The organism is Frateuria sp. (assembly GCF_035944355.1).
GTDB lineage: Bacteria > Pseudomonadota > Gammaproteobacteria > Xanthomonadales > Rhodanobacteraceae > Frateuria_A.
In genome coordinates this window covers 273,931-329,420 of record NZ_DASZBH010000014.1, presented here as the reverse complement: position 1 = coordinate 329,420, position 55,490 = coordinate 273,931, and the positions used below count along the sequence as shown (strand labels likewise).

The 55,490-nt window shown below is 69.5% G+C and carries 50 protein-coding genes, 4 tRNA genes, 1 other RNA gene and 1 riboswitch (2 of these 56 only partly in view); of the genes, 31 read left to right on the top strand and 24 right to left on the bottom strand.

Annotation, left to right across the window (positions count from 1 at the left end):
• On the bottom strand, positions 1-983 hold the beginning of the coding sequence (gene acnA, locus VGU03_RS12090; protein ID WP_327480817.1) for an aconitate hydratase AcnA. The gene continues 1,696 nt to the left of window position 1, outside the view; only the first 983 of its 2,679 coding nucleotides appear in the window; the start codon lies at positions 981-983; the stop codon falls past the left edge of the window.
• A gap of 256 nt (positions 984-1,239) precedes the next feature.
• Here acnA and VGU03_RS12085 point away from each other — a divergent pair, with 256 nt between their 5' ends.
• Positions 1,240-2,148, top strand: a complete 909-nt coding sequence (locus tag VGU03_RS12085; RefSeq protein WP_327480815.1) for a LysR family transcriptional regulator — start codon at positions 1,240-1,242, stop codon at positions 2,146-2,148.
• 64 nt (positions 2,149-2,212) lie between these two features.
• Here VGU03_RS12085 and hflD read toward each other — a convergent pair whose 3' ends face one another.
• Genes hflD through VGU03_RS12070 form a run of 3 tightly spaced genes read right to left on the bottom strand, consistent with a single transcriptional unit; the run spans position 2,213 to position 4,453 of the window.
• A complete protein-coding gene (hflD, locus tag VGU03_RS12080; protein WP_327480996.1) occupies positions 2,213-2,836 on the bottom strand; it encodes a high frequency lysogenization protein HflD in 624 nt (207 codons plus the stop codon).
• Between the two features lie 19 nt (positions 2,837-2,855).
• Complete coding sequence (gene mnmA, locus VGU03_RS12075; RefSeq protein ID WP_327480813.1) at positions 2,856-3,968, bottom strand: tRNA 2-thiouridine(34) synthase MnmA; 1,113 nt, start codon at positions 3,966-3,968, stop codon at positions 2,856-2,858.
• The gene (locus VGU03_RS12070) at positions 3,965-4,453 is read right to left on the bottom strand and encodes an NUDIX hydrolase (protein ID WP_327480811.1); all 489 of its coding nucleotides are present in this window, start codon (positions 4,451-4,453) and stop codon (positions 3,965-3,967) included. The genes mnmA and VGU03_RS12070 overlap by 4 nt, the downstream gene beginning before the upstream one ends.
• Before the next feature lie 130 nt (positions 4,454-4,583).
• On the opposite strand from VGU03_RS12070, the gene clpS reads away from it, so the two are divergent.
• Complete coding sequence (clpS, locus tag VGU03_RS12065) at positions 4,584-4,910, top strand: ATP-dependent Clp protease adapter ClpS (RefSeq protein WP_327480810.1); 327 nt, start codon at positions 4,584-4,586, stop codon at positions 4,908-4,910.
• Between the two features lie 63 nt (positions 4,911-4,973).
• Positions 4,974-7,244, top strand: a complete 2,271-nt coding sequence (gene clpA, locus VGU03_RS12060; RefSeq protein WP_327480809.1) for an ATP-dependent Clp protease ATP-binding subunit ClpA — start codon at positions 4,974-4,976, stop codon at positions 7,242-7,244.
• A 102-nt stretch (positions 7,245-7,346) separates the two neighbouring features.
• Here clpA and infA read toward each other — a convergent pair whose 3' ends face one another.
• Positions 7,347-7,565, bottom strand: coding sequence for a translation initiation factor IF-1 (gene infA / locus VGU03_RS12055; RefSeq protein ID WP_019466733.1), 219 nt, complete (start codon positions 7,563-7,565; stop codon positions 7,347-7,349).
• An 83-nt stretch (positions 7,566-7,648) separates the two neighbouring features.
• Entirely contained in the window at positions 7,649-7,933 is a 285-nt protein-coding gene (locus tag VGU03_RS12050) for a polyhydroxyalkanoic acid system family protein (RefSeq protein ID WP_327480808.1), read from the bottom strand.
• A 96-nt stretch (positions 7,934-8,029) separates the two neighbouring features.
• Here VGU03_RS12050 and VGU03_RS12045 point away from each other — a divergent pair, with 96 nt between their 5' ends.
• Positions 8,030-8,797, top strand: coding sequence for an FHA domain-containing protein (locus VGU03_RS12045; protein WP_327480806.1), 768 nt, complete (start codon positions 8,030-8,032; stop codon positions 8,795-8,797).
• Positions 8,798-8,823: 26 nt separating this feature from the next.
• Here VGU03_RS12045 and VGU03_RS12040 read toward each other — a convergent pair whose 3' ends face one another.
• From VGU03_RS12040 to VGU03_RS12020, 5 genes are all read right to left on the bottom strand, one after another.
• Entirely contained in the window at positions 8,824-10,419 is a 1,596-nt protein-coding gene (locus tag VGU03_RS12040) for an ATP-dependent DNA ligase (RefSeq protein WP_327480804.1), read from the bottom strand.
• A complete protein-coding gene (locus VGU03_RS12035; RefSeq protein WP_327480802.1) occupies positions 10,419-11,408 on the bottom strand; it encodes a ligase-associated DNA damage response exonuclease in 990 nt (329 codons plus the stop codon). Before VGU03_RS12035 ends, VGU03_RS12040 begins: the two co-directional genes overlap by 1 nt.
• A 501-nt stretch (positions 11,409-11,909) precedes the next feature.
• The gene (locus tag VGU03_RS12030; protein ID WP_327480800.1) at positions 11,910-13,676 is read right to left on the bottom strand and encodes an ABC transporter transmembrane domain-containing protein; all 1,767 of its coding nucleotides are present in this window, start codon (positions 13,674-13,676) and stop codon (positions 11,910-11,912) included.
• A gap of 126 nt (positions 13,677-13,802) precedes the next feature.
• Entirely contained in the window at positions 13,803-15,818 is a 2,016-nt protein-coding gene (locus tag VGU03_RS12025) for an OPT family oligopeptide transporter (RefSeq protein WP_327480798.1), read from the bottom strand.
• A 141-nt stretch (positions 15,819-15,959) separates the two neighbouring features.
• Positions 15,960-16,556: a YigZ family protein gene (locus VGU03_RS12020; protein WP_327480796.1), complete on the bottom strand. Its 597-nt coding sequence runs from the start codon at positions 16,554-16,556 to the stop codon at positions 15,960-15,962.
• A 125-nt stretch (positions 16,557-16,681) separates the two neighbouring features.
• Here VGU03_RS12020 and VGU03_RS12015 point away from each other — a divergent pair, with 125 nt between their 5' ends.
• Complete coding sequence (locus VGU03_RS12015; RefSeq protein ID WP_327480794.1) at positions 16,682-17,449, top strand: YdcF family protein; 768 nt, start codon at positions 16,682-16,684, stop codon at positions 17,447-17,449.
• A 7-nt stretch (positions 17,450-17,456) separates the two neighbouring features.
• Here VGU03_RS12015 and VGU03_RS12010 read toward each other — a convergent pair whose 3' ends face one another.
• From VGU03_RS12010 to VGU03_RS12000, 3 genes are all read right to left on the bottom strand, one after another.
• Entirely contained in the window at positions 17,457-18,890 is a 1,434-nt protein-coding gene (locus tag VGU03_RS12010) for an aldehyde dehydrogenase family protein (RefSeq protein WP_327480792.1), read from the bottom strand.
• Positions 18,891-18,956: 66 nt separating this feature from the next.
• The gene (gene xseA, locus VGU03_RS12005; protein WP_327480790.1) at positions 18,957-20,312 is read right to left on the bottom strand and encodes an exodeoxyribonuclease VII large subunit; all 1,356 of its coding nucleotides are present in this window, start codon (positions 20,310-20,312) and stop codon (positions 18,957-18,959) included.
• An 87-nt stretch (positions 20,313-20,399) separates the two neighbouring features.
• Positions 20,400-21,845, bottom strand: a complete 1,446-nt coding sequence (locus VGU03_RS12000) for a phospholipase D-like domain-containing protein (RefSeq protein ID WP_327480788.1) — start codon at positions 21,843-21,845, stop codon at positions 20,400-20,402.
• 62 nt (positions 21,846-21,907) lie between these two features.
• On the opposite strand from VGU03_RS12000, the gene VGU03_RS11995 reads away from it, so the two are divergent.
• On the top strand, positions 21,908-23,860 hold the full coding sequence (locus tag VGU03_RS11995; protein ID WP_327480786.1) for an acetyl-CoA hydrolase/transferase C-terminal domain-containing protein: 1,953 nt from the start codon (positions 21,908-21,910) through the stop codon (positions 23,858-23,860).
• Here VGU03_RS11995 and VGU03_RS11990 read toward each other — a convergent pair.
• Both VGU03_RS11990 and VGU03_RS11985 read right to left on the bottom strand, forming a co-directional pair.
• On the bottom strand, positions 23,844-24,311 hold the full coding sequence (locus tag VGU03_RS11990; RefSeq protein ID WP_327480784.1) for a DUF2269 domain-containing protein: 468 nt from the start codon (positions 24,309-24,311) through the stop codon (positions 23,844-23,846). The genes VGU03_RS11995 and VGU03_RS11990 overlap by 17 nt on opposite strands.
• Complete coding sequence (locus VGU03_RS11985; protein ID WP_327480782.1) at positions 24,311-25,609, bottom strand: SDR family oxidoreductase; 1,299 nt, start codon at positions 25,607-25,609, stop codon at positions 24,311-24,313. The genes VGU03_RS11990 and VGU03_RS11985 overlap by 1 nt, the downstream gene beginning before the upstream one ends.
• Here VGU03_RS11985 and VGU03_RS11980 point away from each other — a divergent pair.
• Both VGU03_RS11980 and ispG read left to right on the top strand, forming a co-directional pair.
• A complete protein-coding gene (locus VGU03_RS11980) occupies positions 25,608-26,090 on the top strand; it encodes a hypothetical protein (protein ID WP_327480781.1) in 483 nt (160 codons plus the stop codon). The genes VGU03_RS11985 and VGU03_RS11980 overlap by 2 nt on opposite strands.
• A gap of 879 nt (positions 26,091-26,969) precedes the next feature.
• A complete protein-coding gene (ispG, locus tag VGU03_RS11975) occupies positions 26,970-28,229 on the top strand; it encodes a flavodoxin-dependent (E)-4-hydroxy-3-methylbut-2-enyl-diphosphate synthase (RefSeq protein WP_327480779.1) in 1,260 nt (419 codons plus the stop codon).
• Positions 28,230-28,304: 75 nt separating this feature from the next.
• Here the strand turns inward: ispG and aat are convergent, their stop codons facing one another.
• Positions 28,305-29,027 carry a leucyl/phenylalanyl-tRNA--protein transferase gene (gene aat / locus VGU03_RS11970; RefSeq protein ID WP_327480777.1) on the bottom strand — a complete coding sequence of 241 codons (723 nt, stop codon included), beginning with the start codon at positions 29,025-29,027 and terminating at the stop codon, positions 28,305-28,307.
• Positions 29,024-30,160: a GNAT family N-acetyltransferase gene (locus VGU03_RS11965; protein ID WP_327480775.1), complete on the bottom strand. Its 1,137-nt coding sequence runs from the start codon at positions 30,158-30,160 to the stop codon at positions 29,024-29,026. Before VGU03_RS11965 ends, aat begins: the two co-directional genes overlap by 4 nt.
• A gap of 148 nt (positions 30,161-30,308) precedes the next feature.
• Between VGU03_RS11965 and serC the strand changes: the two genes are divergently transcribed.
• The 11 genes from serC (at position 30,309) to VGU03_RS11910 (ending at position 38,489) form a co-directional block, all read left to right on the top strand.
• The gene (gene serC / locus VGU03_RS11960) at positions 30,309-31,394 is read left to right on the top strand and encodes a 3-phosphoserine/phosphohydroxythreonine transaminase (RefSeq protein WP_327480773.1); all 1,086 of its coding nucleotides are present in this window, start codon (positions 30,309-30,311) and stop codon (positions 31,392-31,394) included.
• Between the two features lie 44 nt (positions 31,395-31,438).
• Entirely contained in the window at positions 31,439-32,527 is a 1,089-nt protein-coding gene (pheA, locus tag VGU03_RS11955; protein WP_327480771.1) for a prephenate dehydratase, read from the top strand.
• Positions 32,524-33,849, top strand: coding sequence for a 3-phosphoshikimate 1-carboxyvinyltransferase (gene aroA / locus VGU03_RS11950; RefSeq protein ID WP_327480769.1), 1,326 nt, complete (start codon positions 32,524-32,526; stop codon positions 33,847-33,849). Before pheA ends, aroA begins: the two co-directional genes overlap by 4 nt.
• A 95-nt stretch (positions 33,850-33,944) precedes the next feature.
• Entirely contained in the window at positions 33,945-34,721 is a 777-nt protein-coding gene (gene kdsB / locus VGU03_RS11945; protein WP_327480767.1) for a 3-deoxy-manno-octulosonate cytidylyltransferase, read from the top strand.
• A 108-nt stretch (positions 34,722-34,829) separates the two neighbouring features.
• Positions 34,830-36,656: an excinuclease ABC subunit UvrC gene (gene uvrC, locus VGU03_RS11940; protein ID WP_327480765.1), complete on the top strand. Its 1,827-nt coding sequence runs from the start codon at positions 34,830-34,832 to the stop codon at positions 36,654-36,656.
• A 49-nt stretch (positions 36,657-36,705) separates the two neighbouring features.
• Complete coding sequence (gene pgsA / locus VGU03_RS11935; RefSeq protein ID WP_327480763.1) at positions 36,706-37,320, top strand: CDP-diacylglycerol--glycerol-3-phosphate 3-phosphatidyltransferase; 615 nt, start codon at positions 36,706-36,708, stop codon at positions 37,318-37,320.
• Positions 37,321-37,357: 37 nt separating this feature from the next.
• Positions 37,358-37,433: transfer RNA gene (locus VGU03_RS11930), tRNA-Gly, on the top strand.
• 126 nt (positions 37,434-37,559) lie between these two features.
• Positions 37,560-37,635, top strand: a tRNA-Gly gene (locus tag VGU03_RS11925).
• A 70-nt stretch (positions 37,636-37,705) separates the two neighbouring features.
• Positions 37,706-37,779 (top strand) — tRNA-Cys (locus VGU03_RS11920).
• Between the two features lie 146 nt (positions 37,780-37,925).
• Positions 37,926-38,012: transfer RNA gene (locus VGU03_RS11915), tRNA-Leu, on the top strand.
• Positions 38,013-38,030: 18 nt separating this feature from the next.
• A complete protein-coding gene (locus VGU03_RS11910; RefSeq protein ID WP_327480761.1) occupies positions 38,031-38,489 on the top strand; it encodes a response regulator in 459 nt (152 codons plus the stop codon).
• 76 nt (positions 38,490-38,565) lie between these two features.
• Here VGU03_RS11910 and ssrA read toward each other — a convergent pair.
• Both ssrA and smpB read right to left on the bottom strand, forming a co-directional pair.
• Positions 38,566-38,919, bottom strand: a transfer-messenger RNA (tmRNA) gene (ssrA, locus tag VGU03_RS11905).
• A gap of 78 nt (positions 38,920-38,997) precedes the next feature.
• Positions 38,998-39,489 (bottom strand): SsrA-binding protein SmpB, encoded by a 492-nt coding sequence (smpB, locus tag VGU03_RS11900; protein WP_091336452.1) that lies wholly within the window; start codon positions 39,487-39,489, stop codon positions 38,998-39,000.
• A 68-nt stretch (positions 39,490-39,557) separates the two neighbouring features.
• Here smpB and VGU03_RS11895 point away from each other — a divergent pair, with 68 nt between their 5' ends.
• Positions 39,558-39,986, top strand: coding sequence for a type II toxin-antitoxin system RatA family toxin (locus VGU03_RS11895; protein ID WP_327480759.1), 429 nt, complete (start codon positions 39,558-39,560; stop codon positions 39,984-39,986).
• Complete coding sequence (locus VGU03_RS11890; RefSeq protein ID WP_327480757.1) at positions 39,979-40,251, top strand: RnfH family protein; 273 nt, start codon at positions 39,979-39,981, stop codon at positions 40,249-40,251. The genes VGU03_RS11895 and VGU03_RS11890 overlap by 8 nt, the downstream gene beginning before the upstream one ends.
• A gap of 3 nt (positions 40,252-40,254) precedes the next feature.
• Here VGU03_RS11890 and VGU03_RS11885 read toward each other — a convergent pair whose 3' ends face one another.
• A complete protein-coding gene (locus tag VGU03_RS11885; protein WP_327480755.1) occupies positions 40,255-40,704 on the bottom strand; it encodes an outer membrane protein assembly factor BamE in 450 nt (149 codons plus the stop codon).
• A 75-nt stretch (positions 40,705-40,779) separates the two neighbouring features.
• On the opposite strand from VGU03_RS11885, the gene fur reads away from it, so the two are divergent.
• On the top strand, positions 40,780-41,196 hold the full coding sequence (gene fur / locus VGU03_RS11880) for a ferric iron uptake transcriptional regulator (RefSeq protein ID WP_327480753.1): 417 nt from the start codon (positions 40,780-40,782) through the stop codon (positions 41,194-41,196).
• Between the two features lie 308 nt (positions 41,197-41,504).
• On the opposite strand, the gene VGU03_RS11875 is transcribed toward fur, so the two are convergent.
• Positions 41,505-43,100: an MASE1 domain-containing sensor histidine kinase gene (locus VGU03_RS11875; RefSeq protein WP_327480751.1), complete on the bottom strand. Its 1,596-nt coding sequence runs from the start codon at positions 43,098-43,100 to the stop codon at positions 41,505-41,507.
• Between the two features lie 158 nt (positions 43,101-43,258).
• Here VGU03_RS11875 and VGU03_RS11870 point away from each other — a divergent pair, with 158 nt between their 5' ends.
• Complete coding sequence (locus VGU03_RS11870; RefSeq protein WP_327480749.1) at positions 43,259-43,897, top strand: response regulator transcription factor; 639 nt, start codon at positions 43,259-43,261, stop codon at positions 43,895-43,897.
• Positions 43,898-43,960: 63 nt separating this feature from the next.
• Here VGU03_RS11870 and recN read toward each other — a convergent pair whose 3' ends face one another.
• Positions 43,961-45,634, bottom strand: a complete 1,674-nt coding sequence (gene recN, locus VGU03_RS11865; RefSeq protein ID WP_327480747.1) for a DNA repair protein RecN — start codon at positions 45,632-45,634, stop codon at positions 43,961-43,963.
• A gap of 143 nt (positions 45,635-45,777) precedes the next feature.
• Between recN and hrcA the strand changes: the two genes are divergently transcribed.
• The 6 genes from hrcA to VGU03_RS11835 all read left to right on the top strand — a co-directional run bounded on the left by hrcA (position 45,778) and on the right by VGU03_RS11835 (position 52,965).
• Complete coding sequence (gene hrcA, locus VGU03_RS11860; protein WP_327480745.1) at positions 45,778-46,836, top strand: heat-inducible transcriptional repressor HrcA; 1,059 nt, start codon at positions 45,778-45,780, stop codon at positions 46,834-46,836.
• Between the two features lie 83 nt (positions 46,837-46,919).
• Positions 46,920-47,441, top strand: coding sequence for a nucleotide exchange factor GrpE (gene grpE / locus VGU03_RS11855; protein ID WP_327480743.1), 522 nt, complete (start codon positions 46,920-46,922; stop codon positions 47,439-47,441).
• A gap of 126 nt (positions 47,442-47,567) precedes the next feature.
• Positions 47,568-49,490, top strand: coding sequence for a molecular chaperone DnaK (dnaK, locus tag VGU03_RS11850; protein ID WP_327480741.1), 1,923 nt, complete (start codon positions 47,568-47,570; stop codon positions 49,488-49,490).
• Positions 49,491-49,597: 107 nt separating this feature from the next.
• Positions 49,598-50,725 carry a molecular chaperone DnaJ gene (dnaJ, locus tag VGU03_RS11845; RefSeq protein ID WP_327480739.1) on the top strand — a complete coding sequence of 376 codons (1,128 nt, stop codon included), beginning with the start codon at positions 49,598-49,600 and terminating at the stop codon, positions 50,723-50,725.
• A gap of 159 nt (positions 50,726-50,884) precedes the next feature.
• Entirely contained in the window at positions 50,885-51,676 is a 792-nt protein-coding gene (gene dapB / locus VGU03_RS11840; RefSeq protein ID WP_327480737.1) for a 4-hydroxy-tetrahydrodipicolinate reductase, read from the top strand.
• 56 nt (positions 51,677-51,732) lie between these two features.
• Positions 51,733-51,898: riboswitch (yybP-ykoY riboswitch) on the top strand.
• A 68-nt stretch (positions 51,899-51,966) separates the two neighbouring features.
• Entirely contained in the window at positions 51,967-52,965 is a 999-nt protein-coding gene (locus VGU03_RS11835) for a sodium:calcium antiporter (protein WP_327480735.1), read from the top strand.
• 2 nt (positions 52,966-52,967) lie between these two features.
• Here VGU03_RS11835 and VGU03_RS11830 read toward each other — a convergent pair whose 3' ends face one another.
• Entirely contained in the window at positions 52,968-53,663 is a 696-nt protein-coding gene (locus tag VGU03_RS11830) for a 2OG-Fe(II) oxygenase (RefSeq protein ID WP_327480733.1), read from the bottom strand.
• 212 nt (positions 53,664-53,875) lie between these two features.
• Between VGU03_RS11830 and carA the strand changes: the two genes are divergently transcribed.
• Both carA and carB read left to right on the top strand, forming a co-directional pair.
• Entirely contained in the window at positions 53,876-55,003 is a 1,128-nt protein-coding gene (carA, locus tag VGU03_RS11825) for a glutamine-hydrolyzing carbamoyl-phosphate synthase small subunit (RefSeq protein ID WP_327480731.1), read from the top strand.
• Positions 55,003-55,490, top strand: partial view of a carbamoyl-phosphate synthase large subunit gene (gene carB / locus VGU03_RS11820; protein WP_327480729.1) — the 5' portion only. Its footprint extends 2,740 nt past the window's final position; 488 of the gene's 3,228 nt are visible here — the first part of the coding sequence; it begins with the start codon at positions 55,003-55,005; the stop codon falls past the right edge of the window. Before carA ends, carB begins: the two co-directional genes overlap by 1 nt.

Here is a 55,490-nt window from a genome sequence, read left to right as displayed (position 1 = left end):
CCGGACAGGCGCAGGTAGTTGAGCGCTTCCTGGTCCACCGGGAAGATGCCGCAGGTCGCGCCGTACTCGGGCGCCATGTTGGCGATGGTGGCGCGGTCGGCCAGCGGCAGGTGCTTCAGGCCGTCGCCGAAGAACTCGACGAACTTGCCCACCACGCCGAGCTTGCGCAGCATCTGGGTGACGGTCAGCACCAGATCGGTGGCGGTCACGCCTTCGGACAGCTTGCCGGTGAGCCTGAAGCCCACCACCTGCGGAATCAGCATCGACGAAGGCTGGCCCAGCATGGCCGCTTCGGCCTCGATGCCGCCCACGCCCCAGCCCAGCACGCCCAGGCCGTTGACCATGGTGGTGTGCGAGTCGGTGCCGAACACGGTGTCCGGGTAGGCCCACAGCTGGCCATCCTTGTTCGCGGTGAACACCACGCGCGCCAGGTGCTCCAGGTTCACCTGGTGCACGATGCCGGTGCGCGGCGGCACCACCTTGAAGTTGTTGAAGGCCTTCTGGCCCCAGCGCAGGAACGAGTAGCGCTGGTGGTTGCGCTCGAACTCGATCTCCACGTTCTTTTCCAGCGCCGATTCGGAGCCATAGGCATCGACCTGCACCGAGTGGTCGATCACCAGCTCCGCCGGCGCCAGCGGGTTGATCTGGGTGGCGTCGCCGCCGAGCTTGACCACCGCATCGCGCATCGCGGCCAGGTCGACCACGCAAGGCACGCCGGTGAAGTCCTGCAGCAGCACGCGCGCCGGCATGAAGGAGATCTCGGTATCCGGCTCGGCCTTGGCGTCCCACTGGGCGACCGCTTCGATCTCCCTGGAGGTCACGTTCACGCCGTCCTCGTGGCGCAAGAGGTTCTCCAGCAGGATCTTCATCGAGTAGGGCAGGCGCTTGAGGTCGAAGCGCTCGCCGAGCTTGGCGAGGCTGGCGTACGCGTAGCGCTGGCCGTTGAGCTCGAGGCTGTCGCGGACGTTGAACGTGTCTTTCATGACGAAACTCCTGGCTGAAGCTGAAGCGGCGAAACGGAAGGGCGTCGGTCGCACCCGCGCAAAGATCGCGATTATCGCAAATCCGTCTGTACGCGTGCCGGCAAGGCAGGGCGTCGAATGCGGGCGAAGCGGCGAAGCGGCCGGGGCAGCTAGAATCGGCCGGCTGCAGGAGCGGCGGCGATGGAAAGCTGTCTCGACATAAGCTTGCGACGGCGCCCGCCGCCGCACAAACGCATTTGGTGGCAGGCTGCATTCGATGATTTCGACGGCGCTCTCGGCGGTATCGCTGCGCGACCTGGCGCTGGTGCAGGCGGTGCACCGGCACGGCAGTTTCAACAGCGCCGCGCGGGCCATGCACATCAGCCCGTCGGGACTGTCGCACCAGGTGCAGAAGGTCGAGCAGGCGCTGGGCGCGCCGCTGTTCGAACGCGGCGGGCGGCGCATCGTGCCCACCGCCGGCGGGCAGCGCCTGCTGGAGCGGATCGAGGCCGTACTGGCCGCCGCCGAGCACCTGCAGCAGGCGGCCCGCGCCGGCACGGTGGCGTTCGGCGGCGAATTGCGGCTGGGCGTGCCGGCCTCGCTCGGTCCCTACCTCCTGCCGCACCTGATCGAACCGTTCCCGCAGCATTTCCCGGCCGCGCGGCTGAGCCTGTCCGAAGGCAAGCCGCGCGGCCTGCTGCGGCGCCTGCACGAGGGCGAGCTGGATGCGGTGCTCGCGCCGACGGCTGCCGCGGCCAGCGGCATCGCCACGCGTCCGCTGTTCTTCGAGCCGTGGGAAGTGATGTTCCGCGCCGACCACCCGCTGGCCGGCCGCGCCAGCGTCGCGCTGGACGAACTGGACCAGGCCCAGGCCACCGTGATGGCCGAGAGCCATCCTGGCATCGACGGGCAGGGCGGTCACGTGCAGGACGTCAGCCTGGAAAGCCTGGCGGCGCTGGTGGCGCTGCGTGGGGGCTACGCGCTGGTGCCGGCGCTGGCGCGCGAACGGCTGGCCTCGATGCCGGAGCTCACGCTGGCGCACGTCCAGGGCGCCGCGCCGGGGCGCGAGATCGCGCTGTACTGGCGCGAGGCGTCGCCATGGCTGGCGGACATCCAGGCGTTCGCCGCGTTGCTGCAGGAAGTGGCGCGCGGACGGCCGGGGCTGAGGGTGCAGCCGGAGGGCTGAGCTCGCGCTTCACGCGGCCGCCGCTGGAAGGCCATGGAGGCCGGACCTCGTGGCCGGCGCAGCCTCAGCCGTTGTCCAGCGTCGCCCCGGTCAGCAGGCCGCGCGCCAGCATGCTGCACTGCCTGCGGTTGATCACGATCTGCCACTGGCGCCCGCCGACCTGCCGCCACAGCACCGCCGAGCGCACCGCCGCCAGCAGGTTCGCGCGCACCTTCTCCACCACGGCCGGCTGCTGCAGGTGCTGTGGATGGCCGTTGACCATCACGCGCGGGCTCAGGGTGGACAGGGTCGAGGCGTAGACGTCGGCCAGGCGGCGGATCACCTGCGGCGAATCCTGGCCGAAATGCTCCACCTGGCGGCGCGTGGCGAGGATGCCCTCCTGCAGCTTCGCGGCGAGCTCGGGCCTTCGCGCCAGGCTGCGCTCGAGCCGCATCACGGTCACCGCCATCTGGGTGAGGGCCATGTCGCGGGTGTCGTCGTCCAGCTGGCCGATCAGGTTGCGCAGGCCCAGCCGCACGCCGCCCACGCCGCCGTAGACCGCCGACACCGAAGGCGCATCGATGCGGAACACGCTGGCCACGCTGGCTTCCATCGCCGTCTCGTCGCAACGCCCCTGGTTGGCCAGCTGCTGCGCCAGGCCCACCGCCTGGAACAGGCCGGCGAGCGCGAGCACGCGCGGTTCGTTGATGGCGAAATGGTCGAGCACGTCAGGTTCCTGCTGGCATGGGGGCAAGGCCGCCGAAGGGCGCGTCGGTGGCGGCGATCACGGCGCCGCCAAGGCAGGCTTCGCCGGCGTAGAAGACCACCGACTGGCCCGGCGTGACCGCGCGTTGCGGGTCGTCGAAGCGCACCTCCACCCGGTCGGCTTCCACGTGCACTTCGCAGGCCTGGTCGGCCTGGCGGTAGCGGGTCTTGGCGGTGCAGCGGAAGGGTGTCGAGGGCGCGGCGCCCGCCACCCAGCTGGGCGCATGGGCCGTTGCACGACGCGATTGCAGCCAGTGGCTTTCGCCGCCCTGCGCCACGTAGAGCACGTTGGCGGACACGTCCTTGCCGACCACGTACCACGGCTCGCCGCTGCGGCCCTGGCGCCCGCCGATCCCCAGGCCGTTGCGCTGGCCGAGCGTGTAGTACATGGTGCCCTGGTGTTGCCCGACCAGGGCGCCTTCGGGCGTGCGCATCTCGCCGGGCCGCGCCGGGATGTAGCGGGCGAGGAAGCGGCGGAAGTCGCGCTCGCCGATGAAGCAGATGCCGGTGGAGTCCTTCTTCGCATGCGTGGGCAGCGCGGCCGTGCGCGCCAGTTCGCGCACCTGCGTCTTCTCGATCTCGCCGACCGGGAACAGGGTGGCGGCCAGTTGCTGCTGGCCCAGTGCATGCAGGAAGTAGGTCTGGTCCTTGGCCGTGTCGAGCGCGCGCAGCAGGCGGTAATGCCCGTCGCGGCGGTCGACCCGCGCGTAGTGGCCGGTGGCGATCTTTTCGGCGCCCAGTGCGCGCGCCTCGTCCAGGAAGGTCTTGAACTTGATCTCGCGGTTGCACAGCACGTCCGGGTTGGGCGTGCGGCCGGCGCGGTATTCGGAAAGGAAATGTTCGAACACGTCCCGCCAGTACTCGGCGGCGAAATTGCGCACGTGGAACGGGAGCCCAAGGCGCCCGCACACGGCCAGCGCGTCCTTGCGGTCGGCGTCGGCGGTGCAGGGGCCACTCTGTCCGTCGTCCTCCCAGTTCTGCATGAACAGGCCTTCGACCTCGTGGCCGGCCCGCTGCAGCAGCAGCGCGGCGACCGAGGAATCGACGCCGCCGGAGACGCCCAGCATCACCTTCATGGCCGCGCCGGCTCCGCGAGCAGGCTGGACAGCGCCTCCAGCGGATAGCGCCGTCCGGCAAGCCAGGCATCGATGCTCTGCAGCACCATCGGGCTGCGCAGGCGCGGGCCGAGACCGGCGATTTCGGCGCGACCCAGCCACAAGGCGCGGCGTATCCCTAAATCCAGCCGGCGCGTAGGATCGTGCGCCAGCGGTCGCGCCGCGAAACTGAAGCGCACCACACCCTCGCCATGCTCGGTGCTGCGCCACTGGTGCACGCCCAGGAAGCATTCGGGCTGCACGGCCCAGCCGGTTTCCTCCAGCGTCTCGCGCACGGCCGCCTGGACCAGGCTTTCGCCATCGTCCAGGTGGCCGGCCGGCTGGTTGTAGACGAGCCGGCCATCGACCTCTTCCTCGACCATCAGGTAGCGCTCGCCCTGCGCCACCACGCAGGCGACGGTGACGTGGGGGCGCCAGACGGATGAGGCGGAGGAGGAGAGGGGCATCGGGGACGCGGGGGCTGGAAATGCGTCATTGTGCCATCACCTAGCTGAGGCGCGGCCTGCACGGCGGCGCGACCAGGGCTGCATCCGTCGCGGCGTATACTTCGTATCAGCAAAAAAGTCCCCACGAGCAATGGCCCACGAACCCGAACACGATCCCGGCAACGGACACGGCCTGGCCGTCGAAACCAGCCGCCCGGAACTGGCACGGCCGCCACTTTTTCAAGTTGTGCTGCTGAATGACGATTTCACTCCCATGGACTTCGTGGTCGAAGTGCTTCGCGGCTTCTTCGCCATGGACCAGGAGCGTGCGGTGCAGGTGATGCTGCACGTCCATACCCGCGGCAAGGGGGTGTGTGGCGTGTTCACACGGGAGGTGGCCGAGACCAAGGTCACCCAGGTCAACGAGTATTCACGGACTCATCAGCATCCCTTGCTGTGCACTATGGAAAAGCTATGAGCGGCCCCATCTTGTAGCCATCGCGGCATAGCCGCCCAAGCCATCCCAGCGGAGAAGGTCCGGATGTTCAGCAAGGATCTCGAAGTCACCATCGGCCATTGCTACAAGCAGGCCCGCGAGCAGCGCCACGAATTCATGACCGTGGAGCACCTGCTGCTCGCACTCACCGAAAACCAGTCCGCACTGGGCGCACTGCGCGCGTGCGGCGTGGACCTGCCGCGGCTGTCGGCCGAGCTCGAGCGCATCATCGCCGAGACCGTGCCGGTGCTGCCGCACGGCGACGAGCGCGACACCCAGCCGACGCTGGGCTTCCAGCGCGTGCTGCAGCGCGCGGTCTACCACGTGCAATCCTCCGGCCGTAAGGAGGTCACCGGCGCCAACGTGCTGGTGGCGATCTTCGGCGAGAAGGATTCCCATGCGGTCTACTTCCTGCACCAGCAGGAGATCACCCGGCTGGACGTGGTCAACTACATCTCGCACGGCATCGCCAAGATCGGCGACGAGCCGAGCTCCGGCATGCCCGGCAGCGAGCGCGAGGGCGAGGAAGGCGCCGACAGCAAGGGCAACCCGCTGAACGAGTACGCCACCAACCTCAACGAACTGGCGCTGGAAGGGAAGATCGACCCGCTGATCGGCCGCCAGGACGAGATCGAGCGCACCATCCAGGTGCTCTGCCGCCGCCGCAAGAACAACCCGCTCTACGTGGGCGAGGCCGGCGTGGGCAAGACCGCGCTGGCCGAGGGCCTGGCCAAGCGCATCGTCGAGGGCGAGGTGCCCGAGGTGCTGGAAGGCGCCGTGATCTGGGCGCTGGACCTGGGTGCGCTGGTTGCCGGCACCAAGTACCGCGGCGATTTCGAGAAGCGCCTGAAGGCGGTGATCACCCAGCTCAAGAAGCAGCAGGGTGCGATCCTGTTCATCGACGAGATCCACACCATCATCGGTGCGGGCTCGGCTTCGGGCGGCACCATGGATGCGTCCAACCTGATCAAGCCCATGCTCGCCTCGGGCGAGTTGCGCTGCATCGGCTCGACCACGTTCCAGGAATTCCGCGGCATCTTCGAGAAGGACCGCGCGCTGGCCCGCCGCTTCCAGAAGATCGACGTGGTCGAACCGACCATCGCCGACAGCATCGAGATCCTCAAGGGCCTGAAGAGCCGTTTCGAGGAGCACCACAACGTCGCCTACACCAACGAGGCGCTGAAGGCCGCGGTGGATCTCTCCGTCAAGCACATCCCCGACCGCCTGCTGCCGGACAAGGCCATCGACGTGATCGACGAGGCCGGCGCACGCCAGCGCCTGCTGCCGGAAGACCAGCGCGTGGGCAAGATCGACGTGCCGGAGGTGGAGTACATCGTCGCCAAGATGGCGCGCATCCCGGCCAAGCAGGTGTCCGCGTCCGACCGCGACGTGCTCAAGAACCTCGAGCGCAACCTCAAGATGGTGGTGTTCGGGCAGGATCAGGCGATCGAGGCGCTGGCCGCGTCGATCAAGATGGCTCGCTCCGGCCTGGCCGATCCGAGCAAGCCGATCGGCAGCTTCCTGCTCGCCGGTCCGACGGGTGTCGGCAAGACCGAGGTGACCAAGCAGCTCGCGCTGCAGCTGGGCATCGAGATGATCCGCTTCGACATGTCCGAGTATATGGAGGCGCATTCGGTCTCGCGCCTGGTCGGCGCGCCCCCGGGCTACGTGGGCTTCGACCAGGGCGGCCTGCTCACCGAGCAGATCACCAAGCATCCGCACGCCGTGCTGCTGCTGGACGAGATCGAGAAGGCGCACCCGGACGTGTTCAACATCCTGCTGCAGGTGATGGACCGCGGCGTGCTCACCGACACCAACGGGCGCGAGGCGAACTTCAAGAACGTCATCGTGGTGATGACCACCAACGCGGGTGCCCAGCAGGCGGCGCGGCGCAGCATCGGCTTCGTCAAGCAGGACCACGCCACCGACGCGATGGAGGTGATCCGCAAGATGTTCACGCCGGAGTTCCGCAACCGCCTGGACGCGGTGATCCAGTTCCATCCGCTGGACTTCGAGCACATCCTGCGCGTGGTCGACAAGTTCCTGATCGAGCTGGAGGCGCAACTGGCCGACAAGCACGTGGTGCTGGACGTCGACGCGGACGCCCGCCGCTGGCTGGCCGAGCACGGCTTCGACCCGCAGATGGGCGCGCGGCCGATGGCCCGCGTCATCCAGGAGAAGGTCAAGCGCGCGCTGGCCGACGAGCTCCTGTTCGGCAAGCTGGCCGACGGCGGCAAGGTGATCCTGGGCGTGCGCGACGGCGAGCTGCACGTGGAGACCGAGGCGGCCGAGAAGCTGCCGGCGGTGGTGGAGTAGCCGGAGCGACGAGGGCGCCTGTGTCGACGCCCTCGCCGCCGGAACCCGGGCACGAAAAAGGCCGCGCACTGCGCGGCCTTTTTTCTTGTCTGCGACGTCGCCCTACTTCATGCGGTAGGTGATCCGCCCCTTGGTCAGGTCATAGGGAGTCATCTCCACCTTGACCTTGTCGCCCGTGAGGATGCGGATGTAGTGCTTGCGCATGCGGCCGGAGATATGGGCGGTGATGACGTGCCCGTTCTCCAGCTGTACGCGGAACATGGTGTTGGGCAAGGTCTCCTGGACCGTGCCTTCCATTTCGATGACGTCGTCTTTGGCCATGCGTTCCGGTGTGTCTGGGCCCGGCCGTGGCGGCCGCGTAAGCGGGCAAGTATGCCACGTCCAGGCGCCTGATCAAAGAAAGCTCAGGCGGCGCCCCCGAAATACTCGTCCAGCTTGCGCCGGATCTCCTGCTCGACCATGCCCTTGAGCGGCGAAAGCATCAGGCCGAGCTCGGCGGTGACGTGCACCTCGTTGGGCGCCATGGCGATGGCGCCATTCACGCCGGAGCGCGAAAAACGCAGCGTGTCGCCCTGCCACTGGCTCTGCATGTCGAACTTCTCGCGCATGCGCGCGGCCACCTTGTCGACCACGGCGCGTGCCTGGTCGGGCGGCAGGGTGTGCGGGCGGCGGATATCGATCTTCGGCATGGTGGCGCTCCGTGAGGACCGCCTATCTTACGCGGCCTGCGCGAAGGGCAGCGCCTGCATCTGCTAGAGTCCCGCGGTCTTTCGGCTGGTTCGCAGATGCGCATCGAGTTTCCCAATTCGGCTCGCGAGGATTTTCGCTGGGCGCAGGCCGCGTTGAGCATCGGCAGTGCGCCGGACAACGACCTGCTGGTGTCCGCCCAGCAGGGCGCGGCGCATCACCTGCGCATCCGGCAGGACCGCCGCGGCTGGGTGCTGGAGGTGCTTTCCGGGGCCGGCCGCGTCTACGTCAACGCGCGCCCGGTACGCGAGCGTGCCTTGCTGCGTCCGGGCGACATCCTGAGCCTGGGCGATTGCCGCATGCTGCTGTGTGCGGACGAGGATCCGGCATCGCGCGCGCCTCTGGCGCGCTCGCGGCAGGGCCAATGCACGGCGGCCCTGCGCGCGGTGGCCGGGCCGCTGTCGGGCCGCGTCTTCCCGATACGCGGGCGGCTGGAATTCGGACCGCAGGGCGACCAGTCGCTGGACCTGCCGCAGGCAGGCTCGGCCACGCTGGCGCTGTTCTGGAAGGACGGCGAACTGCGCGTGGCGGCCGGACCGACGCCGGAGCGCTACCCGCTGCGCCTCAACGGTGTGCCGGTGGAGCAGGCGGCGCTGCATCCGGATGACCTGCTGGGCATCGCCATGCACCGTTTCGTGGTCGACGCTCCCGGGCTGCTGCCCGCGCCGGCGGTGACGCCGCAGGAGCCGTCGGGCGAGCGCCTTCCCGAAGATGCGGCCGGCCCGCGGGGCGAGGTGTGGTGGCTGATCGCCACGGCCGCGGTGCTGGCCCTTTGCATCGCGCTGATCCTGCTGGTGCGGTTCTAGCGGGCCGCGGCCGGCCGGCCGCCAGCTCAGGCTTCGGCCATCCGCCGCAGATCGTCCAGCCGGTCGGCGTCGGCGATGGAAAGATCGGTACGCCAGCGCAGGATGCGCGGAAAGCGCACCGCTACGCCCGACTTGTGCCGCCCGGAGCGCTGGATCGCCTCGTAGGCCAGCTCGAAGACGTGCTGCGGTTCGACCGAGCGTACCGGCCCGAAGCGCTCGATGGTATGGGCGCGTATCCACGCATCCAGCCGCGCGATCTCCGCGTCGTCCAGTCCCGAGTACGCCTTGGCCACCGGCACCAGGTGCCCGCGATCCCACACGCCGAAGGTGTAGTCGGTGAACAGCCCGGCGCGCCGGCCATGGCCGGACTGGGCGTAGATCAGCACGGCGTCGAGCGTGTAGGGATCGACCTTCCACTTCCACCAGTCGCCGCGCTTGCGGCCGACCCGGTAGGGCGAATCCAGCCGCTTGAGCATCAGGCCCTCGGTGCGGCGCAGGCGGGACTGCTCGCGCAACTGGGCCAGAGTCTCCCAGTCCTTCGCCTCGGCGGCCGGCGACAGCAGCAGCGTGGGCGGCGCGGCCTGGAGCAGGTGCGCGAGCCGTTCCCGCCGGTCGCCCAATGGCGTTTCGCGCAGGTCGGCGCCGTCCAGTTCCAGCAGGTCGTAGGCCATGAAACGCACCGGCGTCTCGGCCAGCAGCTTCGCGCCCGGCTTGAGCTTGCCGATCCGCTTCTGCAGTGCGGTGAACGGACGCGGCGCCGCGGCCGGGTCGTCCCAGGCGAGGATCTCGCCGTCGAGCACGCAACCCGGCGGCAGGGCGCGGGCGGCCTGCTCGATCTCGGGAAAGCGGCCGTCCAGCCGTTCCTCGCCGCGCGACCACAGCCGCGCCTCGTCGTCGCGGCGCATGAGCTGGGCGCGGATGCCGTCCCACTTCCACTCGGCCAGCCATTGCCCACGCTCGCCCAGGCTTTCCACCGGAGCCTCCAGCGGCGAGGCGAGAAAGAACGGATAGGGACGGTGCTCGCGATGGGCGTCGTCGCCGGCCGGTTGCGCCAGCGCCGCAAGCGAGGCGGCGCCGGGCGTCCAGTCGCCGCTGAGGCGGTGGGCGATCAGGTCGGTCGGCAACTGTGACCACGCGGCGAGCGCCTGCACCACCAGGCGCCGGGAGACACCCACGCGCAGCGCCCCGGTGATCAGCTTGTTGAGCAGGAAGATCTCTGCCGCAGGCAGCACGCGCCACCACGCCTTCAGCTGCTCCACGCGAGCAGGCGGGTCCAGCCGCGCCAGCCCGGGCAGGCGCTGTTCCATCCACGCATGCAACGGGACATCGTCGAAAGGACCATCACCGGGGCGCAGCAGCAGCGCGATCGCCTCGGCCAGGTCGCCCACGTGCGCATAGCTCTCGTCGACGAGCCAGTCGGGGTAGCCGGTGGCCTCGCCCGTGGCCTGGCGCAACTCGGTGACGCTGGCGAGCCGGCGCAGCTTGCCGCCGCCCAGCACGTACACCGCCCAGGCGGCGTCGGTCGGGGGCGCATCGTGCAGGTAGGCGGCGATGGCGTCGCGCTTGGCGGAGGTGGCGCCGGTGCGGTCCAGCGCGGCATAGAGATCGGCAAAGCGGCGCATCAGCCGTTCCCCAATGCCGCCAGCGGCAGCGCGTCGTGGCCCTGCTCGCGCAGGTAGCGCACCAGGGCATCGCCGTCGCCATGGGTGACGTAGATGCGCCGGGCGCCGCTGTCGCGCACGCTGCGCAGCAGGCCGTCCCAGTCGGCGTGGTCGGACACCACGAAGCCACGCTCGTAGCCGCGGCGCCGGCGGTTGCCGCGTACCTGCATCCAGCCGGAGGCGAAGGCTGTGGACGCGCCGGAGAAGCGCCGCATCCACGGCGAGCCCGCGGCGTAGGGCGGCGCCAGCACCAGTTCGCCCGCCAGCGCGGCGCCGCGTGCGTTCTCGTCCAGCGGTCGGGTGGGCGGCATCGCCACGCCGGCCTCGCGGTAGATCGCGGTCAGGCGCAGCAGCGCGCCGTGCAGGTGGACCACCCGGTCGACGCGCGGCGCGAGTTCGGCCAGCAGCCGCTGCGCCTTACCCAGCGCATAGCAGAACAGCACCGCCGGCACCTGGCGGCGGGCGCAGTCGTCCCACCAGGCGAGCAACTCGTCGATCACCCGTTCCATCGGCGGCCAGCGGTACACGGGCCAGGCGAATGTCGATTCGGTGACGAAGGTGTCGCAGGGAACCGGTTCGAAGGGCGCGCAGGTCGGGTCGGCCTCGCGCTTGTAGTCACCCGAGGCCACCACCACGCGCCCGGCATGCTCCATGCGCACCTGCGCCGCGCCGAGCATGTGGCCGGACGGGTGCAGCGACACGCGCACCTCGCCGAGGGCGAACGGCTCGCCGTACCCGTACGCCTCGATCGCCGCCGGGTCGCCGAGCCGCTCGCGCATCAGCGCAAGGCCGGCTCGCGCCACGTGATAGCGCGCGTTGCCCTGGCGCGCATGGTCGCCGTGCGCATGCGTGACCACCGCCTGCGCTACCGGCTCGGCCGGGTCGATGTAGAAGCCGCCGGCGGGGCAGTAGAGGCCTTCGGGGCGGGGCTGGAGCAGCGCGTCGGGCATGCCTGGATGCTGGGCGGGCGCGCGTCAAGTTCGCGGCAACAAGACACCCGCAGGGATGACCGTGCAGCGAGACCGAGGCTCTCCGTGGGCGCAGAGCTGGCGCCAACAAACTCGCTGCCTGCCTCAACATCCGAGCGCCGGGGTATAGCGGCTGCAGCTCCTCGGAGAGCGAGTGAACTGCCCGGCAAGGCGCGGTGGCACCTAGCTCTTATCCCTCATCGGGCCAAGCCAGGCCATTTCTTTTGGTTACTTTTCTTTACTCCGGGCATCCTGCCCTTCGCCCTGCGGGCCAGCTCCGCTGTTCGCCCGCGCGGTCGTGGCCAGCAAAGAAAAGCGACCCGAGCGCCGGCAGGCGATCGGAAGCTCGCCGCAGGCGAGTCAAGTCGCGGAAGCGTCTCGAAAGAGCGACAGCCAAAACAACGCCTCCACAGGCATCCCCGCGAGCCTCGACCTCTCACCCCAGCCCTCTCCCCGGAGGGGAGAGGGAGCCGCATCGCGCGGTCAGGCGACGAACTGCAGCCTCGCCAGCTCGGCGTAGAGGCCGCCCTCGGCCAGCAGGTTCTCATGCGTGCCTTGGGCGACGATACGGCCGCCATCCATCACCACGATGCGGTCGGCGCGCTGCACGGTGGCCAGGCGGTGGGCGATGACCAGCGTGGTGCGGCCTTTTTCCAGGCGCTCGAGCGCCTGCTGGATGGCCGCTTCGGATTGGGCGTCCAGCGCCGAGGTGGCTTCGTCCAGCAGCAGCAGCGGGGCGTCGCGCAGGATGGCGCGGGCGATGGCGATGCGCTGGCGCTGGCCGCCGGAAAGGCGCACGCCGCGCTCGCCCAATTCCGCGCCATACCCTTCGGTCAGCGCGCTGATGAACTCGTGCGCCTCGGCGGCATGGGCCGCTTCGCGCACCTCGCCTTCGTCCGCATCCTGCCGGCCGAAGCGGATGTTGTCGGCGGCGCTGCCGGCGAAGATCACCGTCTCCTGCGGCACCAGCGCGATGGCGCCGCGCAGCTCGGGCAGCGACAACGCGCGCAGGTCCATGCCGTCCAGGCGGATCGCGCCGTGCTGCGGGTCGTAGAAGCGCAGCAGCAGCGCGAACACCGTGCTCTTGCCGGCGCCGGACGGGCCGACCAGGGCGACCGTCTCGCCCGGCCGGACGTCCAGGCTGAAATCGTGCAGCGCCGGCGCATCCGGCCGCGTGGGGTAGTGGAAGCCGACGTGCTCGAAGCGCAGCGCGCCGCGCACCGGCCGGGGCAGCGCGAGCGGCTGCGGCGGATCGGCGATCTGCGCGCGCTCGGCGAACAGCTCGCCGATGCGCTCCATGGCGCCGGCCGCGCGCAGCACGTCGCCCCAGACTTCCGAGAGGCCGGCCACCGAGCCGGCGGCGAACACGGCATAGAGCACGAACTGGCCGAGCACGCCGGCCTGCAGCGTGCCGGCCACCACGTCGCGCGCGCCGGCCCACAGCACCAGCGTGATCGCGCCGAAGAACAGCACGATCACCGCCGCGGTCAGCAACGCGCGCATGCCGATGCGTCGCCGGGCGCTCCGCAGCGCACGCTCGATGGCGCTGGCGTAGCGGACGCTCTCGATGTCCTCGCGCGCGTAGGCCTTGACGGCCGGCGCCGCGTTGAGCGTCTCGTTGGCGATCGCGGCGGCGTCGGCCAGGCGGTCCTGGCTGGCGCGCGAGAGTTTCTGCACGCGCCGCCCGAACACCAGGATCGGCAGCATCACCGCCGGGATCACCAGCGCGGTGAGGCCGGCCAGGCGCGGGCTGGTCCACACCATCATGGCGCTGGCGCCCAGCAGCATCACCGCGCTGCGCAGCGCCACCGAGATGCCGGAGCCGATCAGCGCCTGCACCACTTCGGTGTCGGTGCCCAGGCGCGAGGTGAGTTCGCCCACGCGCGAGCGTTCGAAGAAGCCCACGTCCAGGCGGATCACGTGCGCATACAGCTTGGCCCGCAGCGCCGCCAGCGCGCGCTCGCCCAGCAGGGTGATGCAGAAGTAGCGCGCGGCGGTGGCGAAGGCCAGCACCAGCGCCACGCCGAACAGGCCCAGGAAGGTGCGGTTGATGGCCTCGCTGCTGGCGTGCCCGAAGCCGGCCTCGATCATGTGCCGCACGGCCATCGGCAGCACCAGCGTCGAGCCGGAAGACAACGCCAGGAACACCAGCCATCCGGCCGCCAGCGCCTTGTGCGGTTTGAGGAAAGGCCAGAGCTGGCACAGCGCGCCAATGCGGCGCCTGGATGGGTCGGTGCGGTCCATGCTCATGCAAGGGCTCGTGTGGGTCAGCCTTGCCCAGATTGGGGCCGCCGCGGTCGATTCAATCGCCGGCCGGCCGCGCAGACGGAACGGGGCGCCGCGGCGCCCCGTCCCTGGCTACGCCTGATGCAGGCCTCAGGCGGTGCCGTTGCGCATCGCCATGCGCCACACCCAGCGGTACATGACCGCCACCACCACGGCGAACGCCGCGCCGCCGATGAAGATCGCCCAGGTGTCGAACGCGGGGCCGACCAGCGAAAGCGGCGCCTCGCGGTTGGAGAAGCCGAGCTTGTCCGAGAACGCCACCAGGGCGGCGATCACCACGCCGATGATGCTCTCGCCCACGATCAGCCCCGAGGCGAGCAGCACGCCCAGTTGCTTGGTGGAATCGGGCCGCGCGCTGCGGTCGGCGCGGCGGTCGAAGTACCAGCCGACGATGGAGCCCACCGTCACCATCAGCGTGCTGGTGGTCGGCAGATAGATGCCCAGGCCCACCGCCAGCGGCGGCAGGCGCATGTGCCGGGTGGTCCTGGCGAGCACGGCGTCCAGGACGATGATGGCCACGCCGATCGCCGCACCGACCTCGATCAGGCCCCAGTCGATGTTGCCCTGGATCACGCCCTGGCCCAGCGCCGAGATCAGGCCGGCCTGCGGGGCGGGCAGGGCCGAAGGGCCCACGCCCGGCACGCCGGCGAAGCCGTAGGCCTTGTTCACCAGGTCGAGCACCGGCGGGATCACCGCGGCGCCGGCGATCACGCCGATCACCAGCGCGGCCTGCTGCTTCCACGGCGTGGCGTCGACCAACTGGCCGGTCTTCAAGTCCTGCAGGTTGTTGTTGGCGATCGCCGCCACGGTGAATACCACCGAGGTGATGAACAACGCGAAGGCGACCAGCGCCTTGCCTTCCGCGGGGCCGACGTGCGGTTTGACGAAGCCCACCAGCAGCAGCGCCGCGGCGATCACCACCAGGATGCCCACGCCCGAGAGCGGGCTGTTGGACGAGCCGATCAGGCCGGCCATGTAGCCGCACACGGTGGAGACGAAGAAGCCCATCAGCACCACGAACGCCACGCCGCCGATGGCCAGCACGGCCACGTGGTCGCCCAGCCCGCTGGTGGTGCCGAAATAGCCGAGCAGCCAGGCGATCGGCACGAAGCAGGCCAGCGTGATCAGCCCGACCAGGCCGATCGGGATGTCGCGCTCGGTGCGCGGCAGCGTGTCGGCCTGGCCGGACTTGCGCACGCGCGCGGCGGCCATGGCGCCGGCCAGGCCGGCCATCACCGGGCGCACCAGCTTGGCCAGCGTCCACACGGCGGACACGCCGATCGCGCCGGCGCCGACGAAGCGCACCTTGTGGCTCCAGGTGGCCTGCGCCAGGTCGGCCGCGGCGGTGGTCAGGTCGCCGCTCAGCAGCGAATAGTGCGGCACGCCCCAGCCCCAGCCGATCAGCGCGCCCACCAGCATCGCGATGCCCACCGACAGGCCTACCAGGTGGCCGATCGCGAACAGCGCGAAGGAAAGGTTGAAATCGAAGCCGCTGACCGAACCACGGTCGCCCAGGCGGAAATAGCTCACCACGTCGCTGGCGAAGACCCGCGTGGCCACCACGATGGCGAACGCTGCGGAGGCGACCGAACCCCAGATCACCGCCAGCAGGCCGGCGCGGCTCTCCTCGGTGGCCGAGGCCGAGCTGTCTTCGCTGCTGCCGACCTTGAGCACCTCGGCGCAGGCCACGCCCTCGGGGTAGGGCAGGTCGGAGTTGGTGACCAGCGCGCGACGCAGCGGGATCGAATACATCACGCCCAGGATGCCGCCCAGCGCGCAGACCGCGAAAGAGATCCAGAACGGGAAATCGGCCCACCAGCCGATCATGATCATGCCGGGCAGCACGAAGATGATCGAGGACAGCGTGCCGGCCGCCGAGGCGATCGTCTGGACGACGTTGTTCTCCTGGATGGTCGAGTCGCGGAAACCGCGCAGCAGCGCCATCGACAGCACCGCCGCCGGGATCGAGGTGGCGAAGGTGAGGCCGGCCTTCAGGCCGAAGAACACGTTCGCGGCGGTGAAGACGACAGTGATCACGACGCCGATCAGCACGCCGCGCAAGGTGAGTTCGGTGCGCCGCTCGGCGCCTTGGATCTGGGCTGTCACGTGGTTTGGATCCTGAGCTTGCTGGTGGTTCCCCCGCGCGCCGACCGCCGGCACGCCCCCGTTTGCGGCCGCTCCCCGCAGCCGCAGCGGGAGCATAGCGTGATCGCGGCGCAGGCGGCCGTCCCGGAGGGACGATGCCGCTCAGTCGAGCAGGCGGACCCCGCCCCGGCCGCGGGTGAGGTCGATGATGCGCGCCTGCGCCTCGGCCGCCTGCGCGGCCGGGAGTTCCAGTTCGAGCGTCGCGCCGTCGGCGTCGAAGCTTTCGTTCTCCACGCGGGCCTGCCAGAGCGGGCAGCGTGCCTTGAGCAGGGCGAGATCGGCGAAGGCGCAATGCACGGCCAGCCGCGCCATCGCCACCAGCGGCACGCGCTCGGCCAGGCGCAGGCATTCGGCCGCGGTGCCCCCATAGGCCCGCACCAGCCCGCCGGCGCCGAGCTTGATCCCGCCGTACCAGCGGGTCACCACCACCATCACGCGGTCGACGCCGGCGCCTTCGATCGCCTGCAGGATCGGCCGGCCGGCGGTGCCCCCCGGCTCGCCGTCGTCGTTGAAGCGGTAGTCCTGGCTGATGCGGTAGGCCCAGCAGTTGTGCGTGGCGTCGGAGTCGGCCACCTCGCGCAGGAAGGCCAGGGCCTGTTCGGCCGAACGCACCGGCGCGGCCTGCGCCAGGAAGCGGCTCTTGCGGATGTCCTGCGCATGCCGGCAGGCGGCGGCCAGGACGTGCAACGGATGGGACATGCGTACGGTGCGGGGCGGCGGCAGCGGCACGTTAGCATGCGGCGTCGAGGGCTCGTGCCCCGTGCGCGCTTCGCTCACCCGGGGCTGCGCATAATGTCCGGCTCGCCTTGTCCTGAGGATCGCCGATGACCGTTCCGCTGTTGATCGCACTGCTCGCCTGCGCCTGGCTGGCCGGCCGACTGGGGTGGCGCCGGGCGAGGCAGGCCGGCATCGTGCTGGCGCTGGTGAGCGTGTTCGCGGTCGGCTGCGGGCTGGTGCCCAAGGTGCTGCTGCGGCCCTGGCAATCGCCCTACGCGCAGCGGCCGGCGCTGGACTGGGCGCCGTCCAACGCGATCGTGCTGCTCACCGCCGGCGTCACCTATCCGCCGGGCGGCCCGCTGGAGCCCGGGCACACGGCCTACTCGCGCATCGCCGAGGCGGTGTCGCTGTATCGCGATTGCCGCATGTCCGGTGCGCGCTGCACCGTGCTGATCAGCGGCGGCGATGCGCTGTCCACCGGCGAGCCGCTGGCGCTGACCTACCAGCGCACGCTGGAGCTGTTGGGCGTGCCCGATGCCGACCAGGTGCTGGAGATGCGCAGCCACACCACCTGGCAGAACGCGCAGTTCGCACGGGCGCCGCTGGCGCGCATCGACGCCGATCGGGTCTGGCTGGTGACCTCGGCGCACCACCTGCGGCGCGCGGTGTTCGCGTTCCGCCGCTTCGGCCTCGAGGTAACGCCGGTGCGCGCCGACTACCTGCGCGGCGTGTGGTCGCTGCTGCCCAGCGCCTACAACCTGTCGGTCACCGACGCGGTGCTGCACGAGTACGTGGGCATGGCGCTGTACCACTGGTACGCGTGGCGCGGGCGCACCGACGCGCCGCCGGAGGGCGCCGGCCCGCCGGTCGACTGATAGCGGCTCAGCCGGGCCGGCGCATCACCATCAGCCGCGTCTCGCTCATGTCCTCAATGGCGTAGCGCACGCCCTCGCGGCCGAAGCCGGAAAGCTTGACGCCGCCGTAGGGCATGTTGTCCACGCGGAAGCTGGGGATGTCGTTGACGATCACGCCGCCCTGTTCGAGTTCGTCCCAGGCGCGCATGGCGTGCTCCAGCGAGTCGGTGAAGACGCCAGCCTGCAGGCCGTAGTCCGAATCGTTGACCATCGCGATGGCCTCGTCGAAGGTGCCGAACGGCGCCAGCAGCGCGAACGGGCCGAAGGCTTCCATGCGGTTGGCCTTGGCCTCGCGCGGAACCTCTTCCATCAGCGTGGCTTCCAGCATGTTGCCCTGGCGCTTGCCGCCGCACAGCAGCTTCGCGCCGGCCTTGCGTGCCTCTTCGATCCAGCCCTGCAGGCGCTCGGCGGCGGCCTCGTCGATCATCGGGCCGATGAACACGTCCTTCTTCTTCGGGTCGCCGGCCTTGAGCTTCTTCGTCGCGGCGACCAGCTTCTTCTTCAGCGCCTCGTAGACCGAGGCGTGCGCGTAGATGCGCTGCACGCCGATGCAGCTCTGGCCGGATTGGTAGAACGCGCCGAACACCAGCCGCTCGACGATGGCGTCGAGCTTGCCGCCCTGGTCGCCATCGACGATGCAGGCGGCGTTGCCGCCCAGCTCCAGCACCACCTTCTTGCGCCCGGCGCGGGACTTGAGGTCCCAGCCGATCTGTCCGCCGGTGAAGGAGAGCAGCTTGAAGCGCTCGTCCTCCACCAGCGGCGCGGCGTGCCGGCCGTCCACCGGCAGGATAGAGAACGCGCCCTTGGGCAGGTCGGTCTCGGCCAGCACCTGGCCGATGATCAGCGCGCCGATGGGCGTCTTCTCCGAGGGCTTGAGCACGAACGGGCAGCCTGCGGCGATCGCCGGCGCCACCTTGTGCGCCACCAGGTTGAGCGGGAAGTTGAACGGCGTGATGAAGGACACCGGGCCGATCGGCACGCGCTTGGTGTAGCCGTGGTAGCCGTCCAGCCGCGGCGCCAGTTCCAGGGTCAGCGTTTCGCCGTCGATGCGCACGGCTTCGGCGGCGGCGATGCGGAAGGTTTCGATCAGCCGGGTCACCTCGCCGGCGGCATCCTTGATCGGCTTGCCCGCCTCGATGCACAGGGCCATCGCCAGCTCGTCGCGACGTTCGGTGAAGCGCGCCACGCAATGCTCCAGCACCGCCTGGCGCGCCCATGGCTTGAACGCGCGCATGGGCGCGGCGGCAGCTGCCGCGGCGGCGATCGCCTTGCCGATCGCTTTGCCGTCCGGTACCGCCACGCGGGTGGCGACCTTGCCGCTGTACTTGTCGCGCACTTCCAGGTCGGCGTTGGGCTGCTGCGGGCGATTGGCCAGGAAGTAGGGGTAGGTCTTGTCGAGCATGGACGTCTCCCGAGGGCTCAGGGCAGGGTGCCGCCGTACGCGTTGCCGATGCGTGAGGCGAAGCCGCTACGGCTCGTCGGTCACCCGCAGGGAAAGTTCGCCCTCGGCCAGCCGCGCGCGCAGCGGCGTGCCGGCCGGGGCTTGCCTGGCGTCGCGCAGGACATGGCCATCGCGGTCGAACACGATCGCGTAGCCGCGCTCCAGCGTGGCCAGCGGGCTGACCGCCTGCAGGGCGCGCGCGGAATGCCGGAGGGTCAGCTGCGCGCGATCGATGCGGTGATTCATGCATTGCCGCAGCGAGCGTTCGCGCTCGGCCAGGCGCCGCTGCAGCAACAGGAGTCGTTGGCGCGGATGCTGCGCCAGCAGGCGGGCGTGCAGGCGATCGAGGCGATGGGCGTGCAGACGCAGGCGCTCGTGCAGGGCCGCGTGCAGGCGCCGCTGCAAGGCCGCCAGCCGTTCGCGGTCGCGTGCCAGCCGCGCCTGCGGGCGCTGCGCCTGCAGGCGGGCCAGCAGGTGGTCCACGCGCTGGGTCTGCGATTGCAGCCGGCGGCTCTGCAGCAGCCGCAGCCGCTGCAAGCCCTGTTCCAGGTGGCGGCGGAGCGCCTGGGCGTCGGGCACCAGCAATTCGGCGGCGGCCGAGGGCGTGGCCGCGCGCAGGTCGGCGGCGAAATCAGCGATGGAGAAGTCGATCTCGTGGCCCACCGCGCTCACCACCGGGATCGCACTGGCGTGCACCGCACGGGCGACGGCCTCGTCGTTGAACGCCATCAGGTCTTCCAGCGAACCGCCGCCGCGGGTCAGCAGCAGCACGTCGTGGCGCGCGGCGGCCGAGGCCTTGCGCAGCATCGCCACGATCGCCGGCGGCGCCTCGCGGCCCTGCACCGGCACCGGCAGCACCTCCACCTCGACCAGCGGCCAGCGCCGGCGCAGCACGCTCAGCACGTCGCGGATAGCCGCGCCGGTGGCCGAGGTGATCACGCCGATGCGGCGCGCATAGCGGGGCAAAGGGCGCTTGCGCGAGGCCTCGAACAGGCCCTCGGCGTCCAGCCGCGCCTTGAGCTGCTCGAACTGGCGGCGCAGCACACCTTCGCCGGCCAGTTCCATGTGCTCGGCCACCAGCTGGAATTCGCCGCGCGGCTCGTACAGCCCGACCCGCGCGCGCACCAGCACGTGCATGCCGTCGGCGGGCTTGAAGCGCAGCCAGCCGCTCTTGGGCTTGAACATCGCGGCGCGCACCTGGGCGCCGGCGTCCTTCAGGGTGAAGTAGAGGTGCCCCGAGGCCGGGCGCGACACGTTGCACAGCTCGCCCTCGATCCACACCAGCGGCAGCGCGTCTTCCAGCAGCCCGCGCACCAGCCGGTTGAGCATGCTGGGGGTGAGCACGTTGCGCGGCGGAGTCGTGGGGTGGTCGGGGCTGTGCATGGACCGGCGAGCCTAGCACGAAGCGCTTGGGGAACATGCGCTTGGACCAGGAAGTGCATGTTGGGTGTCACTTCCTGGCAGCGCCCGTCACAACCCCTGCCGCCTGCGCAATCGCCACACCCGGATGGCCAGGTTGAGCGCGAACCACGCGGCGAGCACCGCGATCGGCCAGCTGACCACCCGGGGCCAGACCAGCGCCACCGCGGCCAGCACGGTCAATACCGCGATGCCGACCAGCAGCGGGCCGCGGGCGGTGTCGCCCAGCACGCGACGGTCGGTGAGCGCGGCGCCGACGGTGTTGGCGATGCGCAGGGCGCCGGCGGCGGCGCGGCTGGAACTGCCGCCGGGACGCTTCGGGCGCGGCGGGCGCTCGGTGCTGCTCTTGACCCGTTCGATGTAGGGCCGGTGCCGGCGCGGCGCCAGCACGATCTCGGTGGCGTTGGTCAGGTCGCGCTCGTACTGGGCCTCGAGCAGGGCGGCGAAGCCGGTGTCCTCCACCGCCACGTCGATCTCGCGGTTGCCCAGCCAACTGGCGATGTTGAGGTTGGACGAACCCACGCGCGCCCACTGGCCGTCGGCCACGGCGGTCTTGGCGTGCAGCATCGAGCCGTTCCATTCGAACACGCGGATGCCGGCCTTGAGCAGCGGCCGATAGCCCGAGCGCGACATGCCGGCGACCAGCGGGATGTCGCTGGTGCCGGGCACCAGCAGGCGCACGTCCACGCCGTCGCGCGCGGCCGAAGCCAGCGCCTGCACGTACGGCGCCATGCCGACGAAATAGGCGTCGGTGATCCACAGCGTGCGCCGCGCCATCGCGGCGACCTGCTGGTCCAGCCGGTACATGCCGGCGGTGGCCGGCTGCGTGGCGATCACACGCAATGCGGTCTTGCCGGCCGTTGCGGCGCGGGGCTCGGGCAGGGCGAGCGGCTTGCCCAGGCCCGCCCAGCTCTGCGCGAAGGCCTGTTCCAGTTCGGCCACCGAAGGCCCGCGCAGCGATACGCCGGTGTCGCGCCAGGGCGGCACGCCGCGGCGCGCATCGCCCAGCCAGCGCGCGCTGATGCACACGCCCGAGAGGAAACCCAGGTCGCCGTCCACCACCAGCAGCTTGCGGTGGTCGCGGGTGATCCAGCCGAACGGCTTGCCCAGTTGCGGGGGATTGAACACCCGCGCCTCGCCGCCGGCGCGGCGCAGCGGCTGCCAGAAGGCATGGCCGGACTGGCCCAGGCAGCCGAGCCAGTCGTACACCACCGCGACCTGGACGCCGGCCCTGGCCCGTTCGACCAGCGCATCGAGGAAGGCGCGGCCGACCGGGTCGTCGCTGATTAGGTAGTTCTCCAGCAGGATGCGCTGCTGCGCACCGCGGATGGCGGCCAGCCAGGCGTCGTAGTGCGCCTGGGCATCGATCAGCAGCCCGACCGCGTTGCCGCCGATCAGCGGCGCGCCGGCGGCGCGGCTCAAGGCCTGTTCGGCCAGGAAGCGGCTGGGCGCGGATGGAATCAGCGGAGTCGTCGCCATCGGGCCAGTGTAGGACATGGGCGGCGGCGCGATGGCGTCGGCGGATGCGCGCGGCGCGTCGCTTCTGCGATGATCGGTCCATGCCGCCCGCGCCGCGCCTCCAGGACACCGCCGCCTGCGCCAAGCTCATTGCCGACCGGCTGGGGCCGCACCTGTGCGTCGCCGCGCCGTTGGGCCTGGGCAAGCCGCATGGCCTGCTCAACGCGCTCTACCGGCTGACCGTGGCCGATCCGGCCCGCTCGTTGACGCTCTACACCGCGCTGTCGCTGACCCGGCCGCAGCCCAAGCCGGGTCTGGAGCAGCGCTTCCTCGCGCCTTTCCTCGAGCGCCACTTCGGCGCCGACTACGAAGACCCCGAGTACGCCCTGGCCGAGGCGCGACACGGCTTGCCGGACAACGTGGCCGTGCACGAGTTCTACCTGCAGTCCGGCGCCCTCTTGCATGCGCCGCGCGCGCAGCGGGACTACATCAGCCAGAACTACACCCACGTCGCGCGCGACCTGGCCGCGCAGGACATCAACCTGCTGGTGCAACTGGTGGCGCGGCGCGAGACGGCCGACGGCGTGCGCTACAGCCTTTCCTGCAACCCTGACCTCACGCTCGACTTCCTGGTCCAGCGCGCGCGCGCCGGCAAGCCACGGCCGCTGTCCGTGGCCGTAGTGCATCCGGACTTGCCGTACGTGAGCGGCCACGCGGAGGTGGCGGAGGATTTCTTCGACCTGGAACTGGCGCCGGCGCGCTCGCCGCGCCTGTTCGCGCTGCCGCGGCCGCCGGTGGATGTCGTCGAATACGCGCTGGGCCTGCACGCCAGCGCGCTTGTGAAGGACGGCGGCTGCCTGCAGATCGGCATCGGCGCGCTGTCCGACGCGCTGGTCAGGGCGCTGCTGCTGCGCCAGCAGGACAACGCCGCCTGGCGCGACGGCCTGCGCGCGCTCGATGGCGAGAGTCCCACGCTGTCGCTGGCGCGGCGCATCGGCGGCCTCGAGCCGTTCGAGGCCGGCCTGTACGGCGCCAGCGAGATGGTCATGGACGGCTTCATGCACCTGGCCCGTGCCGGCATCCTCAAGCGCCGCAGCTGGGACAACCTCGCGCTGGAGCGCGCCGCCATCGCTGGCCGGCTGAATCCGGCCACGCCCGGCGGACACTGGCTGCGCGGCGCTTTCTTCCTGGGCAGCCGCGAGCTGTACCAATGGCTAGACGCGACCGAAGCGGCCGACCCGGACGCCATCGACATGTGCCCGGTGTCCAACGTCAACCACCTCTACGGCGACCACCAGAGCCTGGCCGCGCTGCAGCGCCGCGGCGCGCGCTTCTTCAACACCTGCATGATGGCCACGCTGCTGGGCGCCGCCGTGTCCGACGGCCTGGAGGACGGCCAGGTGGTGAGCGGCGTGGGCGGCCAGTACAACTTCGTGGCGATGGCGCATGAACTGGACGACGGCCGCTCGATCCTGCTGCTGCGCTCGACCCGCCGCGAAGGCGGCCAGGTGCGCACCAACATCCGCTTCAACTACGGCCACACCACCATCGCCCGCCACCTGCGCGACATCGTGGTGACCGAATACGGCGCCGCGGACCTGCGCGGCAAGAGCGACAGCGAATGCGTCGAGGCGATGCTTTCGATCTGCGACGCGCGCTTCCTCGACGCGTTGGCCGCCGAGGCCAAGGCGAACGGCAAGCTCGCGCCCGACTTCCGCATCCCGGAGGCCTGGCGCCGGCATCGCCCCGAGCACCTGCGCGAGGCGCTGGCGCCGCTGCGGCGCGCTGGCCTGCTGCCGGCGTTCCCCTTCGGCAGCGATTTCGATGACGTCGAGCAGCGCCTGCTGCCCGCCCTGGGCTGGTTGAAGGAGCAGGGTTCGTCCTGGCGCGGACGGGTCGTTCTGGCCAAGGCCCTGCTGCGGCCGGGCGGGCCGGTGGCGGGCGAGACGGAGGCGATCGAGCGCATGCAACTGACCAGGCCCCGGCGCCTGGGCGAACGCCTGCAGCGCCGCCTGCTGCTCGCCGCCCTGCGTCGCGTCACAGCGGCGGCTTGACGACCATCAGGTAGAAGATCGCCACGAAGGCGAAAAACGCCGGCACGCCCAGCGCCACCCAGGCACGGAAAGCGCGCCAGTAGGCACGCGGCAGCGGCGCTTCCGCGGCCGCCGCCGCGGCGGCCAGGTCGCGCATGCGCACTTGCAGAGCCACCACCGGCAACCAGCACGCCACCGCCAACGCGTACAGCAGCACCGACCAGCCGAGCCAGCCGCCGCTCCAGGGAATCCTCGCCCATCGCACCATCCAGAAGCCGCTCAGTGGCTGGAACACCACCGTGGTCGCGGTGAACAGCCAGTCGGCGATCACCACGTAGCGGGCCACCACCGCCACCACGCGCACATCGCGGTTCAGGCTCGCCACCAGCAGGTAGAAGGCCGTGCCGATGCCGGTGCCGAACAGCAGCGTGGAGGAGAGCACGTGCAGCCACTTGACGATCAGGTATGCCATCAGCGCCGCTCGGTGGCGTACAGCGCGCCGATCAGCGCCAGCATCGGCAGGTTCTTCAGGATCGGCCCGAACGGGTGCAGCCAGAACGCCGGCAAGGCGACCGTGATGATGGCGGTATAGGAAAGGATCAGCGCGACCTGCGCCAGGTAGGCGAGGCGCAGCGCGCGGCCGCGCAACGCCAGCGTGGCGATGCCCAGCGCAAGATCCAGCAGCGCCCCGCCATAGAGCGCGGCGTACGCGGCCGCACCGTGCAGCCCGACGCGGGCGAGCAGGGCGAGGCTGCCGGCCACCGGATACAGGCCCAGCGAAAGCGCGGCGGTCACCAGCCATACCAGCGCCACGGCGATGCGGCCCAGCAGCGACCACACGCGCCAGGCGAGCAGCGCGCGCAGGTCGTCCGCCTCGGCGCGCGACAGGAACATCCGCGGCGGTCGTGGCCGACGACCCAGCCAGTGCGTGGCGGCTTCGGCATCGGCCGTGTTGCCGCGATCGAGCGTGGCCAGCGCCTCGCGGTCGACCCAGCGGCCGCCGAGCCGACCGAGGCGCGCCAGCCACGTCGTGGGAATGCCGAGCACGCGCAGCCGGCGACCGCCCAGCGCGTGGCGCAACAGCCCGAGGTAACGCGCCAACGACAGCGGCTGCGGCCCCACCGCGGCCAGGCGCTCGGGGCGGCGGTCGTCCTCCAGCAGGCGCACCACCAGTTCGGCCACGTCGTCCACGTGGATGGGCTGGATGCGCTGGCGTCCGCCGCCGGGCAGCACCGCCAGCGGCAGCCAGGCAAGCAACATCAGCATGCGGCTGCTCGTACCGGCCGGTCCGAACACCAGCGAAGGCTGCAGCACCGTGCCGCTGGGCACCATCGCATGCAGCGCCGCGTCGCCGGCGCGCTTGCTGCGATGGAAGCGACTGCCCGCATGCTCGTCGGCGCCCAGCGCGGAAATCTGCACCACGCGCGCGACGCCTGCCTCGCGGCAAGCCGCGAACAAGGCGCGCGGCGTCTGCGTGTGGATGCGCCGGAAGGTCTGCGCGCCGTGCTCGGCGAAGATGCCTACCGCGTTGACGACCGCATCGATGCCCTTAAGTCGCGGCAGCCAGTCGGACGGATGTACATCGTGCGCGAAGTCCATCTCGACGTGGTCTACACCCGCGCCGCCGCTACCCTGCCGGTGCCGGATGCCGCGTACCGGGCGATGGCCGGCCGCCTGCAACGCGTCGCATACCGCGCGGCCGATCAACCCGTCGGCGCCCAGCACCAGCACGCGCAGGCGTGTCTTTTCCCCTCCGGAGCCTTCGGTCATGCCCCCGCCGCCCGCGCGCCTGAACTCCTCATGGGTCGCCCGCACCAACCTCAGCGGCGCCGTCGCCGCGTTGCTGTCGAGCGTGGTGGTGGCGGCGTGTAGTGCGCGCGAAGCGCGCGCGCCGCTGGCGGGCGTGAACGCCGCCAGCCAGTGGTTCTGGGGCCGGCGGGCCAAGTGGCATACCGGACCGAGCTGGCGCTACACGGCGGTCGGCTATCTGGTGCACCACTTCAGCTCGTTGCTATGGGCGGGCATCTACGAAGCGTGGTGCCTGCGCCATCCGGCGCCGCGACGGGTATCGGCGGCGCGTGCCGCGGCGGTGGCGACGGCGGCGTGCGTGGTCGACTACACGATCACGCCGCGGCGGTTCCGGCCGGGGTTCGAGCGGCACATCGGCCGTACGTCGATCGCGGCGGTCTATGTGGCCTTCGGCATGGGCCTGTTCGCCGGGGCCTGGGCGCGGCGGCGCCACGCGCGCTGACGCCTCTTTCTTGCCTGGCGCGTGTGCTTCGGCTTTCTCTCTCTTGGGGAAAGGGTTGGGGTGAGGGGCAAGACTGCGAGGAGCTGGCAAGGACGCTTATGTATGTCACCTTGCTTGCAGCCTCTCCGCGGCTTGGCTCGCCTGCGGCGGGCTTCCGATCGCCTTCGGCGCTCGGGTCACTTTCTTTGCTGGCCCAAAGAAAGTAACCAAAGAAACGGCCTAGCTAAGCCCGGTGAGGGATAAGAGCTAGGTGCCGCCTCGCCTTGCTTGGTACGTCGCATGCTCATAGAGGAGCTGCAGCCGCTTTGCCGCGGGCGCTCGGGAGCTGGGGCAAGGGAGAATTGCCCGTCGTGCGTGGTCCGTCGCAATAGTTGCACTCGTCGCTGTAGTTGCACTCAGGTACGTCGACCCACGTTTGCTGATGGGCTGAAGCGCACCCTGCGATGCTCCACGAAAGATAGATCTCAGCCCACTCGCCTCGAATTCAGTTCTGCGCTCCTGCGGGAATCCATTCAAGGGAAACGCCAGGGGCGACACTTCCAAACTTGCGGCATTACCTCTCTTGCCTCAACTCCCGAGCGCCCGCGGTAAAGCGGCTGCAGCTCCTCTATGAGCAAGAGACTTGGTCGGCAAGGCGCAATGGCGCCTAGCTCTTATCTCTCACCGGGCTGAACCAGGCCGTTTCTTTTGGTTACTTTTCTTTGGGCCAGCAAAGAAAAGTGACCCGAGCGCCGACAGGCGATCGGAAGCCCGCCGCAGGCGAGCCAAGTCGCGGAGAAGCCACGCAAGGACGAGCCAAGGTGGGGAAGCCAAGACTTACCCGGTGGTATTCTTGTGCATTGCCGCACCCAGCGCGGCGCGACCTTCAAGTCCAACCCTATGAGTGATTCCGTCTCCCAGCAGCCGTCCCCCGCAGGCCCGGCAACGCGCCGGCCGAGCGTAGGCGTCCGCGTAGGCAAGGTGATGGTGGGCGGCGGCGCGCCGATCGTGGTGCAGTCGATGACCAACACCGACACCGAAGACCCGGCCGGCACCGCCAAGCAGATCGCCGAGCTCGCCCGCGCCGGCTCGGAGGTCGTGCGCATCACGGTGAACACGCCGGCGGCCGCGGCGGCGGTGCCGCGCATCGCCGAGCGGCTGGCGATGATGGGCGTGGAGGTGCCGATCGTGGGCGACTTCCACTACAACGGCCACCAACTGCTGGAAGCCGAGCCGGCGTGCGCCGAGGTGCTGGCCAAGTACCGCATCAATCCCGGCAACGTCGGTTTCGGCAAGAAGAAGGACAGCCAGTTCGCCTCGATCATCGAGAAGGCCATCCAGTACGGCAAGCCGGTGCGCATCGGCGCCAACTGGGGTTCGCTCGATCAGGGCATGGTCGCCGCACTGATGGACGAGAACGCCAAGCGCGCGCAGCCGTGGGATGCCGGCGTGGTCGCGCGCGAGGCGCTGATCCGCTCGGCGCTCGACTCGGCGGCGCGCGCCGAAGAGCTCGGCCTGGCGCGCGACCGCATCATTCTTTCGTGCAAGGTGTCGGGCGTGCAGGAGCTGATCGCGGTGTACCGCGACCTGGCCGCCCGCTGCGACTACGCCCTGCATCTGGGCCTGACCGAGGCCGGCATGGGCTCGAAGGGCATCACGGCCTCGGCCGCGGCGCTGGGCGTGCTGCTGCAGGAAGGCATTGGCGACACCATCCGCATCTCGCTGACGCCGGAACCCGGCGCCTCGCGCACCGGCGAGGTGATCGTGGCGCAGGAGCTGCTGCAGACCATGGGCCTGCGCGCGTTCACGCCGCTGGTTACCGCCTGCCCGGGCTGTGGGCGCACCACCAGCGAGTTCTTCCAGGAACTGGCCAGGACCGTGCAGACGCACGTGCGGACCAAGATGCCCGAATGGCGCCTGATGTACGACGGCGTGGAGAACCTCACTCTTGCGGTGATGGGCTGCGTGGTCAACGGGCCAGGCGAATCCAAGCACGCCAACATCGGCATCTCGCTGCCGGGCAACGGCGAGGCGCCGTCGGCGCCGGTGTTCATCGACGGCGAGAAGGCCATGACCCTGCGCGGGGACCGCATCGCCGAGGAATTCGTCGGCATCCTGGACGACTACGTCGCCCGCAAGTACGCCGTGCGCGCCGGCTGAACGGATACCGGGCCTGATCTCGCGCCGCCGGATGCGGCGCTGCCGATGGAGCACGCGCACTCCTGAGCGCCTGGCCTAGAGATAGTCGCCCGCATCCCGCGAAGCGACCTTGCGCCAATGGGCCGGATCGAACGGTTGCGCCGACAGCCGGCGCACCTGGGCCAGGAAATCCTCGCGCGGCATCTCGCGGGCGCCCAGGCTGAGCAGGTGCGGATTGCTGACCTGCGCGTCCAGCAGCGGGAAGCCCCATTCGCGCAGCCATGCGGCGAGCGCCACCAGCGCAAGCTTGGAGCCGCCGCTGCATGCGCTGAACATCGACTCCCCGCAGAACAGCCGCCCGACGGCCACGCCGTAGACGCCGCCGACCAGCGCATCGCCCTCCCACACCTCCACGCTGTGGGCATGGCCCTGGGTATGCAGCGAGGCGTAGGCCTCGATGATCGCCGCGCCGATCCAAGTGCCCTGCTGGCCTGGCCGCGGCGCCGCGCAGGCGTGCATCACCCGCACGAAGGCTTCGTCCACGCTCACCCGCCAGCCCTTGCCGGCCAGCGCGCGGCGCAGGCTGCGGTTGGCCGTGAGCGTGGCCGTGTCGAACACGCAGCGCGGGTCGGGCGACCACCACAGGATCGGTTCGCCGGGATTGAACCAGGGGAAGATGCCGCGCTCGTACGCGGCCAGCAGCCGGCGCGGCGAGAGGTCGCCGCCGAAGGCGAGCAGGCCATTGGGCTCGGCCAGTGCATGGCGCGGATCGGGAAAGCGTTCGGGCGAGGCCGGGTCGAGCAGCGGCAGGCGGATCATGGGCAGGCGCCGGCATAGGGCGCGTGCGCGGCCAGCGCGGCCACGTAATCGTCGATGGCGTGCGCTTCGTGCACCAGCGCCTCGCGCACCGCCTGCCGGAACTGCGGATGGGCCAGGTAGTGCCGCGAATGCGTGCGCACCGGCACGAAGCCGCGCGCGAGCTTGTGCTCGCCCTGCGCGCCGGGCTCGAAGCGCCGCAGGCCGCGGGCGATCGCATGCTCGATGCCGCGGTAGTAGCAGAGTTCGAAGTGCAGCCCGGGCAATTCGATGCGCGCGCCCCAGTAGCGGCCGTAGAGCGTGCGGTCGTCCAGCAGGAACAGCGCCATCGCCTCGATGCGCCGACCTTCCATGGCGCAAGCCACCTGCACTTTGCCCTCCAGGCCACCAAGCGCCGCGAAGAAGGCCGGCGTCAGTGCCGCGTGGTTGCCCTTGGCATCGAAGGTGGCCGCATAGAGCGCGTGGATCTGCCGCCAGTCGTCCGGCTCCAGGCTCGCGCCGTCGCGCATGAGGATGTCCAGGCCGCTGGCCTGGACGTGCGCGCGCTCCTGGCGGATGTTCTTGCGCTTCTTTGCCTTGAGCGTGGCAAGGAAATCGTCGAAATCGCGGTAGCCGCGGTTGTGCCAGTGGAACTGCACGTCCGAGCGCGCCAGCCACTCGCCCCCGAACGCGGCCAGGTCCTGCGGCTCCAGAAAGTTGGCATGTGCCGAGGACAAGCCCAGCCGCCGGGTCTCGGCGTGGATGGCGCGGACCAGGGCCTGCCGCAGCTGCGGCGCGCGCTCGCCCTCGCCGGCGAGCAGCCGTGGACCGGGCACGGGCGAGTAGGGCACGGCATTGAGCAGCTTGGGGTAGTACGTGCCGCCGGCGCGCTCCCACGCACCGGCCCAGCTCCAGTCGAACACGAACTCCCCGTGCGAGTTGCCCTTCAGATACAGCGGAGCGGCAGCGACCAGGCGTTCGCCTTCGTACAGGGCCAGGTGATGCGCCTGCCAGCCCCAGTCCGGGCGAATGCAGCCGGTGCTTTCCAGCGCGTGCAGGAAGGCGTGCGAAACGAAGGGACTGGCGCCGCCGCCAAGTGCATCCCAAGTCGCCGCGGACAGCTCGGCGATGGCGGGGTGGAAGCGGGCGGTGAGCATCGGCGGTGCGCAGAGAGGGCGAGAGACGCAGGCGACAAGACTAGCGAACTTGGCTCTTCCGACCCAAGCGCACGGGAGTGCGAAGGATCATTGACGTCGCCATGTTGCGCCGCGCCATAATGCGATTCCTCCAACTTGGATATACGCCGTGGGCAGGGTCTGGAACTTCAGTGCGGGGCCGGCGGCGTTGCCGCAGGCGGTGCTCGAGCAGGCGCAACGCGAGCTGCTGGACTGGAACGGCAGCGGCGCCTCGGTGATGGAACAGTCGCACCGCGGCAAGCGCTTCATCGCGATGGCCGAGCGGGCGGAAGCGGACCTGCGCGAGCTGCTGGACGTGCCGGACGACTACGCCGTGCTGTTCCTGCAGGGCGGCGCGACCCAGCACTTCGCGCAGATCCCGATGAACCTGGCCAGCCCCGGGGACGCCGCCGACTACATCGTGAGCGGCCACTGGAGCGAGAAGGCCGCCAGCGAGGCGGCCTCTTACGCGAGGGTGAACGTCGCCGCCAGCAGCAAGGCGGGTGCCTACCTGCATCTGCCCGCACGCGACGGCTGGCAGCTCGACCCGGCCGCGGTCTACGTGCACTACACGCCCAACGAAACCATCCACGGCGTGGAGTTCCACGACGTGCCGGAGGTGGGGGCGGTGCCGCTGGTGGCGGACATGTCCTCCAACATCTTGGCCGGGCCGCTGGACGTGCGCCGCTTCGGGCTCATCTACGCCGGCGCGCAGAAGAACATCGGCCCTTCCGGGCTGGTGCTGATGATCGTGCGCCGCGACCTGCTGGCGCGGCCGGGCCGGCCGATGGCGCGCATCTTCCGCTACGCTGAGCACGCCGCGGCCGGCTCCATGCTCAACACACCCAACACCTTCGGCTGGTACCTGGCCGGGCTGACCTTCCAGTGGCTCAAGGGACAGGGCGGCCTGGCCGCGATCGGCGAGCGCAACCGGGCCAAGGCGGCGCTGCTCTACGACGCGATCGATGGTTCCGGCGGCTATTACCGCAACCCGGTTGAGCCGTCCTCCCGCTCGCGCATGAACGTGCCCTTCACCCTGCACGACGGCTCGCTGGACGCCGAGTTCCTGGCCGAATCGGAGGCTGCCGGCCTGCTCGCGCTCAAGGGGCACAAGGCGCTCGGCGGCATGCGCGCCTCGCTCTACAACGCCGTGCCGCTGGCGGCGGTCGAAGCGCTGGTGGCCTTCATGGCCGATTTCGTTCGGCGCCATGGTTGAGCTGTTCTGTTAGTGTTTGGACTTCTAAACGGCTGGACATCCGGATGAACGACCCCAAGGCTTCGCTTGGCCAGGTGCGCGAGCGCATCGACAGCATCGACCGCCAGATCCAGGAGCTGATCTCCGAGCGCGCCAACTGGGCGCAGGAGGTGGCCCGGGTGAAGGGCGAGGGCCTGTCGGCGATCGACTATTACCGGCCCGAGCGGGAGGCGCACGTGCTGCGCATGGTGGTCGACCGCAACAAGGGGCCGTTGTCGGATGCCGAGATGGTTCGGCTGTTTCGCGAGATCATGTCCTCCTGCCTGGCGCAGGAGGACCCGCTCAAGGTCGGCTTCCTGGGGCCCGAAGGCACCTTCAGCGAGCAGGCGGTGCGCAAGCACTTCGGCCATGCCGCCTACGGCCTGCCGCTGGGCAGCATCGAGGAGGTGTTCCAGGAGGTCGCCGCCGGGCATGCCGACTTCGGCGTGGTGCCGGTGGAGAACTCGGGGCAGGGCATGATCCAGGTGACGCTGGACATGTTCCTCACCTCCGAGGCGCGCGTCTGTGGCGAGATCGAGCTGCGCGTGCACCAGTGCCTGCTGTCCAAGGCCGCTGCGCTGGGCGATATCCGCCGCATGTTCGCGCACGCGCAGTCGCTGCAGCAGTGCAAGACCTGGCTGCGCATCAACCTGCCCGACGTCGAGTGCATCGCGGTGGCCAGCAACGCCGAGGCCGCGCGGCTGGCCCGGCACGCCGACGACGCGGCGGCCATCGCCGGCAGGACCGCCGGCAAGGTCTATGGCCTGAAGCCGCTGGCCGAAGGCATCGAGGACAGGGCGGACAACACCACACGCTTCCTGGTGATCGGCCGTTCGCTGTTCCCGCCTTCGGGCAACGATCGCACCTCGCTGCTCATTACCGTCAACGACAAGCCCGGTGCGCTGTACGACGTGCTGAGTCCGTTCGCCAAACATGGCGTGAGCATGAACCGCATCGAGTCGCGTCCGGCGCACACCGGCAAGTGGCAATACGCCTTCTTCATCGACGTCTCCGGCCACATCGACGACGCGCCGCTGCAGGCCGCGCTCAAGGACATGGGCCCGGTCGCCACGCAGGTGCGCGTGCTCGGCTCCTACCCGGTGGCGTTGCCGTGAGCGGCGCCAGCGACGCGGCCGGGCGCCTGGACTGGATCAGTCGGCCGGCAGGACCGCTGCGCGGCACGCTCACGGTGCCGGGCGACAAGTCCATCTCGCACCGCGCCCTGATGCTGGGCGCCCTGGCCGAAGGCGAATCGCACATCCGCGGCTTCCTCGAAGGCGAAGACACGCGCGCCACCGCCGCGGTGTTCGCGCAACTGGGCGTGTCGATCCAGACGCCCGCGCCCGGCGAGCGGCGGGTGCACGGCGTCGGCCTGCACGGGTTGCGCGGCGCCAGCGGGCCGCTCGACTGCGGCAATGCCGGCACCGGCATGCGCCTGCTCACCGGCCTGCTGGCCGGCCAGGCGTTCGATTCGACGCTGGTGGGCGACGAATCCCTTTCGCGCCGGCCCATGCGCCGCGTCACCGAGCCGCTGGTGGCCATGGGGGCACGCATCGACACGCGCGCGGGCCTGCCGCCGCTGCACATCCACGGCGGCAGGCGCCTCGCGGGCATCCGCTACGAGCTGCCGGTGGCCAGCGCGCAGGTGAAGTCCGCGTTGCTGCTGGCCGGCCTCTACGCCGAGGGCGAGACCGAGATCCTCGAGCCGCACCCGACGCGGGATTACACCGAACGCATGCTGGCTGCCTTCGGCTGGCCGATCGAATTCGCCCCGGGCCGCGCGCGCCTGACTGGGGGCCATGCCCTGCGCGCGACCGACGTGCAGGTACCGGCCGACTTTTCCTCGGCTGCGTTCTTCCTGGTCGCCGCCAGCCTGGTGCCGGGCTCGGAGCTGCTGCTGCGCGCGGTCGGCCTCAATCCGCGCCGTACTGGCCTGCTGCAGGCCCTCAAGCTGATGGGCGCCGACGTCGAAGTGCTGAGCGCGCGCCACAGCGGCGGCGAGCCGGTCGCCGACCTGCGCGTGCGCCACGCGCCGCTGCACGGCATCGAACTGCCCGAGGCGCTGGTGCCCGACATGATCGACGAGTTCCCCGCCTTGTTCATCGCCGCCGCAGCGGCGCGGGGCCGCACGGTGATCCGCGGCGCGGCCGAGTTGCGCGTGAAGGAGTCCGACCGCATCGCCAGCATGGCGGCGGGGCTGCGCGCGCTCGGCGTGTCGGTGGAGGAGACGCCCGATGGAGCGCTCATCACCGGCGGCGCGCTGGGGTCGGGCACGGTCGAGGGCCATGGCGACCACCGCGTAGCGATGAGCTTTGCCGTGGCCGGCCTGGTTGCTGCGGGCGACATACGTATCGAGGATTGCCGCAACGTGGCCACCTCGTTCCCGGGGTTCCTGGACCTGGCCAACGGTTGCGGCTTCGCCTTGGCGGAAGCCTAGCCCGGCATCGGCCCTCCCTCGTCGGGAGAGAAACCCAAGGAACGCGGCGCGCCAAGCGATGCTAGGCTCGCCGCTTTCCCGCAGCCATCCAAGCCATGTCAGTACCGCCCTTCATCGTCGCCATTCCGGCCCGCTACGGTTCCACCCGCCTGCCGGCCAAACCGCTGCGCGCGATCGCAGGCGTGCCGATGGTGGTGCGGGTGGCGCAGCGCGCGCTGCAGGCGGGCGCGAGCCGGGTGGTGGTGGCGGTGGACGACTCGCGCATCGCCGCGGTGCTGGAAGGGCAGGGCGTGGACATCTGCATGACCCGCGCCGACCACGCCTCCGGCAGCGATCGCTTGGCCGAGGTCGCCGCCCATTACGCCTGGCCGGACGATGCCATCGTGGTGAACCTGCAGGGCGACGAACCGTTTGCGCCGGCCGCCGGCATCCGCGAGGTAGCCCGTGCGCTGGCCGAGGACGACGCGCCGATGGCCACGCTGGCCACGCCGGTCACCGAGGCGCACGAATTGTTCGACCCCAACGTGGTCAAGCTGGTGCGCGCTGCGGACGGACGCGCGCTGTACTTCAGCCGCGCGCCGCTGCCGTGGGCGCGCGATGCCTTCTCGGCCGACCGCGAGGCCTTGCCCCGGGAGGTCCCCTTCCTGCGCCACATCGGCATCTATGCCTACCGCGCCGGATTCCTGGCCCGCTATGCCGGTCTGTCGCGCACGCCGCTGGAGCAGGCCGAATCGCTGGAGCAACTGCGCGTGCTCGAACACGGCTTCCCGATCGCCGTGCGGCTGACGCCCGAGCCTTTCCCGCCGGGCATCGACACCGAGGCCGACCTGGAGCGTGCCGAGCGCTGGCTCGCCGGCCGCGCGCAGACGTAGCCGCCGGAACCGCCGGACCGGCCCATCCGGAGAGCCCATCCGGACAGGCGCCCGTGCGTTCGGCACGCAGTCACGGCTTCGCGCGCCGGAGCGGCTAGAATCCAACGCATGCAGTCGCCCCACACGCCGCCGTTCGACGGCAAGGCCTTCGTCCAGACCCTGACCACCTCGCCCGGCGTCTACCGCTACTTCGACGCCGAGGGCGAGCTGCTGTACGTGGGCAAGGCGGGCAACCTCAGGAAGCGCGTCGGCAGCTACTTCCTCAAGCCGCGCATGGAGCCGCGCATCAACGCGATGATTTCGCAGATCGCCCGCTGCGAAACCACCGTCACGCGCACCGAGGGCGAGGCGCTGCTGCTCGAATCGCAGCTGATCAAGTCGCTCAAGCCGCGCTACAACATCCTGCTGCGCGACGACAAGAGCTACCCCTACATCTATCTCTCCGGCGGCGAGGACTATCCGCGGCTGGCCTTCCACCGCGGCGCCAAGAACCTGCCGGGACGCTTCTTCGGGCCCTACCCGAGCGCCTTCGCCGTGCGCGAAAGCCTCAACCTGATGCAGAAGCTGTTCAAGGTGCGTCAGTGCGAGGACAGCTACTTCCGCAACCGCTCGCGGCCCTGCCTGCAGCACCAGATCGGCCGTTGCACCGCGCCCTGCGTGGGGCTGATCGGCGTGGAAGACTACGCCGCCGACGTACGCCATGCGCAGATGTTCCTGGAAGGGCGCAGCAGCGCGGTGATCGACGAACTGGCCGCGTCGATGGAAAAGGCGGCCGCGGAGCTCAACTTCGAGCGCGCCGCGGCCTTGCGCGACCAGGTCGCCGCGCTGCGCAAGCTGCAGGCGCAGCACCACGTGCAGGGCGCCAGTGCCGACATGGACGTGATCGCCTGCCGCATCGAGGGCGGCATGGCCTGCGTGAGCGTACTGTTCTTCCGCAACGGCATCAGCCTGGGCACGCGCGACTTCTTCCCGCGGCTGCCGCTGGACGCCGACCCGGCCGACGTGCTGGCCCAGTTCATCGCGCAGTACTACCTGGAGCGTCCGGTGCCGCGCGAGCTCATCCTGTGCGACCCGATTCCCGACCAGGCCTTGCTGGCGCAGGTGTTGTGCGAGCAGGCCGGCCACGCGGTGGAGATCAAGTCCAGCGTGCGCGGCGAGCGTGCCCGCTTCCTGCAGATGGCCGAACGCAATGCGCAGGCCTCGCTGACTTCGCGCCTGGCCAGCCGACAGACGCTCGGCGCCCGCTTCGACGACCTGCGGAAACTGCTCGAGCTGTCCGACCCGCCGCGGCGTATCGAGTGCTTCGACATCAGCCACACGATGGGCGAGGCGACCGTCGCCTCCTGTGTGGTGTTCGGGCCGGAGGGGCCGGAGAAGTCGCACTACCGCCGTTTCAACATCGCCGGCATCACGCCGGGGGACGACTACGCGGCCATGCACCAGGCGCTCACCCGGCGCTTCCGCAAGGTGGCGGCAGGCGAGGGGGCAAGGCCGGACCTGTTGCTGATCGACGGCGGCGGCGGACAGGTTGCGCAGGCGCTGGAAGTGCTGGCCGAGCTCGGCGTCGATGGCATCGAAGTGGTGGGCGTGGCGAAAGGGCCAGGGCGACGCGCGGGCGAGGAAACCCTGGTGCTGGCCCGCTCGGGCCGCGAGATCCACCCGGGTCCGGCCTCTCCCGCGCTGCACCTGGTGGCGGCGGTGCGCGACGAGGCGCACCGCTTCGCCATCAGCGGCCACCGCAAGCGCCGGGAGAAGGCGCGCGAGCGCAGCGTGCTAGAGGATGTGCCCGGTATCGGTGCGCGCCGCCGTGCGGCGCTGCTGAAGGCCTTTGGTGGCCTGGCCGGGGTGGAGGCGGCCGGGGTGGAGGAGCTTGCATCGATCAAGGGCATCGACCGCGGCCTGGCGGAGCGCATCTATGCGGCCCTGCACGGATAGCCCGCAAATCCCTGTGCCACACTGACGTTGATCACCGACGGATAGCACCATGCGCATCAACCTCCCCACCTGGCTGACCCTGTTCCGCGTGGCGCTGCTGCCGGTGATGGTGGTGGTTTTCTACTGGAAGTTTCCCGGCCACAACATCACCGCCGCGGTGGTGTTCCTGCTGGCGGCGATCACCGACTGGCTGGATGGCTATCTGGCGCGCAGGCTCAACCTGACCTCGGCCTTCGGCGCATTCCTCGACCCGGTGGCCGACAAGCTCATGGTCGCGGTGACGCTGTTCCTGCTGGTCGAATCCCATCGCGGCGGCTGGCCGGGCATCCTGATGGCGGTGACCGCGGCGATCATCGTGGGACGCGAGATCAGCATCTCCGCGCTGCGCGAATGGATGGCCGAGATCGGCATGCGCGCGACGGTCAAGGTCGCCTTCGTCGGCAAGCTCAAGACGGTGATGCAGATGATCGCGCTGGTGGTGCTGATCGTTCAGCACGAGAAGAGCGCCGAGGCGCTGCGGCTGTACCACATCGGCGAAGGCCTGCTGGTGATCGCCGGCGTGCTGACGATATGGTCGGGCCTGCATTACCTGCGGGCAGCCTGGCCGATATTGCGCGGCGACCCGCCCAAGCAGCCTGGCGAAGGTATGGACGCCGAGGCTTGACGGGTCGTTTTTCGTCGCTAAAATGCGCGGCTCCGATGCGGGAATAGCTCAGTTGGTAGAGCACGACCTTGCCAAGGTCGGGGTCGCGAGTTCGAGTCTCGTTTCCCGCTCCAGTTTCGATCGAAGCCCCGGCCCTGCCGGGGCTTCGTCGTTTGGCGCTGGTGTATCGCGGGCATGCTGGCTTTGCTTGCGAGGCCTTCCCATCCGGTCGCTTTCTGCTATGATTTCCAACTCTTGATGCGGGAATAGCTCAGTTGGTAGAGCACGACCTTGCCAAGGTCGGGGTCGCGAGTTCGAGTCTCGTTTCCCGCTCCAGTTTCCTGAAACCTCGGACCACCGGGGTTTTGTTTTTTTGAGCGGACCGCACACGCGTTCCGCGCGCGATGGCCAGGTGGCAGAGTGGTCATGCAGCGGCCTGCAAAGCCGTGTACGCCGGTTCGATTCCGACCCTGGCCTCCATTGCGCAATCTTCGAAGGCCCGCTACGGCGGGTCTTTTTTTGCCCGCGGCACAGGACATCCGGGTTCTGAGGCGCACGCGATCCCGCGCATGAAAAACTGGGTGGGCTTATCGCGTGCTGCTAGCATGCCGCTGGTTCACGCATCCGCCCGGATGGCGAAACTGGTAGACGCAAGGGACTTAAAATCCCTCAGCCGCAAGGCTATGCGGGTTCGACCCCCGCTCCGGGCACCAACTGATTCCACGGTGTCCATGTCCATTCGGTCCATTTCCGATATGCCCGGGCAGTGCGGCGCGGCGCTGAAGCCTGCTGCGGCTTCCGCCGACGCGGCGGGGTCGCAGGTATCCGATCCGAAGCCGCTGTCCGTCCTGCTGGTGGAGGACGATGTCCTGATCCGTATGGATGCGGCCGACATGCTGAGGGACCTCGGGCACGAGGTCGTGGAAACCGAATACGGCCCGGATGCGCTGGCCGTGCTGCGCGAGCGCCACATCGATGTGCTGGTCACCGACGTGGGGCTGCCAGGCATGTCAGGTACCGAGCTTGCTGAGCGGGCCCGTCAGTTGCAGCCGGGCATCGGCCTGGTCTTCGCCACCGGCAACACGGATCTGCAGGACGGGGAGGAAGGGGCGCGCGTGACCGTCCTGGGCAAGCCCTACGACAGCGCGAGCCTGGCGCAGAGCCTGAGCCGCGTGCACGGCCCGGCATAGGCCACACACCAGACAAAAGAAGGCCGGCATCCGCTTGCGCGTCATGCCGGCCGTCGTGCATCGCTCGATGCCGTATTGGTGGAGGTGGCGGGAGTCGAACCCGCGTCCGAAGGCGCTTGACGCCCGGTACTACATGCTTAGCTCACCGTTGGATCTCGTCCCGCGACAGCACGATGTGCGAAACGCATCGAAGGACCAGTCTGCTAGGAGTTAGCCGAAAACTGGCAGACGGCCGTTTCCAGCGATCCCGTGATGATGACCCTACATCCACGAGCACAGGCACAAGTGGGTTCGGGGCTAGGCCTTAAGCGGCCAGAGCGTAGTTGTCGTCGTTGGCAACTATGAGTTTGCGGCTGGATTTACGAGGAAAGCTGCCCCCTCGGCATGCACCAAGCCATCTCACTACCCCCGTCGAAGCCAGGACACCCCCGGGGAAACGCTGAGCTGGTCAGTCGTGGAAGTATATGGGGCCGGCGCCGTGCCCTTCAACGTGCGCGGACCCGAACGTTCAGGCCTCGCGGTTGTGGGCGCGCATGGTGCGCTGCTTCTCGCGTTGCCAGTCGCGTTCCTTTTCGGCGTCGCGCTTGTCGTGCGCCTGCTTGCCGCGCGCCAGGCCGATCTCCACCTTGACCTTGTTGCCCTTCCAGTACATCGCGATCGGCACCAGGGTGTAGCCCTTGCGCTCGACGGCGCCGATCAGCTGGTCGATCTCCTGCTTGTGCAGGAGCAGCTTGCGCGTGCGGCGGTCCTCGGCGATCACGTGGGTGGAGGCGCTGATCAGCGGCGGAATCGAGGTGCCGACCAGGAATATCTCGCCCTTGAGCACCACCGCGTAGCCATCGCCGAAGTTGATCCGTCCCGCGCGCAGCGCCTTCAGCTCCCAGCCCTGCAGCGCGATGCCGGCCTCGTAGCGCTGGTCGATGTGGTACTCGTGGCGAGCGCGCTTGTTGAGCGCGATGGTGCCGCCGGCGTGCTTGTCCTTGTCCTTCGCTTTTGCCATGTCCGCTAGAATTGCGCCTTTGCGGGTGCCCGCCGCAAACGGACATCCGGAATGAAAATGAGGCTACCGTGATCGAAATCCGACGAAGCGCCCTGGTCAACTACACGCCGGCGCAAATGTTCGATCTGGTCAACGATGTGGAAGCATACCCAAAGCGCTTCTCCTGGTGTGCCGGCGCGCAGGTGCTCGAGCGCGAGGGCGACGTGCTGGTGGCGCGCCTGGACCTGAAGTTCGCCGGCTTGCGCCAGAGCTTCACCACCCGCAACACCACCGAGCCTCCGCGGCGCCTGCACATGCATCTGGTGGAAGGCCCGTTCCGCAGCCTGGATGGGGTGTGGGAGTTCATTGCGCTGGGCGAGCAGGGCTGCAAGATCGCCCTCGCGCTGGATTTCGATTACGTGGGCCTGGGCGCCAGCGCCATCAAGCTGGGTTTCCAGGGCCTTGCCACGCGCATGGTCGAGGATTTCAGCCGCGAGGCCCAGCGTGCCTATGGCTGAGATCGTGGTGGAGGTGGTGCTGGCGCTACCCGGGCGCGTATTGCTGCGGCGGGTGCTGCTCGGCGCGGACGCCACCGTGGCCCAGGCCGTCGCGGCCGCAGGCCTGGAAGGCGAAGGCATCCAGGTCGATCACCAGCACCTGGGCATCTTCGGTCGACGCGTGGCGCCGGACCAACGGCTGCGCGACGGCGACCGGGTCGAGATCTACCGGCCGCTCACGCTGGACCCCAAGGACGCAAGGCGCCGTCGCGCCCGCGGTCGCTAGCGATCAGGGAGTGCCCGAGCCGGGCGTGCCCGACCCGCTTTCTTCGCCGCCGCTCTTGCTCTTGTCGCCCTGGGTCTCATCGACCGGGTAGGAGGCGTGGTACTTCTTGCTGTCCTTGAGCATCTGCTCCGGATCCTGCGCGAAGAAGTCGCCCTCGGTACGCACCAGGGTGTCGTTGTTGAAGGTGAGTGTGAAGGTGCGGATCTTGATCGCTCCGCCGCGATGCTGCTGGGTGGAGACGTAGTCCCAGCGGTTGTCGTTGAACGGCGTATGCACCGACGGCGAACCCAGCAGCACGAGCACCTGGTGCTTGGTCATGCCCGGCTGGAGCTGGTCGACGATCTTCTTGTCCAGGACGTTGCCCTGCTGCACGTCGGGGACGTAGACCAGTCCGCAGCCCGCCAGCGAGAGCGCCAGCATGGCCGAACCGAGCGTGCGAATCAGCTTGTGCATGCGTGTTTGCGTCCGGATCGTAAAGGTGTCGGATGATACACTAACGGCCTTGGTGCGCCGTGCTTGGAACTTGCTATGGAACAGGAAACCAGAGAACTGCGCCGGGTCGGCCTGAAGGTCACCCATCCGCGCACGCGGATCCTGCAGATCTTCGAGGAGGAGGGGGTGCAGCACCTCACCGCCGAGGACGTCTACAAGAAACTGCTCGCGGACCAGGAAGACATCGGGCTGGCCACCGTCTACCGCGTGCTGACTCAGTTCGAGGCCGCGGGCATCGTGGTCAAGCACAACTTCGAAGGCGGCCATGCCGTCTACGAACTCGACCGCGGCAAGCACCATGACCACATGATCGACGTAGACAGCGGCAAGGTCATCGAGTTCGTCAGCGAAGAGATCGAGCGGCTGCAGCAGGAGATCGCCGCCAAGCACGGCTACGTGCTGGAGGACCACAGTCTGGTGTTGTACGTGCGCTCGAAGGGGAAGGGGCGCTGAGGCAGAGCGGCCAGCGGCCAGTACGGTTTGCCCCGTTTCCGGTAAGGCTCCGCAGAAAGCGGGCATAAAAAAAGCCGCGGGAGGACTCCTGTCCGCCCACGGCTGATCCGGTACCACCTGACGCCCGGCCTGTGCGAATTGCTCGCTTGCCCGGCGGCGCCGTTGGTATCGGCGGAACGGCATCCTGCCATTCTTCGTGGCCACCGTCCCCACGGTGACCACGGCACGCCATCTTGCGATGGCGGCTCCCCCACATCGATGGAACCGATGCTAACGATGTGTTCACGACTGCGGTATTGGAAAAATTCCTAGGTCAGACGTCCCTGATCCCGGCCCGGCGTGCTGCCCCGCAACAAAACCCGCAGGTGCACGCCCTGATGGTTGGGGCGCAGCCGGAACAGGCCACCGAGCGAGGTGACGCGGTCGCGCATGCCCTGCAGGCCTCGGCCACCGCGAGGCAGCCGGCTGGGCAGGCCGATCCCGTCGTCGCGGATATCGAGCAGGGCCAGCACGCCGCCATGGCGTTCGCCGATGCGCAGGCGCAACCGGAATTCGCTGGCCTGGGCGTGCTTGACGGCGTTGGTGGCGCTTTCCTGTACCAGTCGGTACACCGCCGTGCGGGTGTCTTCGTCGAGCAGCCGCGGATCACCGCGCATGTCGGTGTGGAAGGCGATGCCTGCCGTGGTCAGCAGGTCGCGGATCGGGCCCTCGTCCAATGCGCGCAGCAGGCCGAATTCATCCAGCACGGCCGGGCGCAGGTCGTCCAGCAGCCGGTGCAGCGCCCGGCGCATGTAGCCCAGGATGGTATTGACCGAAACGCTGATGTCTTCCAGTCCGGCCTGACGCAGGCGCGCCTGGGCGAGCTTCATGTGGGTCTGGATGGCGGTGATGTTCTGGCCCAGCTCGTCGTGCAGTTCGGCCGCCATGTGGCGGCGCTGGCTCTCTTCCGCCTGCAGGTTGCCGCGGGCGGCATCTCGCAGCTGGCGTGCGAGTTGGTCGAGGCGGCGGTTGACGGCGCCCAGGTACACGTTCTGCTCGGCGACTCGCTCGCTGCTGCGGCGCAGGGCATCGGTTGCGGCGCCGAGCATCAGCGCGCCGGTGCCCGCCACGGCCAGGAACAGGTAGCCGGCCGCGTTCTGCGGATGGCCGGGCTGGTGGTCCACCGCAGTCATCCCCAGGCAGGAGATCAGCATGGCCAACGTGGCGCCGCGCCAACCGTGCCGGAACGCGAAGAACAGCACGGGCGCAAGCGATAGCACGCGGGCGAACTCCGGCTGCGGCGCGGCGTGCTCGGAAAGCATCAACAGCAGGGTCATGGCCGGCAGCATCACCAGCAGGCCGTCCATCACCAGGCTGGCGAGCATCTTCCGGCTGGGGCGAGCACGCAGCAGCATGATCGCCAGCGGCGCGATGAGCAGGACGCCCAGATAGTTGCCCAGCAGTTCGCGCCCGAGCGCTCGCGCCATCGCGGCCGGATCGGTGTTCTCGTGCAGCAGCGCCAGGATCACCGCGTCGGCGGCCGCGACCGCGCCCACCACCAGCACGGCCGAGAGCAACAGGCGCGTGGCTTCCTCCGGGTCGCGCAGGTTCGCATGCAGGTTGACCCGCCGCAGCAGCCACAAGCTCACCAGCATCACCAGCGGCTCGGGCAGGTCGCCCACCACGAAGGTTTCCCACACAGCCGGCAGTCCGGAGCGCAGGTCGAGGATGATCGTTGCGGCCAGTTCCAGTCCGAGCAGCCATAGCCATTGGCGTATCGGCACGATCAGCAGGGCGGCGAAACGCAGGCCGAACGGAAGCATCCAGTAGGGCTGCTGGGTAGGCAGCAGCACCAGCCACAGCGACACGTAGACGACGCCCAGCAGTGGACCGGAGTCGGGCAAGGAAAATGGCTTCGATCGCATGCGCGGATGGTACATGCCGCCTGCCCTGAGCACGGGCTGCCTTGCGGGCGGCAGCCCTTCTTCTTATAGACTCCATGGGGACAGGCGGTGACGCGGGCGCGCCCGATGCGGGGCGCCTGACATGGCATCGCCCGAAACTTGGAAACCAGCGGGGCGCCATGTACAGCATCGTTCTGGTCGACGACCACGCCATCGTCCGCGAGGGGTTCAAGCGGCTGATCGAGATGGAGCCGGACCTGGAGGTGATCGCCGAGTGCCGCTGTGCGGACGACGCGGTCGAGGCGATCAACCATCGCCGGCCCCACCTGGTGGCGCTGGATCTTTCCCTGCCCGATGGCAGCGGCCTGCCCCTGATCGAGCACCTGCACAGCCTTGCCCCGGATACGCACATCGTCGTACTCAGCATGCACGACGGCGAACCCTACGTGTCCGAGGCGCTGCGCCGCGGCGCCAGCGGCTACGTCACCAAGGGCGCTGCGCCGGAAGAACTGGTGGCCGGCCTGCGCCAGGTGATGCAGGGCGAGACTTTCCTAAGTTCCGACCTGCGCCAGCGTCGTGCCGAGCGGCCGAGCGAGGCGCTCGATCCGGTCAACCGGCTGACTGTGCGCGAGCGGGAAGTTTTCCTGCTGCTGGCCGCGGGAAAGGCGCCCAAGCAGGTGGCCGCGGCGCTCGGTGTGGGCCAGAAGACGATCTACATCCATCGCGCCAGCCTGATGGGCAAGCTGGGCGCGGGCTCGGAACTGGACCTGTACCGCATGGCGAGCGAGCGCGGTCTGCTGTCCGAGCGCAAGGGGTAGGCAACGGTTCTCCCGCTCCGGTGAGTCGGGCTGGCTGTCGTTCCCGTTTCCGGGGAAACCGGTTCAGGCGCTCTGCGCGCGTTCCAGCATCTGCCTGGCGTGAGCGCGGGTTTCCCGGGAGATCTCCACGCCGCCCAGCATGCGCGCCAGTTCGTCGCGGCGGCCCGGATCATCGAGCTTGTCGATCTGCGTACGGGTGGTGTCGCCCTCGCTGTGCTTGCTCACGCGCAGGTGGGCGTGGCCTTGCGCGGCGACCTGCGGCAGGTGCGTGACGCACAGCACCTGGCGCTCGGCGCCCAGCGCCCGCAGTTTCTGCCCCACTACTTCGGCCACGGCGCCGCCGATGCCGGTGTCGACCTCGTCGAACACCATCGTGCCGATGCTGTCCTTGCCCAGCGTCGCCACTTCGATGGCCAGGCTGATGCGCGCCAGTTCGCCGCCCGAGGCGACCTTGCGCAAGGCCCGTGGCGGTTGGCCCGGGTTGGCGCTGACCAGCAGTTCGCAGCGCTCGCGCCCCTGTGCGTCCGGCTCGTCGCCCTCGGCAGGCTCGAGTTCGACCACCAGCCGGCCGCCGGCCATGCCCAGCTCGGCCATCAGCGCGCTGACTTCGCCGCCCAGCCGGCCGGCGGCGTCGCGGCGGGACCGCCCCAGCTCGCCGGCCGCCGCCGCGTAGTCGCGCTCCAGGCGGACGCGCTCGCTGGCCAGCTTTTCGAGTACGCCGCCGGCGCCTTCCAGTTCGGCCAGTTCCGCCTGCAGCGTGGTCCAGCGCTCGTGCAGCTCGGCGGCGGGCAGGCGGTGGCGCCGGGCCAGTTCGTGCAGCCGCGCGAGATGGTTGTCGACTTCGGTATAGCGTTCGGGATCGAGGTCCACGTCCTGCGCGTAGCGGCTCAGCCCGTCCGCCGCTTCGCCGAGCTGGATCGAGGCATCGTCCAGCAGTTCCAGCACGGTGCCCAGGCGCGGATCGATCGCGGCGAGCTTGCCCAGTTCGGCGTGTGCCCGGCCCAGCGCGCGGCGCAGCGCGAACTCGCTGTCGCCATCGAGCAGCTCGACCACGCCGGCGGCGCCCTCGGCCAGCCGGCCGGCATTGGACAGGCGTTTGTGGCTGCCTTCCAGTTCCGCCAGCTCGGCCGGCGGAAGCGCCCACTTTTCCAGTTCGGCCGTCTCGTGGCGCAGCAGTTCTAGCCGTTGTTCGCGATTCTCCCCGCCGCTCAGCTTGCGGATGCGTGCGCCCAGTTCGCGCCATTGCGTGGCCAGCTCGCGCACCTGCGCGGCAAGCGCCTCGTGGCCGGCGAAGGCATCGAGCAGCGCGAGCTGGTGGTTGCGCGAGAGCAGCGCCTGGTGTTCGTGCTGGCCGTGGATCTCCACCAGCAAGGTAGCCAGTTCGCCGAGCTGGCTGGCGTTGGCGGGACGGCCATTGATCCAGGCGCGCGAGCTGCCTTCGGCGCGGATGACCCGGCGCAGCTGGCAGGCGCCTTCGTCGTCGAGTTCCTCGCGCTCGAGCCACGCGCGCGCCTCGGGCAGGGCGGACAGGTCGAACTCCGCCGCCAGTTCGGCGCGGTCACAACCCTCGCGCACCATGCCGCTGTCCGCACGGGCGCCGGCCAACAACATCAGCGCATCGACCAGCAGCGACTTGCCGGCGCCAGTCTCGCCGCTGACCACGGTCAGGCCGGGCCCGAACGTGACCTCGGCTTCTTCGACGACGGCGAAATGGCGGACGTAGAGTGAGGTGAGCATGGACGAGGGGCGCAATGAGGTCGCGCGATTGTAAGGGCAGGGGTGAAGGGCGAGTAGCGGCGTGCACCGCGCGGCGGCACGGTTTTCTTGCATTCTTCCGCGGGGCACCTTATTTGTGTGCTGTCTCATCACCTGCAACGCGCATGCCTCTCTCCCATGGCCACGACCTCGATGCCCGTGCCCGGCGCCTGCTGCGCACGCTGATCGCGCAATACCTGGCCGACGGCGAACCGGTCGGGTCGCGCACGTTGTCGCGCTCCTCCGGCCTGGACGTGAGTCCGGCGACCATCCGCAACATCATGGCCGACTTGGAGGAGGCCGGCCTGGTCGCCTCGCCGCACACCTCGGCCGGCCGCGTGCCGACGCCGCGCGGCCTGCGCCTGTTCGTCGACAGCCTGATCGAGCTGCAGCCGCTGCCGCGCGAGGAGATGGCCCGCCTGAAGCGTGAGCTCCCGCCCGGCCCGACCACCACCCGCGACCTGCTGAGCAACGTCTCGACCCTGCTCTCGGCGATGACCCACTTCGCCGGGGTGGTGACGGTGCCGCGCCAGGGCGACTTTCCGCTGCGCCACATCGACTTTGTGCCGCTGCCCGACGCGCGCGTGCTGGTGATCCTGGTGTTCTCCGACAACCAGGTGCAGAACCGCATTGTGCAGCTGGCCAAGCCGCTGGACGGCCGCGAGCTGGAGCAGGCGGCCAACTATCTCAACACGCATTTCGCCGGGCTGCGGGTGGACGACATCCGCGCCCATCTGCTGCGCGAACTGCGCGAGGCGGGCAGCGAACTGAACCGCCTGGTGGCGAGCGCAACCGAACTGGCTGCAGCCTCCTTCGCGCCCCAGGGGGGCGAAGACGTGCTGGTCAGCGGCCAGACCAACCTGATGGGCTATGCCGAGCTGGCCGACCTGGACCGCCTGCGCGAGCTGTTCGAGGCGTTCCAGAAGAAGAACGAGCTGCTGCAGCTCATGGAAGTGTGCGCGCGGGCGCCGGGCGTGCGCCTGTTCATCGGCGAGGAATCGGGTTTCGCGGCGCTCGACGGCTGCAGCGTCGTGACCGCCAGCTATGGCGCGCAGGGACGGGTGCTGGGAGCGATCGGCGTGATCGGGCCGACCCGGATGGCCTACGAGCGGGTGATCCCGGTGGTGCAGGCCACCGCCGGATTGCTCAGCGACGCCTTGAATCGCGCTGCGACGTCCCTATAACCGCCCCCGGAGGGCGGGTTTCCCGCAGGTTTCTTTCGGTCGGCACGGAGGTGCCGGCCCGGACTTTCGTTTGGGAGTAATGCATGCAGAACAACGAGCAGACGCCGGGACAGGTGCAAGAGGCAGGTTCATCGGAAGCACCCGGGCTTGACGCCCTGCAGGCCCGCATCGCCGAGCTGGAGGCGAGCAATGCCGAGCTGCGCGAGAGCGTATTGCGCGAGCACGCCGAGCTGGAGAACCAGCGCCGTCGCCTGCATCGCGACCTGGAGCAGGCCCGCCGCTTCGCCAACGAGAAGCTGCTCAACGAACTGCTGCCGGTCTACGACAGCCTGGAGCGCGGCCTGGCCATCGAGGGCGGCGACGCCGCCGCCATCCGCGAAGGCCTGGCGCTCACGCTGAAGGCGCTGTTGAAGGTCGCCGAGTCCCACGGCCTGGTGCAGGTCGACCCCGTGGGCCAGCCGCTGGATCCCGAGCGCCACCACGCCGTGAGCATGGTCGACGCGCCGGGCCAGGCGGCCGGCACCGTGGTCAACGTGCTGCAGAAGGGCTACGTGCTGAACGACCGGCTGCTGCGGCCGGCGCTGGTCGCCGTCGCCAGGGATTGACCGGCCACCGCACTGAACGCGACATATCGGAAGCCGCGCCGGCATTGAATCGTCCTCTGCAGGCCTCCATCTGAAAAACCATCGCGGCCGCGGGGGCCGCCTAGAAAACAATTGGAGTGGAAGAGTATGGGCAAGATCATCGGCATCGACCTGGGCACGACCAATTCCTGCGTCGCCGTCATGGACGGCAGCAACGCCAAAGTGATCGAGAACGCCGAGGGCGACCGCACCACGCCGTCCATCGTCGCCTTCACCAAGGACAACGAAGTCCTCGTGGGCGCGCCGGCCAAGCGCCAGAGCGTGACCAACCCCAAGAACACCTTCTACGCGGTCAAGCGCCTGATCGGCCGCAAGTTCACCGACGCCGAGGTCCAGAAGGACCTGCACATCGTGCCCTACGGCATCGTGGCGCACGACAACGGCGACGCCTGGGTGCAGACCTCCGACGGCAAGAAGATGGCGCCGCAGGAGATCTCGGCCAAGGTGCTGATGAAGATGAAGAAGACCGCCGAGGACTACCTCGGCGAACCGGTCACCGAGGCGGTGATCACGGTGCCGGCCTACTTCAACGACAGCCAGCGCCAGGCGACCAAGGACGCCGGCCGCATCGCGGGCCTGGAGGTCAAGCGCATCATCAACGAGCCCACCGCGGCGGCGCTGGCCTATGGCCTGGACAAGAAGGGTGGCGACCGCAAGATCGCGGTGTACGACCTGGGCGGCGGCACCTTCGACGTGTCGATCATCGAGATCGCCGAGGTCGACGGCGAGAAGCAGTTCGAAGTGCTGGCCACCAACGGCGACACCTTCCTCGGCGGCGAGGACTTCGACAAGCGCGTCATCGACTACCTCGTCGACGAATTCCAGAAGGACCAGGGCATCGACCTGCGCAAAGACCCGCTGGCGCTGCAGCGCCTGAAGGACGCGGCCGAGCGCGCCAAGATCGAGCTGTCCTCCGCGCACCAGACCGAGGTGAACCTGCCGTACGTGACGGCCGACGCCTCCGGTCCGAAGCACCTCAACATCAAGCTCACCCGCGCCAAGCTTGAGGCGCTGGTCGAGGACCTGGTCAAGCGCACCATCGAGCCGTGCCGCATCGCGCTCAACGACGCCGGCCTGCGCGTCTCCGACGTCAACGAGGTGATCCTCGTCGGCGGCCAGACCCGCATGCCCAAGGTGCAGGAATCGGTCAAGGACTTCTTCGGCAAGGAGCCGCGCAAGGACGTCAACCCGGACGAAGCCGTGGCCGTGGGCGCGGCGATCCAGGGCGGCGTGCTGGGCGGCTCGGTCAAGGACGTGCTGCTGCTGGACGTCACCCCGCTGTCGCTCGGCATCGAGACGATGGGCGGCGTGATGACCAAGCTGATCGAGAAGAACACCACCGTGCCGACCAAGGCGGCGCAGACCTTTTCCACCGCCGACGACAACCAGACCGCGGTGACCGTGCACGTGCTGCAGGGCGAGCGCGAGCGCGCCAGCGCGAACAAGTCGCTGGGCCGCTTCGACCTGTCGGGCATCGACCCGGCGCCGCGCGGCATGCCGCAGATCGAGGTTACGTTCGACATCGACGCCAACGGCATCCTGCACGTGTCGGCCAAGGACAAGAAGACCGGCAAGGAACAGAAGATCGAGATCAAGGCCGGTTCGGGCCTGTCCGAGGACGAGATCCAGCGCATGGTCGCCGACGCCGAGGCGAACAAGGAAGAGGACCGCAAGTTCCACGAGCTGGTCGCCACCCGCAACAAGGCCGACCAGCTGGTGCACGCCACCCGCAGCGCGCTGAAGGAGCACGGCGGCAAGGTCGGCGCGCAGATCGGCGGCATCGAGGAGGCGCTGTCGGACCTGGAGAAGGTCAAGGACGGCGACGACAAGGCCCAGATCGAGGCCAAGATGCAGAAGCTCGAGCAGGTCGCGCAGGCGCTCTACGCCGCGGCGCAGGGCGGCGGCACCGGTCCCGAGGCCGGTCCGCAGGCCGCGCCCGGCGGTGGTTCGGCACAGCCGGACGACGTGGTCGATGCCGAGTTCACCGAAGTCAAGGATGAGAAGAAGTAATCGTCGGCAGCCGGTGCCGCAATGAAACAGCCCGCGCCGGCTATCATGCCGCGCGGGCTGTTTCTTGAGTGGCCGGCACAGGATCCGAGCAGGGGCAGTTGAAAGTCATGAATGCAGCAACGGGCAAGCGCGATTACTACGAGGTGCTCGGCGTCGAGCGCACCGTCACCGAAGTCGAGCTGAAGAAATCCTTCCGCCGCCTGGCGATGAAATACCATCCGGACCGCTGCCCGGACGATCCCGCTGCGCAGGAGAAATTCAAGGAGGCCAAGGAGGCCTACGAGGTCCTGGCCGATCCGCAAAAGCGCGCCCTGTACGACCAGCACGGCCATGCCGCTTTCGAAGGCGGCATGGGCGGCCGCGGCGGCTTCGGTGACATGGGCGACATCTTCGGGGATATCTTCGGCGACATCTTCGGCATGGGCGGCCGCGGCCGCCCGCGTCGTGGCGCGGACCTGCGCTACGTGATGGAGCTGGACCTGGAAGAGGCGGTCTTCGGCGTGGAGAAGACCATCGAGATCCCCACCCAGGTCAATTGCCACCACTGCAACGGGTCCGGTTCGGCCGACGGCAAGACGGCGCAATGCAAGACCTGCCACGGCCACGGCCGCGTGCGCATGCAGAACGGCATCTTCTCTATCCAGCAGGCCTGCCCGCATTGCGGCGGCAGTGGCCAGACCATCGAGAAGCCCTGCAAGGCCTGCCATGGCGAAGGTCTGCTGGAGGAGCGGCGTACGCTGTCGGTGCGCATTCCGGCCGGCGTGGACAATGGCGACCGCATCCGCCTGGCGGGGCAGGGCGAAGCCGGCCCTAGCGGCGTCGAGCCGGGCGATCTGTACGTCGACGTGCGTGTGCGCGAGCACGCGATCTTCCAGCGTGACGGCAACGACCTGCATTGCGAGGTGCCGATCCGCTTCGCGCAGGCCGCGCTCGGCGCCGAGCTCAAGGTGCCGACGCTGGAGGGCGAAGTGGCGGTGTCGATCCCGCCGGAGACCCAGACCGGGCAGACCTTCCGCCTGCGCGGGCGTGGCGTGAAGTCGGTGCGCTCCGGCCGCGTCGGCGACCTGATCTGCCGCGTCATGGTGGAAACCCCCGTGCGCCTGACCCGCGAGCAGCGCGAGCTGCTGGAGAAACTGGAGGCCACTTTCGTCGACGGCGAGCCGGACGCGCATACGCCGCGGGCCAAGAGCTGGGTCGACGGCGTGAAGGACTTCCTCTCGCGGGTCACTTCGTAGCAGGCCTAGCGTTCCGGGTGGCGCTCCGCTCTCCGGAAACTTCCAGTAGGGGGACGCCTTTTCCCCATCTCGGGACAAGCTGCCGCGCGCTTCCCAATGGCGCAGCGGCCGGCCTTCCGGCGCTGCTACGCTAGCTCCCTTTCCCATACGGACCCCGCCATGCATCGACCGCTCCGCCTCGCCGTCAACGGCGCCACCGGCCGCATGGGCCGCGTGTTGCTCGATCTGTTGCGTGACGACGGCCGCTTCGAGGTGGTGGCGGCCGTGACGGCGCCGGGCATGCCGCAACTGGGCGAACGCGCCTACCACGACCGCGCCGCGCCCTGCCTGCGCGCCGACTGGCCGTCCGAGGCGCTCGACGTGGTGATCGACTTCAGCGGACCGGCCGGGCTCGCCTCGGCGCTCGAGCATTGCAGGGCGCACGGCATCGCGCTGGTCAGCGGCACCACCGGCATCGACGCGGCGCTCGGCGGACGCTTGTCCGAAGCGGCCGCGCACATCCCGTTGATGCACGCGAGCAATTTCAGCCTCGGCGTGGCGGTGCTCACGCGGCTGCTGCGCCAGGCCGCCGCCGCGTTGCCGGACTGGGACCTGGAGATCGTCGAAGCCCACCACGGCCGCAAGCTCGATGCGCCTTCAGGCACTGCGCTCTCGCTGGGCGAGGCGGCGGCCGCCGCGCGCGGCACCGGCCTGGAGCACGTCGGCGTGACGGGCGGCCGCGAGGGCGCGCGCCGCCCGGGCAGCATCGGCTTCGCGGTGGTCCGCGGCGGCGACATCGTGGGCGAGCACAGCGCCCTGCTGATCGGTACGGGTGAACGCGTGGAGCTGGGGCACCGGGCCACCGACCGGACGATCTTCGCGCGCGGCGCCATCGAGGCGGCGCACTGGCTGTGCAGCCAGCCGTCGGGCGCATACGGCCTGGACGCGCTGCTGGCACAGCGCCTCGCCTAGGGCATCCCGCACGCCGGTCCGCGCTTGTTGCGCCGCCGTGGCGCCGCTACCATGCGCGGGTTGTCATTGGGGAGTAGCCATCCTCACCCCGCGAAGGCCGCGCCTTCGTTTCCCGAGGAATCCGCGTCAACAGACTTGGAGCGAATGCTCCATGGCGTGGATGGCCGCAGCGCCACGAGCTGGCGTGCGTTGCCCGGCGAGACCTTTGGCCACGATGCGCTCGAACCCTTGCCGGGCGGGCCGCATCGTCGCGCCAAGGTTTTCTCGCTCGCCCGGCCGGAAACGTATCGATGCTCGCCACGCTGTGGTTCCTGCTCTCGGCCGGCGCGATCTACGCGGCCTGCGAGTACTTCGTCAACGGCATCGAATGGTTGGGTCGCAAGCTCCGGCTCGATGCCACTGCCACCGGCACGGTGCTGGCCGCCTTCGGTACCGCGTTGCCGGAAAGCGCCGTCACGTTCATCGCGGTGGTGCTCGGACGCACGCCGGAGCAGCGTGACATCGGCGTGGGCGCGGCGCTCGGCGGCCCCTTGGTGCTCGGTACGATCGCCTATGCCGTCGTGGGCATCGCATTGTGGAGCAACCGGCGCCGGCTGCGGCGGCCCAGCGCCGTGGTCAGGGTCGACAGCGCGCGGCTCGCGCGCGACCAGCGGTGGTTCCTGTCGATCTTCGTGGTCAAGTGTGCGCTGGGCCTGGTGGCGTTCGCATGGAAGCCCTGGCTGGGGGTACTGTTTCTTGCCGCCTATGGGTTGTACGTGTGGCGCGAGCTCCGCAGTGGCGAGACCGCGCCCGAAGAAGAGGCGCTGGAGCCTTTGAAGTTCCATCCCGGCGCGCCCGACCCGGCCATGTGGCGTGTGCTGGCGCAATGCGTGTTGGCGCTGGCGGTGATTGCCGGCGCCTCGCGCATCTTCGTCGCGCAGATCGACGCGATCGGCGTGGCGCTGAGGCTGTCGGCGCACCTGGTCGCGCTGGTGCTCAGCCCCGTGGCGACCGAATTGCCCGAAACGGTCAATGCGTTGATCTGGGTACGCCAGGGCAAGGAGCGGCTCGCGCTGGCGAACATCTCCGGCGCGATGATGATCCAGGCCACCATCCCGAGCTCGCTGGCATTGTTCTTCACGCCCTGGTTGTTCGATCTGCCGCTGGTGCTCGCCGGCGTGCTGACCACGGTGGCGGTGGCCTACCTGTGGTGGCTGTTCCGGCGCGGCCGCGTGAACGCGCGCTGGCTGGTGCCGGTCGGGCTGCTGTACGGCGTATTCGCCGTGTTCGTTGCGTGGCGCCTTGCCTGAGGTCAGTCGCGATGCGCGGCGTTGCGGTCGCGCCCGGCGCCGAATTTGCGGTCCAGCGTGCCGAGCAACTTCTTGAAGCCGCGCGCGAACTTGCCGCGGCGCGTCTTGCGCAGCTTCTCTTCCTCGCTGGTGAGCCAGGCGACCTGGATCACGCGCCGCTCGCCCTCGTAGGGCAGGTGGCCGTGGAAGGAGTTGTCGCAACGCTTGAACACGGCGAACTCGCCGTACAGCGGCGTAAGTTCGGGGGCTACCAGGTCGTCGATATCGTCGATCCGGCGCAGGAAACGCAGGCAGCCGTCGCTGGTGTCCGGCCACTGGTTGTTGAGATAGAGCAGCGCCGTGGCGACCTTGGACCGGCTGTCGGTGTGGATGGTGCCGTGGCGCCTGTTGAGGTGGCGGCACAGGGTGACCAGCGTCGGGTACTGGCTCAGGTCTTCGATACCCAGGCGCGCCCCGATGGTGCGTGCAAAGGCCGGCGCGGTGAGGTTGGCCACCAGCGCGTTGATCGAAGGGCCGCAATCGGCCGGATCGTAGGGAAAGAAGCCTGCGCTGGCGTAGCGGGGGAAATCCCGGTCCAGCTCGTGGCGCGCATCGTCGGGCAGCTGGCCGTGGGCGATCAGGAACGGAAACGGTTCCAGCCGCACGTCCGTATCGGGACGGTCGAGGCGGGCGGGATCGAGCAGGACAGTGGCGTTCATGGACGGCCGCAGGAACGTGACAGGCACAAGTTTAGCGCGCGCCTGCAGCATCCAGGCGCACGGCTGGACGCCCTGTTCACGCTTCGGTGCGGTGGACAGCAAGGCCCCCCGCACCTATCATTGCGTCCCGCCCAAGTCTTCTTCCGACCCCAAGGTCCACAAGCCTGCTTCCACGCGGCTTGCGGACTTTGCTGCACCTAAAGGCGGCCCCCATGCCCAATCCCGCTCTGCTTGCCCTCGAAGACGGCAGCGTGTTTCACGGCTACGCCGTGGGCGCGACTGGCGAAACCGTCGGCGAGGTGGTTTTCAACACGGCGATGACGGGCTATCAGGAGATCCTCACCGATCCGTCCTACGCCCGCCAGATCGTTACTCTCACCTACCCGCACGTCGGCAACACCGGCGTGAATGCGCCCGATGCCGAATCCACGCGCGTGCAGGCTGCCGGCCTGATCGTGCGCGACGTGCCGCGCCGGCCGAGCAACTGGCGCAGCACCGAGAGCCTGCCCGAATACCTGGCCCGCCAGGGCATCGTGGCGATCGCCGGCATCGACACGCGCCGGCTCACCCGCATCCTGCGCGACAAGGGCGCCCAGAACGGCTGCATCCTGGCCGGCGAGGGCATCGATGCCGAGGCCGCGCTGGCCAAGGCGCGCGCCTTCCCCGGCCTGAACGGCATGGACCTGGCCAAGGTGGTCAGCGTGCGCGAGCCCTATCGCTGGACCGAGGGCGTGTACGACCTCGACCGCGCCGCCTTCCGTCAGCCCGCACTGCGCCACAAGGTGGTCGCCTACGATTACGGCACCAAGCTGCAGATCCTGCGCCTGCTCGCCGAGGCCGGCTGCGACGTCACCGTGGTGCCGGCGCAGACTCCCGCCGCCGAGGTGCTGGCGATGCGGCCCGATGGCGTGTTCCTGTCCAACGGCCCCGGCGACCCGGCCGCCTGCGACTACGCCATCGAGGCGACGCGCGCCTTCCTCGACGCGAAGATCCCGCTATTCGGCATCTGCCTGGGCCATCAGCTGATGGGCCTGGCCCTTGGCGGCAGGACCATCAAGATGAAGTTCGGCCACCACGGCGCCAACCATCCGGTGAAGGACCTCGACGATGGCCGCGTGCTGATCACCAGCCAGAACCACGGTTTCGCGGTGGACCCGGCGACGCTGCCGGCCAACGTGCGCGTCACCCACACTTCGCTGTTCGATGGCTCGCTGCAGGGCTTCGCGCTCACCGACCGCCCGGCGTTCTGCTTCCAGGGCCATCCCGAGGCTTCCCCGGGACCGACCGACGTCGGCTATCTCTTCGCGCGCTTCGCGCAGCTCATGCAGGAGGCCCGCTAATGCCCAAGCGCACCGACATCAAGAGCGTGCTGATCATCGGCGCGGGCCCGATCGTGATCGGTCAGGCCTGCGAGTTCGACTATTCCGGCGCCCAGGCCTGCAAGGCGCTGCGTGAAGAGGGTTACCGGGTCGTCCTGGTCAACTCCAACCCGGCCACCATCATGACCGACCCGGAGATGGCCGACGCGGTCTACATCGAGCCGATCAACTGGCAGACGGTCGAACGCATCATCGCCAAGGAACGCCCCGATGCGGTGCTGCCGACCATGGGCGGCCAGACCGCGCTCAACTGCGCGCTGGACCTGGCGGACAACGGCGTGCTCGAGAAGTACGACGTCGAGCTGATCGGCGCTTCGCGCGACGCCATCCGCATGGCCGAGGACCGCGAGCTGTTCAAGCAGGCCATGGCCGACATCGGCCTGGAATGCCCGAAGGCGGAAGTGGCCCGCAGCTACGAGCAGGCGGTCGAGATCCAGGCCAAGGTGGG

What these genes read in the sequence shown, in the direction of transcription:
- VGU03_RS12085 (WP_327480815.1), top strand. Translation starts at nt 1,240, where the DNA reads ATGATTTCGACGGCGCTCTCGGCGGTATCGCTGCGCGACCTGGCGCTG.
- mnmA (WP_327480813.1), bottom strand. Translation starts at nt 3,968, where the DNA reads ATGAAGGTGATGCTGGGCGTCTCCGGCGGCGTCGATTCCTCGGTCGCC.
- VGU03_RS12070 (WP_327480811.1), bottom strand. Translation starts at nt 4,453, where the DNA reads ATGCCCCTCTCCTCCTCCGCCTCATCCGTCTGGCGCCCCCACGTCACC.
- clpS (WP_327480810.1), top strand. Translation starts at nt 4,584, where the DNA reads ATGGCCCACGAACCCGAACACGATCCCGGCAACGGACACGGCCTGGCC.
- clpA (WP_327480809.1), top strand. Translation starts at nt 4,974, where the DNA reads ATGTTCAGCAAGGATCTCGAAGTCACCATCGGCCATTGCTACAAGCAG.
- infA (WP_019466733.1), bottom strand. Translation starts at nt 7,565, where the DNA reads ATGGCCAAAGACGACGTCATCGAAATGGAAGGCACGGTCCAGGAGACC.
- VGU03_RS12050 (WP_327480808.1), bottom strand. Translation starts at nt 7,933, where the DNA reads ATGCCGAAGATCGATATCCGCCGCCCGCACACCCTGCCGCCCGACCAG.
- VGU03_RS12045 (WP_327480806.1), top strand. Translation starts at nt 8,030, where the DNA reads ATGCGCATCGAGTTTCCCAATTCGGCTCGCGAGGATTTTCGCTGGGCG.
- VGU03_RS12040 (WP_327480804.1), bottom strand. Translation starts at nt 10,419, where the DNA reads ATGCGCCGCTTTGCCGATCTCTATGCCGCGCTGGACCGCACCGGCGCC.
- VGU03_RS12035 (WP_327480802.1), bottom strand. Translation starts at nt 11,408, where the DNA reads ATGCCCGACGCGCTGCTCCAGCCCCGCCCCGAAGGCCTCTACTGCCCC.
- VGU03_RS12030 (WP_327480800.1), bottom strand. Translation starts at nt 13,676, where the DNA reads ATGAGCATGGACCGCACCGACCCATCCAGGCGCCGCATTGGCGCGCTG.
- VGU03_RS12020 (WP_327480796.1), bottom strand. Translation starts at nt 16,556, where the DNA reads ATGTCCCATCCGTTGCACGTCCTGGCCGCCGCCTGCCGGCATGCGCAG.
- VGU03_RS12015 (WP_327480794.1), top strand. Translation starts at nt 16,682, where the DNA reads ATGACCGTTCCGCTGTTGATCGCACTGCTCGCCTGCGCCTGGCTGGCC.
- VGU03_RS12010 (WP_327480792.1), bottom strand. Translation starts at nt 18,890, where the DNA reads ATGCTCGACAAGACCTACCCCTACTTCCTGGCCAATCGCCCGCAGCAG.
- xseA (WP_327480790.1), bottom strand. Translation starts at nt 20,312, where the DNA reads ATGCACAGCCCCGACCACCCCACGACTCCGCCGCGCAACGTGCTCACC.
- VGU03_RS12000 (WP_327480788.1), bottom strand. Translation starts at nt 21,845, where the DNA reads ATGTCCTACACTGGCCCGATGGCGACGACTCCGCTGATTCCATCCGCG.
- VGU03_RS11995 (WP_327480786.1), top strand. Translation starts at nt 21,908, where the DNA reads ATGCCGCCCGCGCCGCGCCTCCAGGACACCGCCGCCTGCGCCAAGCTC.
- VGU03_RS11990 (WP_327480784.1), bottom strand. Translation starts at nt 24,311, where the DNA reads ATGGCATACCTGATCGTCAAGTGGCTGCACGTGCTCTCCTCCACGCTG.
- VGU03_RS11980 (WP_327480781.1), top strand. Translation starts at nt 25,608, where the DNA reads ATGCCCCCGCCGCCCGCGCGCCTGAACTCCTCATGGGTCGCCCGCACC.
- VGU03_RS11985 (WP_327480782.1), bottom strand. Translation starts at nt 25,609, where the DNA reads ATGACCGAAGGCTCCGGAGGGGAAAAGACACGCCTGCGCGTGCTGGTG.
- ispG (WP_327480779.1), top strand. Translation starts at nt 26,970, where the DNA reads ATGAGTGATTCCGTCTCCCAGCAGCCGTCCCCCGCAGGCCCGGCAACG.
- aat (WP_327480777.1), bottom strand. Translation starts at nt 29,027, where the DNA reads ATGATCCGCCTGCCGCTGCTCGACCCGGCCTCGCCCGAACGCTTTCCC.
- VGU03_RS11965 (WP_327480775.1), bottom strand. Translation starts at nt 30,160, where the DNA reads ATGCTCACCGCCCGCTTCCACCCCGCCATCGCCGAGCTGTCCGCGGCG.
- pheA (WP_327480771.1), top strand. Translation starts at nt 31,439, where the DNA reads ATGAACGACCCCAAGGCTTCGCTTGGCCAGGTGCGCGAGCGCATCGAC.
- kdsB (WP_327480767.1), top strand. Translation starts at nt 33,945, where the DNA reads ATGTCAGTACCGCCCTTCATCGTCGCCATTCCGGCCCGCTACGGTTCC.
- uvrC (WP_327480765.1), top strand. Translation starts at nt 34,830, where the DNA reads ATGCAGTCGCCCCACACGCCGCCGTTCGACGGCAAGGCCTTCGTCCAG.
- pgsA (WP_327480763.1), top strand. Translation starts at nt 36,706, where the DNA reads ATGCGCATCAACCTCCCCACCTGGCTGACCCTGTTCCGCGTGGCGCTG.
- VGU03_RS11910 (WP_327480761.1), top strand. Translation starts at nt 38,031, where the DNA reads ATGTCCATTCGGTCCATTTCCGATATGCCCGGGCAGTGCGGCGCGGCG.
- smpB (WP_091336452.1), bottom strand. Translation starts at nt 39,489, where the DNA reads ATGGCAAAAGCGAAGGACAAGGACAAGCACGCCGGCGGCACCATCGCG.
- VGU03_RS11890 (WP_327480757.1), top strand. Translation starts at nt 39,979, where the DNA reads ATGGCTGAGATCGTGGTGGAGGTGGTGCTGGCGCTACCCGGGCGCGTA.
- VGU03_RS11885 (WP_327480755.1), bottom strand. Translation starts at nt 40,704, where the DNA reads ATGCACAAGCTGATTCGCACGCTCGGTTCGGCCATGCTGGCGCTCTCG.
- fur (WP_327480753.1), top strand. Translation starts at nt 40,780, where the DNA reads ATGGAACAGGAAACCAGAGAACTGCGCCGGGTCGGCCTGAAGGTCACC.
- VGU03_RS11875 (WP_327480751.1), bottom strand. Translation starts at nt 43,100, where the DNA reads ATGCGATCGAAGCCATTTTCCTTGCCCGACTCCGGTCCACTGCTGGGC.
- VGU03_RS11870 (WP_327480749.1), top strand. Translation starts at nt 43,259, where the DNA reads ATGTACAGCATCGTTCTGGTCGACGACCACGCCATCGTCCGCGAGGGG.
- recN (WP_327480747.1), bottom strand. Translation starts at nt 45,634, where the DNA reads ATGCTCACCTCACTCTACGTCCGCCATTTCGCCGTCGTCGAAGAAGCC.
- hrcA (WP_327480745.1), top strand. Translation starts at nt 45,778, where the DNA reads ATGCCTCTCTCCCATGGCCACGACCTCGATGCCCGTGCCCGGCGCCTG.
- grpE (WP_327480743.1), top strand. Translation starts at nt 46,920, where the DNA reads ATGCAGAACAACGAGCAGACGCCGGGACAGGTGCAAGAGGCAGGTTCA.
- dnaK (WP_327480741.1), top strand. Translation starts at nt 47,568, where the DNA reads ATGGGCAAGATCATCGGCATCGACCTGGGCACGACCAATTCCTGCGTC.
- dnaJ (WP_327480739.1), top strand. Translation starts at nt 49,598, where the DNA reads ATGAATGCAGCAACGGGCAAGCGCGATTACTACGAGGTGCTCGGCGTC.
- dapB (WP_327480737.1), top strand. Translation starts at nt 50,885, where the DNA reads ATGCATCGACCGCTCCGCCTCGCCGTCAACGGCGCCACCGGCCGCATG.
- VGU03_RS11835 (WP_327480735.1), top strand. Translation starts at nt 51,967, where the DNA reads ATGCTCGCCACGCTGTGGTTCCTGCTCTCGGCCGGCGCGATCTACGCG.
- VGU03_RS11830 (WP_327480733.1), bottom strand. Translation starts at nt 53,663, where the DNA reads ATGAACGCCACTGTCCTGCTCGATCCCGCCCGCCTCGACCGTCCCGAT.
- carA (WP_327480731.1), top strand. Translation starts at nt 53,876, where the DNA reads ATGCCCAATCCCGCTCTGCTTGCCCTCGAAGACGGCAGCGTGTTTCAC.